Raw genomic sequence first — 57671 nt, forward strand, 5'->3', positions numbered from 1 at the left:
AGGTCGACTTGGTGATCAGCGACCTGCGCATGGACGAAATGGATGGTCTGGCGCTGTTCGGCGAAGTGCAGAAACGTCATGCGGGCTTGCCGGTGATCATTCTCACCGCGCACGGTTCGATCCCGGAAGCGGTATCCGCCACGCAACAAGGCGTCTTCAGCTTTCTGACCAAACCGGTCGATCGTGACGCTTTGTATAAAGCAATAGATGAAGCGCTGGCCCAGCGCGCACCGATCAGCGATGACGGCTGGCGCGAAGCGATTGTGACACGCAATCCGCAGATGCTGCGGTTGCTGGAGCAGTCGCACATGGTGGCGCAATCTGACGTCAGCGTATTAATCAATGGTCAAAGCGGCACCGGTAAAGAAGTGCTGGCGCAGGCGATTCACGCCGCCAGCCCGCGCGCCACCAAGCCGTTCATCGCCATCAACTGTGGTGCGCTGCCGGAACAACTTTTAGAGTCCGAACTGTTTGGCCACGCTAAAGGGGCCTTCACTGGCGCGGTCAGCGCACGTGAAGGTCTGTTCCAGGCGGCGGAAGGCGGCACGCTGTTTCTTGATGAGATTGGCGACATGCCTCAGGCGCTGCAGGTGAAACTGCTGCGTGTGCTGCAGGAGCGCAAAGTGCGGCCGTTAGGCAGCAACCGCGATCTGGATATCAACGTGCGGATTATTTCCGCGACGCACCGCGATTTGCCCAAAGCGATGGAGAAGAAGAGTTTCCGCGAAGATCTCTACTATCGTCTTAACGTGGTGAATCTGAAAATTCCCGCGCTGCACGAGCGCGCTGAAGATATCCCGCTGCTGGCGAATCATCTGCTGCGCCAATCCGCCGATCGCCATAAACCTTTCGTGCGTAGCTTTTCGGTGGATGCGATGAAGCGGCTGGTCAGCGCCGCCTGGCCGGGCAATGTGCGCCAGCTGGTCAACGTGATTGAACAGTGTGTCGCGTTGAGTACCGCGCCGGTCATCGGTGATGCCCTGGTTGAACAGGCGCTGGCGGGGGAAAATACCGCGCTGCCGACTTTCGTCGAAGCACGTAATCAGTTTGAGCTGAACTATCTGCGCAAACTGCTGCAGATGACCAAAGGAAATGTCACTAACGCTGCGCGTCTGGCTGGACGTAACCGCACTGAATTCTATAAGCTGCTGTCGCGCCATGAATTGGACGCCAGCGAATTTAAAGAGTAGCTTGCTGCGGCAGCGTCAGGAACAATTATACTAACGGTATCCGTCCATCATGGAGGGAGTAAAAAAGGATCTGTCATGAAAAAGATCGATGCAATTATCAAACCATTCAAACTCGATGATGTACGTGAAGCCTTAGCGGAAGTGGGCATCACCGGGATGACCGTCAGTGAAGTGAAAGGCTTTGGTCGTCAGAAAGGTCACACTGAGCTGTATCGCGGCGCTGAGTACATGGTCGATTTTCTGCCAAAAGTGAAAATCGAAATGGTGGTAGGTGACGATATCGTCGATACCTGCGTAGAAACCATTATGAAAACCGCGCAGACCGGCAAAATCGGCGACGGCAAAATCTTCGTCTTTGACGTGGCGCGCGTAGTGCGTATCCGTACCGGTGAAGAGGACGAAGAGGCGATTTAAGCCCCTTCGCGCATTGCCTGTAAAAGCCTGCCTTGCGCAGGCTTTTTTGTTTTACAGCACCTTGTGCGGGCCAAATACTTCGTAGTGGATGCGATCGGCATTGATGCCGGCATCGACCAGTTGACGTGCGACAAACTGCATAAACGGCAGCGGACCACAGATCCAGAACTGACGATCGGCCTGGTTCAGCGCGGAGGATACGCTCGCCAAATCCATCAAGCCCTGCGCGTCGTAACGCCCGGCATCGGCACTTTCTGGTTGCCGATACCAAACGTGGCTGGTGAAGTTTGGCAGGCGTGCGCCAAGGGATTTCACCTCTTCAGCAAACGCATGCTGCGAACCGGCTTCCGCGGCGTGCAGCCAGTTAACCGCCGCCGCATGTTGCTGCTGCGCCAGAGTAGCCAGCATCGCCAGCATTGGGGTTTGGCCGACGCCAGCAGAGATCAGCGTAATCGGCGTAGCGGCTTCAGCCTGCAGGATGAAATCACCGGCTGGTGCCGCGCATTGCACGATATCGCCCACCTGCGCACGATCATGCAGCCAGCCCGACACGCTGCCCAGCGCTTCGCGTTTAACCGCGATGCGATAAAATTGCCCATTTGGCTGGTGCGTCAGCGAATACTGGCGATGCTGAATATTTTCACAGCCTGCCGGTTGTAGGCTGATGGCCAGATACTGCCCTGGCAGAAAGGTTGCCACCGGCTTACCGTCGTTTGGCACTAGTTCAAAACTCTTGATCACCGAACTCTCCTGATTGATAGCGCGAATACGAAAATCACGCGCACCGCGCCAGCCGCCGGTTTTCTCTTCGGAGGCCGAATAGATGGCTTCTTCACGCTGGATAAACACATCGGCCAGCACGCCGTACGCTTTGCCCCATGCGGTCAGCACTTCTTCACCCGGATGCAGCAGCTCATCAATCGTCGCCAGCAGGTTTTCACCCACAATCGCATACTGCTCGGGCTGAATGTTCAGGCTGGCATGCTTCTGCGCGATTTTCTCCACCGCCGGCAACAGCACGGCCAAATTTTCCAGGTTGCTGCCGTAAGCCACAATGGCGTTGAACAACGCTTCCCGCTGATTGCCGCTGCGCTGATTGTTCATGTTGAACACGTTTTTCAGTTCAGGATGTTGCGTCAGTAAACGTTGGTAGAAATGGCCGGTCAGCTGCGGTCCAACCTGGGCAATGGCGGGCAAGGTCGATTTGATGGTAGCGATGGTTTGCGCGTCGAGCATGGTGAAATCCTCAGAGTGAATTTAAACATGTATTTAAAATGCATCTTATGAGTAATCGAAGCGCCTGTAAATCCCTCGTTGTGATTAAGGATTAAGCAAGAAAGGTGCGGGCTGGCGCGCAAAGCTGAAATTCTTTCGCCATGAAAGTGAGCAAATTTCGTGATTTTCTGGCTTGCAAAAAAGCGTAAAAAACCCGTTCCAGCGCCATGCCAATCGTTTGCGCAAAAAGAGGGGATTGACGCTACCGTCACCTGTCAAAACCGTTTACACTGTTTGCCTTCGCCCCCTAGCCGGGGCCTAAACTGCCGTTAAAAAGTTAGCTGAGTCAGGAGAGTCCGGATGTTAAAGCGTGATATGAACATTGCCGATTATGATGCCGCGTTGTGGCAGGCTATGGAGCAAGAGAAAGTGCGTCAGGAAGAGCACATTGAACTGATTGCTTCTGAAAACTACACCAGCCCACGCGTAATGCAGGCCCAAGGTTCACAGCTCACCAACAAATATGCCGAAGGCTATCCGGGCAAACGCTATTACGGCGGATGTGAATACGTCGATATCGTTGAGCAACTGGCGATCGATCGCGCTAAAGAGCTGTTCGGCGCAGATTTCGCTAACGTACAGCCGCACTCCGGTTCTCAGGCCAACTTCGCGGTTTACACCGCGCTGCTGCAGCCGGGCGACACCATTCTGGGTATGAACCTGGCGCACGGTGGTCACCTGACGCACGGTTCCCCGGTAAACCTGTCGGGTAAGCTGTACAACGTTATCCCTTACGGCATCGATGAAACCGGCAAAATCAATTACGAAGAGCTGGCTGAGCTGGCACAAACCCACAAGCCAAAAATGATCGTCGGCGGCTTCTCTGCTTACTCTGGCGTGTGCGACTGGGCCAAAATGCGTGAAATCGCAGACAGCGTTGGCGCCTACCTGTTCGTCGATATGGCACACGTTGCGGGCCTGATCGCCGCAGACGTCTATCCGAACCCAGTTCCTCATGCCCACATCGTGACTTCAACCACCCATAAAACCCTGGCGGGTCCGCGCGGCGGCCTGATCCTGGCGAAAAACGGTGACGAAGAGCTGTATAAAAAACTGAACTCCGCGGTGTTCCCGGGTGGTCAGGGCGGTCCTCTGATGCACGTGATCGCCGGTAAAGCGGTGGCGTTCAAAGAAGCGATGGAGCCAGAGTTCAAGACTTATCAGCAGCAGGTGGCTAAGAACGCGAAAGCGATGGTGGAAGTTCTGCTGGAGCGCGGTTACAACATCGTTTCCGGTGGTACACACAACCACTTGTTCCTGATCGATCTGGTCAGCAAAAACCTGACCGGTAAAGAAGCTGATGCCGCTCTGGGCCGCGCCAACATTACCGTGAACAAAAACAGCGTACCTAACGATCCGAAGAGCCCGTTCGTGACCTCTGGCGTGCGTATCGGTACCCCAGCGGTGACGCGTCGTGGCTTCAAAGAAGCTGACGTTCGCGAGCTGGCTGGCTGGATCGCTGACGTGCTGGACAACATCAACGACGAAGCGACCATCGAACGTACCAAACAGAAAGTGCTGGAAATCTGCAGCCGTCTGCCGGTGTACGCGTAAGCTTTACGCTTCTCGATGCAGTGCAAAAAAGGATGGTGCAAGCCATCCTTTTTTATTGCCGTCGCAGCAGTGCTCTGACAAAGTAGCGCCCACTCGTGCTGCTCAGCAGCATTTTTGCTGGAGGGAATATGGCAATCGGCTCCGCCAAATGGCTCGGTTTGGGCTACTTCACTTACTTCTTCTGTTACGGCATTTACCTTCCTTTCTGGAGCGTGTGGCTCAAAGGCACCGGACTCGATGCAGAAAAAATCGGTCTGCTGCTGGGGTGCGGCATGGTGGCGCGCTTTGCCGGCAGTTTGCTGATTGCCTCGCAGGTAAAAAATCCCTCACAGCTGGTCACTGCGCTGCGCTTGCTGGCGCTGATGACGTGCCTGTTCGCTATCGGTTATTGGCTGGGACAACAGTGGATGTGGCTGCTGTTCGTGATGATCGGCTTCAACCTGTTTTTCTCACCGCTGGTGCCGCTGAGTGATGCGCTGGCCGCCACCTGGACGCAGCAAATCGGTCTGACATATGGCCCGGTTCGTTTGTGGGGCTCGCTGGCGTTTGTCATCAGCTCTGCCTTAACCGGCATGCTTGTCACGGCGTTCTCATCGCAGGCGATTCTGGTGCTGCTGTCACTGGGCGCGATCGGCATGTTAGGTGGGATGATGTTAACGCCAGCGACGAAGCCGCAGGGCAGTGAACGTCAGACGTCAACCGATGGTGGCTGGCAGGCATGGCGTGATTTGCTGCGCGAAAATGCGGTGTGGCGTTTCATGTTATGCGTGACATTGTTGCAGGGCGCGCATGCGGCTTACTACAGCTTCAGCGCGATCTGGTGGCAGGAGAGCGGTTATTCCGCGTCGATTATTGGCTACTTGTGGTCGCTGGGCGTGGTGGCTGAAATCATCATTTTTGCTCTCAGCAGCCGACTGTTCCGCCGCTGGAGTGCGCGCGATCTGCTGCTGTTATCAGGCGTGTGCGCCATTATCCGCTGGACAATGCAGGGATCCAGCACCGCGTTGCCGTTGCTGATCGTGGCGCAAATTCTGCACTGCGGCAGCTTTACCGTCTGCCATTTAGCTGCGATGCGGTTTATTGCCGCGCGCAAAGGCGCGGAAGTGATTCGTCTGCAATCGCTCTATTCGGCGCTGGCCATGGGCGGCGGTATTGCGGTGATGACTATGATTTGCGGCGTGTTATTTACGCATCTGCAAGGACATCTGTTCTGGGTGATGGCGTTAGTGGCGCTGCCGGCGCTGTTCCTGCGTCCGCGCGCCGCTTAACTCTCCAGCAACTGGAGAATACGCTGCTGCTGATGACGACTCAGCGGCAGCTCCGCCTGGATTAGCGGCGGTGAAAACAGCGGCAATGAAATGGCATACGGCGTGATCACCAGCGCGATATCGCGCGGCGCGCCTTCACGCTGAAAATGCACGACGTCCTGATAGCTGATGTTGATCGGTAGCAGCGTCATTTCCCGCAGCTGCTGCTCCAGCAACTGCTCCAGCGCCGCATCCGCGCCCGTCAGCAATAGCACCTGCTTTTCCTGCAATGCACTCTCCTGCATCAGCCAGGCACCAAATAACACCGCCACCAGACTTATCTCTTCAGCACTAAAGCGCGTGGCAAAGTTACGGCTGAAATGCTCAAGTGCGCGTTCCGTGGTACGCAGCAGACGCGGGTAGAGTCGTGCGACATCCAGCGCCACGCTGTTATCGATGCCGATGGCAAAATGGCTGCGATCCAGCGCCTGCGCCAGATGCGTAAAGAGTTGCTGAGTGAGTTCGGCGCGATTTCTGAAGGTGGTTTGTGCCAACTGCTCAAAGCGCGCAATCAGCGCTTCCACGGACTGCATCAGTTTTACCGCCTGCGGATGCTCCAGCTGCGTAGCGGTTGGCGCGTGAATCAGGCTAAATAGCAGCGTCCAGAAGTCGGTCTCGCTTACATCCGGCGCTAAGTGGCAGCGCTTCTGCCAGTGATGGATGACGTCGTCGGCGGCAGCTCGTTCGACTTTTTCCGCCAGCCACGCGCGCTGTCCGTCATTGAACAAGGCGTTTTGGCGCTGGCACAGCGCATACTTCATGAATATTTGCAGAAACAGGCGGTCGCGCGGGCTGAAGTCGCGCGCCAGACGCAGGCTGCAGTGCTGAATCAGCGCCTGCAGGTTGGTTTCATCCCACAGCGCTTTCTCGATTTTCAGGACTTTCAGGCGCTGACGCAGCACCGGGGCAAAATGCTCGCAGACAAAATCCTGCGACAAACGCAGCGCGCGTCGCAGCCAATGGATCAGGCACAGCCGCCTGTCCAGTTCCGTCCCGTGAATGCGGAAGCTGCCATCGACCATCTGGTGTAGCTCCAGTTGATGGTAACGCTGTATCTCCTCTCCCACATCCGCGATATCCTGTCGGGCGACAACAGGCGCCACGCCATTTAACTGGCAGAGCTTTTCAAGCGTCAACGCGGGAGCGGGCAGAAATAGCAGCAGTAACAGATGACAACGACGCTGGGAACGGCTGAAGAGTGGTGCAGAGGAGGATGCAGAACTCATCAATGGTTTATCCGCAGGTCACTTTTGAGCTAAGAATAGCTAACTCCACGCGGTAACCTTGCACTTTGTCGTGACTTTTGTTCAGAGCTTTAGGGCGGGTCACAATTTTTCTGGGCCACTCTACACTTCACTTTAAAATTGTTACTTTATAACACATGAAAATTGCACTCATTACGTTTACGCTGTTGTTCAGCACCGCAGCCTGGTCACATCCGCATAGCTTTATTGACATGAAAACCGAGTTCATCAGTGACAACCAACATCTTAGCGGCATGAAAATGGTGTGGACCATGGATGAGATAACCTCCGCCGATCTGTTGTACGACGCAGGTAAAGCCAAGCCCGGTGATGTGGTGTGGAAAAAGCTGGCGGCGCAGGTGATGGCAAATGTGCTCGGTCAGCACTATTTCACCGAAGTGTGGCAGGACAAAAATCGGGTTAAGTTTCTCAATCTGCCGAAAGAGTACAACTTATCTCGCAACGGCAACAAAGCGGTGCTGGAGTTTATCGTGCCGTTTGGCGAGCCGCAGTTATTGAGCGCGAAGCAGTATCGCATTCAGACTTTTGATCCCAGCTACTTTGTTGATATGTATTACGATAATCCACAGGCATTAATCATGGACGACACCGTTAAATCGCATTGCCAGATCGATCTGCATACGCCGAAACCGGATGACTCGCTGAAGCAATATGCGCTGTCGCTGGATAAAGCCGATGCGCCGCCAGAGGATATGGATCTTGGCCAGCAATTCGCCCAAACGGTGACACTGACATGTCACTGATTTCGCTTCCCTCCCGTTCACGTCGTTTATGGCCGCTGTGGCTGATGGCGGCGTTATTGCTGCTGGCGGGCGTGCTGCTGTGGCAGCACTGGTCGCAGATTTTGCTGCAAAGCGTGCTGTGGCAAAAAATCCTCAATCGCGAAATGACGCAGCTTTTGCAGCAGGTGGCTGAACAACCGCAGCAGGCGGGCGTGACGCTGATGCTGTTCAGCCTCGCTTACGGCGTGCTGCATGCGCTGGGGCCGGGACACGGCAAAGTGGTGATCACTACCTTTCTTGCCACCCATCCGGCAAAGTTGAAAACCAGCATGAAGCTAACGTTGCTGGCTGCTTTGCTGCAGGGCGGCGTGGCGATTGGTTTGGTGACGCTAATGCTGGTGGTGCTGCAAACCTCGTCGCGCCAGATGCATCTCGGCAGTTACTGGCTGGAGAAGGGCAGTTATCTGTTAGTCGTCGCGCTGGGTATTTGGGTCGGTTGGCGTGCATTGCGATCGCTGCGTCAGCAATGGCGTCCTCAGCCAAAGTTGCAGATCCACGCTATTCGCCCAGCGCATCAGCACGATGAACACTGCGGCTGCGGACATGCGCATCTGCCCAGCGCTGCGCAGATGGATCTGGCAGTTAGCGCTAAAACGCAGGCGCTGGTGGTGTTTTCCATGGGGCTGCGGCCCTGTTCCGGCGCCATCATGATGCTGCTGTTTGCCAAAGTGATTGGTGTGTATGCGTGGGGCGTCGCCTCTGCCGTGGCGATGGCGTTGGGCACTGTTGTGACGGTTTCGGCGCTCGGCTTGTTAGTGCAGCGCTCCCGTCTGCTGGCTCAGCGCTTAGGGCAGGCCGGCGGTACTCATCCTGCGACCAGGCTGCTGGTGCCGCTGCTCGCCATGTTAGGTAGCGTGCTGTTAATCGTTGCGGGCGTTGCATTATGGCAAAGTGCCTCGCCGGGCATCGGCGGTGGAATTCGTCCTTTCTGACATTAAGGATATTTGGGTAGTGTAAATATTCCACTGTTGCAAGTATTCTCCCCCTCAACAGTTAATTAAATATCTCCGCTTAGCGCGCTGGTGAAAATAGATTTCTCTGTCTAAGCTCAATTACACCAGTCAATATCCTGGTGGATTAGCAATTATAAAATTTCAGCGAAATATTCTGCGAGGAGAAAACGATGCCTGAAACTCGGATTAATAATGGCAGCGTAGATACGGTGCACGACGTGCATGGCGGCCTACCATTAAAACGTATTTCATGGAGCGCAGTATTTGCCGGCGTTATCGCTGCGCTAATCATTCATATTTTATTGGGGATATTGGGTACAGCGATTGGTGCAACAACCATCGATCCACAACAGGAACAAAATCCGCTGCAGCATCTGGGAACCGGCGCGTTAATCTGGACCGGCGTGAGTATGCTGATTGCCATGGGCGTAGGTAGCTACGTTGCGGGGCGTCTGGCGCAGCGCGAAGGGGCGATGCATGGTTTGTTGATGTTTGGTGTTAGCACCATTTTGACATTATGGCTCGCGATTACCCTGGCGACTGGCGTTATTGGCGGTGCGTTTAATATTTTAGGCGCCGGCGTAAATGCTGTTGGTAATGGAATTTCCGCAGCGGCGCCATCACTGACCAATATGGCAAAAGAGAAGCTGCAGGAAAGTAATATCAATTTAGATGATTTAAAAAACGAATTACAAACTACGCTGCGTCAAACCGGCAAGACAGAATTACAACCTGAGAATCTGCAAAAGGATGTAAATAACGAAGCCAATAACGCGCAAAATCAAGCAGAGCAAACGGCACAAAATCCACAGAATGCTGATAATGATCTGGCTAATTGGTTGAAAGGCGTTATGAATCGTCACTCAGATACATTGCAAGCTGCCGATCGTGATGCGCTGAAAAATATTATCAAAGCGCGCACCGGTAAAAGCGATCAAGAGGTTGAGCAGATTGTAACTCAAACCGAGGAGAGCTATAAAAAAGCCGTGCAACAGTATCAGGAGTTGAAACAGCAGGCGGAGCAAAAAGCCCGTGAAGTGGCTGAGCAAGCGGCGGCCGCAACGGCGAAAGCGAGCTGGTTCACCTTCTTTATGCTGGTGATTGAAGCAGTACTGGCAGCATTGCTGGGGCGCGTGGGTCGCAGGACGCAACCGCGTCAGGTATTAAGCCACGAACGTCGGTAACAAAAAAAAAGGCGGCTGATTCAGCCGCCTTCTCGCATTTAGCGCTTCAGCGCTTCACTCAACTCTTCACGCATCGATGCCAGCATTGCTTTCACTACGCGTGGGTTACCCGCAACGATGTTACCTGACATCACGTAACCGTGGTTGCCGGTAAAGTCAGTCACCAGGCCGCCCGCTTCACGCACCAGCAGCTCGCCCGCCGCAAAATCCCACGGCTTCAGGCCAATCTCAAAGAAACCATCAACGCGACCTGCAGCGGTGTAAGCCAGATCCAGCGCCGCCGAACCGGTGCGACGGAAATCAGCGCACTGGGTGAACAGTTTGCCAACGATGTTGATGTAAGGCGTTGCGTGCTGCTTCAACTTGAACGGGAAGCCGGTCGCCAGGATGGTGCCATCCAGATCGCGCGCCGTGCTGCCGCGCAGGCGATAGCCATTCAGCTGTGCGCCCTGGCCGCGTACGGCGGTGAAGAGTTCGTTGCGCATTGGATCGTAAACCACAGCCACTTCGGTGCGGCCTTTGATGCGCACAGCGATAGAAACGGAGAAGTGTGGTAAACGTTTGATGAAGTTGGTGGTGCCATCCAGCGGATCGATTACCCATTGAATGTCTTGATCTTCGCCCGCCAGCTCACCGCTTTCTTCGGTGATGATGGTGTGTTTCGGGTACGATTTACGAATTACTTCGATAATCAGACGTTCTGCGTCACGGTCAACATTGGTAACGAAGTCGTTGCTGCCTTTCTGGCTGGCTTCGACAGCGTCCGGGGTTTCATAATTCTTGGCAATTAAATTTCCGGCCTTGCGCGCGGCGCGCACGGCTATGTTGAGCATCGGATGCATCGGTATCTCTCGCTGGATGTTAAAGAACGGGGAAAACGGCGCGGAGTATATCAGCGTGTTCAGCAAATGTCCTCTTTTTATGTTAGGATGCGCGCCATCATTTCCCTGACCGCCTCTAATTATGCTGCAGAATATCCGAATCGTACTGGTAGAAACGTCGCACACCGGCAACATGGGCTCCGTCGCACGCGCGATGAAAACTATGGGCTTAACCAACCTTTATCTGGTCAATCCGCTGGTAAAACCAGATTCACAGGCCATTTCCCTCGCCGCCGGTGCCAGCGATGTCATTGGTAATGCGCGCATTGTCGATACCATGGATGAAGCCATTGCCGGTTGTAGTTTGGTGGTTGGCACCAGCGCACGTTCACGTTCACTGCCGTGGCCCATGTTGGATTCACGCGAGTGCGGCATTAAAAGCGTGGAAGAGGGGCAGCAGGCGCCGGTGGCGTTGGTGTTTGGCCGCGAGCGCGTGGGCCTGACTAACGAAGAGTTGCAGAAATGCCACTATCACGTCGCGATTCAGGCGAACCCGGAATACAGCTCACTGAATCTGGCGATGGCGGTGCAGATTATCGCTTACGAAGTGCGCATGGCCTGGCTGGACGCGCAGGAAAAAGCCGCGCCGACGGAAGAGCCGGTCGAATCACCGTATCCGCTGGTTGACGATCTGGAGCGCTTCTATCAGCACATCGAACAGATGATGCTGAACAGCGGCTTTATCCGTGAAGGCACGCCAAGCCAGGTGATGAGCAAGCTGCGTCGTTTATATACACGTGCGCGCCCCGAACGCGACGAACTGAACATCCTGCGCGGCATGATGGCATCGTTCGAAAAGCGCAAAGGTAATGTGGATAATAGTTGAGTAAAACAGTTGGTTAAATAGTTGAGCAATTTACTTGGTTAAATAGTTGACCGTTTTACTCAGGAATGTCAGACTGGCGTCAATTCTTCAGATAACCCGCCGATAACCGGACGGACGCTTACGAGGTTGTATGCTATGAGACTGACATCCAAAGGACGTTATGCCGTAACCGCTATGCTGGACGTTGCACTGCACTCCAATGAGGGCCCGGTGCCGCTAGCTGACATTTCTGAGCGTCAGGGCATCTCATTGTCCTATCTGGAGCAGTTATTCTCACGTCTGCGTAAGCACGGCTTAGTGGCCAGCGTTCGTGGTCCAGGTGGCGGTTATCTGTTAGGCAAAGATTCAAGCGCGATTGCTGTGGGCGCGGTTATTACCGCCGTTGACGAATCTGTCGATGCCACTAAATGCCAGGGCAAAGAGGGCTGCCAGGGCGGCGAGCGTTGCCTGACCCACGTTTTGTGGCGTGATCTGAGTGAGCGCATCAGCGACTTCCTCAACAACATCACGTTGGCGGAACTGGTGAATAATCAGGAAATCCTCGAAGTGGCCGATCGTCAGAATACCGTCGACAATCGTCGTTTCCAGCAGCATCGTGTGCAAGAAACCATTAACGTTAATCTGCGCGCTTAATCAGTTCTCCTTCGGCCTTTCCTGTTCATACGGGCGAGGCCGAATGTGCTATAAAGACGTATGATTTTTTATACGGAGTTTTAGCGCAATGAAATTACCGATTTACCTGGATTACGCAGCCACTACGCCTGCGGATCCGCGTGTTGCCACCAAAATGATGCAGTTCCTCACAATGGATGGCACTTTCGGTAACCCCGCGTCCCGTTCCCACCGTTTTGGCTGGCAGGCTGAAGAAGCTGTTGATGTGGCTCGCAATCAAGTTGCTGAGCTGGTCAATGCCGATCCCCGTGAAATCGTTTTTACCTCCGGCGCGACCGAAGCGGACAACCTTGCGATCAAAGGTGCCGCGCAATTCCATCAGGCGCGCGGCAAACACATTATTACCAGCCAAACCGAACACAAAGCGGTGCTCGACAGTTGCCAGCAACTGGCGCACGAAGGCTTTGATGTCACCTTCTTACAGCCCGGCAGCGACGGTATCGTTACGCCGCAGATGCTCGAATCTGCACTGCGCGACGACACGGTGCTGGTGTCGCTGATGCACGTCAATAATGAAACCGGTGTGATTCAGGACATCGCCGTACTCGGCGCGCTGTGCCGTGCGCGTGACATCCTGTTTCACGTTGATGCCACGCAAAGCGTCGGCAAATTGCCGATTGACGTCACTGAACTGCCGGTGGATTTGATGTCGTTCTCAGCGCACAAGCTGTATGGACCGAAAGGCATCGGCGCGCTGTGGGTGCGTCGTAAACCGCGTCTGCAAATTGATGCACAGATGCACGGTGGCGGTCACGAGCGCGGCATGCGTTCGGGCACGTTGCCGGTGCATCAGATTGTCGGCATGGGCGAAGCCTACCGGATTGCGCGTGAAGAGATGAGCAGCGAAATGGCGCGTCTGGCCGAGCTGCGCCAGCGTCTGTGGCGCGGTATTAGTCAATTGGGTAACGTGAACCTCAACGGTTCGCTGGAGCAGGGCGCTCCGAACATCCTCAATATTAGTTTTGCCCACGTCGATGGCGAATCGCTGATTATGGCGCTGAAAGATTTGGCGCTGTCATCCGGTTCCGCCTGTACCTCGGCCAGTCTCGAACCTTCCTATGTGCTGCGCGCGATGGGCGTTGAGCAGGAGCTGGCACACAGCTCGCTGCGTTTTTCGCTCGGACGCTTCACCAGAGCAGAGGAAATTGAGTACGCTATCGAGCTGGTTAACAAAGCGGTAACACGCTTGCGGGCACTTTCGCCTGCGGCAAACGCCCGCTAATTCATGCACCCCTTGCGCCGGTTCTGGCGCAAGGTGACACCTAACGCAAACGGAGCCACGCGATGACAACACAACCGATGATAATTACGCTCAGCTCCCAGGCCGCCGATGCGCGCTGGGGTGACAAAGCGCTGCTGAGCAGCAACGAAAGTGGCATGACCGTACACCTGACTGGCGCAGACGCGCTGATGAGCATCCAGCGCGCGGGGCGCAAGCTGGACGGGCAGGGCATTCGTCATGTCTCGCTGCAGGGCGAAGGCTGGGATGTGGAAAAGTGCTGGGCGTTCTGGCAAGGCTACCGCAGCCCGAAAGGCAAACGTCAGGTCGAGTGGCCGGAATTCAATGAGGACGATCAGGCTGAATTTGCACGTCGTCTGAAGATTGTTGACTGGGTGCGCGACACCATCAACCTGCCGGCGGAAGATCTTAGCCCGGAACAGCTGGCGCACAACGCGGTTGATCTGATCAACGAAGTGGGCGGCAAAGCAGTCAGCTATCGCATCACCAAAGGTGACGATTTGCGTGTTCAGGGTTACGCCGGTATCCACACCGTGGGCCGCGGCTCCACGCGCGCACCGGTGTTGCTGGCGCTGGATTTCAATCCAACTGGCGATGAAGATGCGCCGGTTTACGCCTGTCTGGTCGGGAAAGGCATCACCTTTGATACCGGCGGTTACAGCTTGAAGCAGAGCGCTTTCATGGACTCAATGAAGTCTGATATGGGCGGCGCGGCAACGCTGACTGGCGCACTGGCGCTGGCGATTTCACGCGGTCTGAATAAGCGCGTGAAACTGTATCTATGCTGCGCAGACAACATGGTCAGCGGCAACGCCTTCCGTCTGGGCGACATCATTCGCTATCGCAACGGTAAAACCGTGGAAGTGATGAACACCGATGCGGAAGGTCGTCTGGTATTGGCCGATGGCCTGATCGATGCCAGCGAGCAAAATCCTGAACTGCTGATCGATGCGGCAACGCTGACCGGCGCGGCGAAAACCGCGCTGGGTAACGATTATCACGCGCTGTTTACCTTTGACGATGTGCTGGCGGAATCGCTGCTTGGCAGCGCAACCGGCGAAAACGAAGCTTTCTGGCGTCTGCCGCTGGCCGAGTTCCATCGCAGCCATCTGCCTTCAAACTTTGCCGATCTGAATAACATCGCCAGCCCGTCACATGCGGCAGGTGCCAGCAGTGCGGCGGCGTTCCTGTCGCATTTCGTCAGCAAATACCAGCAAGGCTGGCTGCACATTGACTGCTCCGCGACGTACCGCAAAAGCGCGGTGGATCAGTGGTCCGCAGGTGCGACCGGTTTGGGTGTACGCACTGTCGCCAATCTGTTACTGAAATAATCCTCATCACGGCAGGCGCAAGCTTGCCGTCTTTTTTGGAATACGATAAATGAGTAACCGTCTTGAAGAGGTGCTGAAGCTGGCGGCTACTGAGCCTGCGCACCGTCCGGAATTTTTCCAGCTGCTGCTGGAAGCCGATGTGTGGGTGCCAGGCGAAAGTCCCGCCGAACAGTTTGATGCGACTTCGCCGGTCGAATTACAGCATTGGGAAAAAGAGGGTGGCGGCAGCGTGATCCCGTTCTTCACCTCGGAAGAGGCGATGGGCGAGGCCATCAAAGATGAACAACCTTACCTGCGCATGCCGGTGCGCACGCTGTTTGAAATCACGCAAGGCGAAACGCTGTTCCTCAATCCGAAACTGCCTGCGGGTAAAGAGTTTTCGCCGGGTGAAATCGCCCATTTGATTGGCGAAGAGGGCAGTGCGCTGAGCCAGCAAACCGTGCTGGAAGGTGGTCATGCGTTGCTGTTGTCCGAAGTGGCCGAGCCGCCAGCGCAGATGATTGATTCGTTAACGCAACTGTTTGCCAAGTACAAACAGGTACGCCGTGCTTACATCGCCAGCATTCGTGAAAGCGCTAGCGAAGCACCGAACCTGCTGATTGGTATCGAAGCTGATAGCGATATCGATGAGATTATTCAGGCGGCGGGCGGTGTAGCGACGGATACGCTTGCGGATGATGCGCCCATTGATATCTGTGAAGTGGTTAATGAAGATCGCGGCGTGAGCCACTTCTTTACTGCCCACATCACGCCGTTCTATGAACGTCGCTGGGGCAGTTTCCTGCGCGATTTTAAGGGCAGTCAGCGGATTATATAATGCGTGGTCGCCATTGATGGCGACCTGCTATCACTTCTCGATCGGTAAATCGTCGCGGCTGCCCCATTCGCCCCACGAACCGTCGTACAGCGTCACATCCCGCACACCCAGCGAGGTGAGCGCCAGAATCACCACCACCGCCGTGACACCCGAACCGCAGCTGGCAATCACCGGCTGATCCAGTTTTACCCCCGCCTGAGCAAACAGATCGCGCAGTTCCGCTGCCGGTTTCAATTCACCATTTACCACTAAACTGTTCCACGGCACGTTCAGGCTGTTGGGAATATGCCCGCGCAGCAAGCCCGGACGCGGTTCATCCACTTCGGCGTTAAAACGGTTCGCCGCACGGGCATCGACAATCTGCGCACCGCCTTCGTGGCTGATCAGCAGCACATCGGTCAGACGTTTCACCTGTGCGCTATCATAAGTCGCTTCGAATTCACCCTCCGGCAAACTAACCGGTCCGGTGGCGACATCGAAACCGGCTGCCTTCCAGCCCTGTAATCCTCCGGCCAGAATCGACACGTTTTCGCAGCCAAAGGCGCGCAGCATCCACCACGCACGCGGAGCCGAAAACAGGTTGCCTTCGTCATACACCACCAGATGTTTGTCCTGGCTGACGCCCAATTCGCGCATTGCCACCGCAAAGGATTCGGCGCGGGGCATCATGTGTGGATAAGCACTGGTGTGATCGGACAAGGCTTCAATATCGAAGAACGGCGCATTCGGCAGATGACCAGCCAGATATTCAGCCTGCACATCACGTACGGCTTCCTGGCCAGGCGGTAACATGCGGGCATCAAGCACCTGCAATGTTTCCTCGGTGTAATGTTCTTTCAACCAATCAGCGGACACAAATATGGCTGTCATAGCAACCTCTTCTCAGCAAACGGGAAACGACCAGTCTCCGGGAATGTGAACGCTATCTCAAGGGTGTGATTGCTAAAGTTGGCGGGTTGATGTGAAATTGCGCGGAATGACGTTTTCTTAACTTCTGGGACTGGTGAGGGAATTACCATGGCAAAACGTTTTAACCGGCTGCTGCTCAGCGCGCTGATCGGTGCTGGATTACTGGGCGGCGGGACCTTGACGATACACGCGGAGGAAGCGGCAACCGCAACAGCAACGCAGAAATCGCTGTCGGTTATCGATCTCTCCGAGCTGCAACTCGACGGCGCCGCCGCGCTGGTGTTGACCTTCAACACGCCGCTTGAAGCGAAGCAGAATTTCGCTGCGCGCGTGCAGATTATCGATGAGAAAAGCGGCAAGGTTGATGGCGGCTGGGAGCTGGCGCCAAACGGTAAAGCGTTGCGTTTTCGTCATCCTGAACCGTCGCGCAAGTTGACGGTTAATGTCGATGCCGGTCTCAAAGCAGCCGATGGCAGCACCTTATCGAAATCTTTTAGCCAATCGCTCACCACGCGCGATATCCAGCCGATGGTGGGTTTTGCCAGTCGCGGATCGCTGCTGCCGCTGCGTCTGACGCAGGGATTGCCGGTGCTGGCGCTGAATGTGAATAACGTCGACGTCGATTTCTTCCGCGTGAAAAGTGCCTCGCTGGCCGATTTTCTGGCGCAGTGGAATTACGGCAACAATATGTCGTACTGGGAATCACGCGAGCTGCTGAAAAATGCCGATCTGGTTTACGGCGCCCGCTTCGATCTTAATCCGGCACGCAACACGCGCGAGAAAATGCAGCTGCCGCTGGGCGATGTCGATGCGCTGAAGCAGCCGGGCGTTTATCTGGCGGTGATGAAACAGGCCGGAACCTACAACTACACGCAACCGGCGACACTGTTTACGTTGAGCGACATCGGTTTGTCGCTGCACCAATTTCCCGAACAGCTGGAACTGTTTGCCCAAAGCCTGACCAATGGCGCGCCGTTGGATGACGTTAGCGTGCAGCTGCTGGATGAAAAAGGAAAACAACTCGCCAGTGGCACCAGTGACAGCAACGGTCATTTGCGCCTACCGGCAAATGCTAAAGGCAAGCTGCTGCTGGCGACACAAAAGGACCAAACCTCGCTGATCGATCTTAATCGTCCGGCGCTGGATCTGGCGGAGTTCCCGATTGATGGACCGCAAGGCTACGACAAACAGTTGTTCGTATTTGGTCCGCGCGATCTCTATCGTCCGGGTGAAACGGTGATCGTCAACGCGCTGCTGCGTGATGCAGATGGCAAACCGTTGCCGCCGCAGCCGGTGAAAGCCGACGTGGTGCAGCCGAATGGCGAAGTGTCGCAGACCTTTGTCTGGCAGCCGGAGAACGGCGTCTATCAACATCGCTTCGCGATACCGGCTGCGGCGATGACCGGTGATTGGACGCTGCGCATCAACAGTGGCGACAACCAGCCGCGCAGCTGGCCGTTCCACGTCGAAGACTTCCTGCCGGAGCGCATGGCGCTGGATTTGACCAACAGCGCGCAGCCGTTGGCGCCGGATGAGGACGTCACCTTTGTTGTTGAAGGCCGCTATCTGTACGGCGCGCCGGCTGCGGGTAACGAGCTGCAAGGGCAGCTGTTCCTGCGTCCCGCGCGTGAAGCGGTGGCCGCGCTGCCTGGCTATCAATTTGGTGACATCACTGAAGAGCTGAAACGTTCGCTCGATGATGTGGATGAGAAGCTGGATGAGAGCGGCAAGCTGCAGCTTAACGTTGAGAGCAGCTGGAAAGAGATCCATTCACCGCTCAATCTGATTCTGCAAGCCAGCCTGCTGGAAGCCGGCGGCCGTCCGGTGACGCGCCGCGCGACTCAGGCGATTTGGCCGGCAGCGGCGCTGCCCGGCATCCGTCCGCTGTTTAACAGTGAATCGGTATATGACTATCGCAGCGATCGTTATCACGATGAGCCGACCGTGGCAGAAAACAGCCTCGCGGAATTCGACGTGGTCTACGCCAATCCGCAGGGCGAAAAACTGGCGGCGTCAGATCTTGATGTGCGCCTGATCCACGAACGCCGCGACTATTACTGGAGCTTCTCTGATAGCGAAGGCTGGCAATCGCGCTTCGATCAAAAGGATCTGCAGGAGGATCAGCAGCGCATCTCTATTGCGGCGGGCGGCAACCAAAAAGTGAGTTTCCCGGTGGAGTGGGGCACCTATCGCCTGGAAGTGCATGCCGGCGACAATATCATGAGCAGCGTACGCTTCCAGGCCGGATATGGGTGGCAGGACAACACCAACGGCACCGGCGCGCTGCGTCCGGATCAGGTCAAACTGAAAATTGATAAAACCGCCTATCAGGCGGGCGACACCGCGCATGTGCAGGTGGAATCGCCTGCTGCCGGCAAAGGCTATCTGATGGTGGAATCCAGCAGCGGCACGCTGTGGTGGCAACCGCTGGAGGTTCCGGCGGGCGGCGTAACCATTGATGTACCGATTAGCGACAGCTGGCAGCGACACGATCTCTATCTCAGCGCCATCGTGGTGCGCGACGGCGACAAGGCCAGCGGCGTCACGCCGAAGCGCGCGGTGGGGTTACTGCATCTGCCGATGGCGACCGAAGCGCGCCGCCTCAGCTTAGCGCTCGACGCGCCGGATAAGATCCGTCCTGAGCAGACGCTAAAAGTGCAGGTCAAAGCCAGCCGTGAAGGTGGCGCATTACCAAAACAGGTTCAGGTATTACTCTCGGCGGTGGACAGCGGCGTGCTTAACATCACTGACTACAAAACCCCGAATCCGTGGGAAGCGTTCTTTGGCCGCAAGCGTTATAACGCCGATCAATACGATGTGTTTGGTCAACTGATTGAAGGCGGTGGCAAACTGGCCGCGCTGCGCTTTGGTGGTGACGCCGACGATGCGGATACGCTGTCGCGCGGCGGCAAAAAACCGGTCACCGACGTGCAGATCGTGGCGCAGCAGTTGCAGCCCGTAACGCTGGATGCCAATGGCGAAGGTACGCTGGAACTGCCGATTCCGGCGTTTAATGGCGAATTGCGTTTGATGGCGCAGGTGTGGAGTGACGACAGCTTCGGGTCGGCCGATCGTAAGCTGGTGGTTGCCGCGCCATTGATCAGTGAACTGGCGACGCCGCGCTTCCTGGCCAGCGGCGATCAATCTACGCTTGCGCTGGATCTCACTAACCTCACCGATCAACCGCAAACGCTGAAAATCAACGTCAGCGCCAGCGGCCAGATCGCCCTGAACAGCAACATCCCTGCCAGCGTGCAGCTGGCGCAAGGCGCGCGCACCACCTTGCAAATTCCGGTCAGAGCGCTGGGCGGCTTCGGTGAAGGCGAGGTACAGGTCAGGGTTTCCGGCATGAGTTTACCGGGTGAAACGCTGGCAGCCAGCGAGCGTAAATGGAAAATTGGTGTGCGACCGGCGTATCCGGCACAAACGCTGAGTTTCGATAACGTGATGCAAACCGGCCAGAACTGGCAGGTGATGGCCAGCGCCTTCAATGGCTTGCAGCAGGATACCTTGAGCGGACAGCTGTCGCTCAGTAACCGTCCACCGCTGAATATCGCCAGCTATATCCGTTCGCTGTATGCCTATCCTTATGGTTGCCTTGAACAGACCGCCAGCGGTATTTGGCCGTCGGTGTTCACCAATCATGCGCAGCTGACGGCGATGGGCATCAAAACCAGTAACGATGAAGCGCGTCGCGCCTCAATTGATACCGGCATCGCGCGTCTTGCCGGCATGCAGCGCGGCAACGGCAGTTTTGGTTTGTGGAGCAAGGAGAGTCAGGAAGAGTTCTGGCTGACGGCTTACGTCACCGATTTCCTGCTGCGCGCCAGCGAAGCCGGGTACAGCGTGCCGGATGGCGTGATTACCCGTGCCGACGAACGTCTGCTGCGCTACCTGCAGGATCCCGCGCAGATCGAAACCAGCTGGAGCAGCGATGCCGATGGCTTGCGTTTCAGCGTGCAGGCTTATGCCGGATTGGTGCTGGCGCGTCAGCAGCAGGCGCCGCTCGGTGCGTTGCGTGCGCTGTATGAAAAGCGCGATCGGGCTAAATCGGGCTTGGCGATGGTGCAACTTGGCGTGGCGTTGAAGCTGATGGGCGATCAACAGCGCGCGCAACTGGCGCTGGCGCAGGGCATTGGCCTGGAACGTAAACCCAACAGCTGGCTCGGCGATTACGGCAGCCCGGTGCGCGATCGCGCGCTGATTCTGTCGCTGCTGACAGAAAACCAGCTGCTGCCGGAGATGCAAGGTCCGTTGTTGATCGAGCTGGCAAAAGCCGTGCACGGACAGCGCTGGTTCTCGACCCAGGAAAACAACGCGTTGTTCCTCGCCGCTCGCACCTTGCAGCAGCACAAAGGTGAAAGCTGGCAGGCGACCCTGCAGGGTAAAGCGGAACCGCTCAGCAGTGATCAGCCGCTCAATATTGGCATGACGGAAGATCAGCTGCGTCAGGGCGTGTCGGTGAAAAGCGACAACGCGTCGCCGCTTTACGGCACGCTAAATGTGGTGGGCTATCCGCGCACCGCACCGTCGCCGATGAGCAACGTGCTGCAGATCAGTCGTGAGTACTTCACGCTGGAGGGTAAACCGGCGGATCTCACCAACCTGAAAAGTGGCGAGCTGCTGGTGGTGCGGCTCAACGTCGCGGCCAGCGAGCGCGTCAGTGATGCGCTGGTGGTGGATCTGCTGCCTGCCGGGCTGGAGCTGGAAAACCAGAACCTGAGCGACAGCAGCGCCAGTTTAGGCGACAGTGCCGATGCGCTGAAAGAGAGCATGATGGATATGCAACAAGCCAACATCAAGCACATCGAATTCCGTGACGACCGCTTCGTCGCCGCGCTGGCGCTCGATGGCTACACGCCGGGCACGCTGCTGTATCTGGCGCGAGCGGTGACGCCGGGCAGCTATCGCCTGCCGCCGCCGCAGGTGGAATCGATGTATGTGCCGGAATGGCGCGCGATTGGCAGCACGCCGGAAAAACTCAATGTGCGTTAAGCATTGATGTCTGGAAGTAAGCGACTAAAGCGGTGGCGCTGGCTGCCGCTTTTTTTACTGCTGCTGCTGGCCGCGCTGTGGCTACTGGATCGCCTTACACCGCTACCGCTGCATGAGTTACAGCCGGCGCGCGTGGTGGTGGCCGAAGACGGTACGCCGCTGTGGCGCTTTGCTGACCCGCAAGGCATTTGGCGCTATCCGGTGACGCTGGAGGATGTCTCGCCTGCCTATATCGAGGCGCTGCTGACCTACGAAGATCGCTGGTTCTGGCATCATCCCGGCATCAATCCGATGGCGATTATGCGTGCAGTCGGGCAGAACGTGCTGCATCACGGCGTGGTCTCCGGCGGTAGCACGCTCACCATGCAGGTGGCGCGACTTATCGATCCGCAACCGCGCACTCTGCGCGGCAAAGTGGTGCAGGCGTGGCGCGCGCTGCAGCTTGAATATCATCTCTCAAAACGCGACATCCTCACGCTGTATCTCAATCGCGCCCCTTTTGGCGGCACGGTGGAGGGCGTTGGCGCGGCGAGCTGGATGTGGCTGGGGAAACCGCCTTCGCAACTTACCCAAGGTGAAGCGGCGCTGCTGGCGGTGTTGCCACAGGCACCAAGCCGCCTGCGTCCGGACCGCTGGCCTCAGCGCGCCGAAGCAGCACGCAATAAAGTGCTGGATCGCCTCGCGCAATATCACGTCTGGTCAGCGCAGGTTGTCGCCGAGATCAAACAAGAAGCGGTGTGGCTGCCGCCGCGCCAAATGCCGCAACGTGCGCCGCTGCTGGCCCGACGCCTATTGTCGCTGTCACCCGATACCAAAATCACCTCAACCATTGATGTGTCGCTGCAGCGCGAACTGGAGAATCTGGCGACGTCGCTGAAAAACAACTTACCGCCGCGCACCTCGCTGGCGCTGCTGGTGGTGGATCACCAAAACATGAAAGTGCGCGGCTATGTCGGATCGGTGGATTTCAATGACGACAGCCGTTTTGGTCATGTCGATATGATCTCGAGCGTGCGATCGCCAGGATCGGTGCTGAAGCCTTTTGTCTATGGCATGGCGCTGGATGATGGGCTGATTCATGGCGAATCACTGCTGCAGGATGTGCCGCGCCGCTTCGGTGACTATCGTCCCGGCAACTTTGACTCGGGCTTTCACGGGCCGGTGAGCGCCAGCGCTGCGCTGGAGCGATCGCTCAATCTCCCGGCGGTGCAGTTACTGGATGCGCTGGGGCCAAAAAGTGTCGCTGCGCGCTTGCGTAACGTGGGATTAAATCTGCGCTTTCCCGCTGGCGCAGAGCCCAATCTGTCGCTGGTGCTGGGCGGCACCGGCGCACGCATGGATGAGATTGTGGCGGCCTACAGCGCCTTTGCCCGTCACGGCAATGCGACGCAGTTGCGCTGGCTGACGACACAGCCGCTGCAGGAAAGGCCGCTGTTGTCGCCGGGCGCGGCATGGATTGTGCGGCGCATTCTGGCTGGCGCGGCGCAACCTCCGGCCAGCGGCGCGGTGGCGGAGATTGCGCCTTTGGCTTGGAAAACCGGTACCAGTTACGGCTACCGTGATGCATGGACGATTGGCATCACGCCGCGCTATCTGATTGGCGTGTGGGTTGGGCGGCCGGATGCCACGCCGGTCGCCGGGCAATTTGGTTTTGCCTCGGCGGTGCCGGTGATGAATCAGGTCAATAATGTGCTGGCGGGACATATGCCGGTGAGCGGTGCGCCGCGCGATCCGCGTCCGCTTGCGGTCAGCGCCATGAGCATTTGCTGGCCTGGCGGTCAGCCATTGCCTCCCGGCGACGAAAACTGTCGCCAGCGTCGTCAGAGTTGGGTGTTGAATCAAACTGTGCCACCGACGCTGCTGGCGCCGGGGCAGGAAGGCATCAATGGCTTGCGTCAGCGCTACTGGCAGAACAGCCGGGGATGGCGTGTGGCGGCAGATTGCCCGGATGCACAAAGTCGGGAGCGCCTGATGTGGCCGCTGCCGCTTGAACCCTGGCTGCCGGTTGCTGAACGCCGTGCGCAGCGCTTGCCGCCGATCGATCCCGCTTGTCCGCCGCGCAATCAGGGCAATGCGCCGCCGATGGTGATTACTGGTGTGATCAACGGCCAGCGCGTACAGCCGCTGCCGGGTAAAGTGGTGCTGGTGATGCCGGTTGCGGTGCAGGGCGGGCAAGGTGAGCAGCGCTGGTGGTTCTTAAACGGACAGCCGCTGGAGCGGGACGCGAATGATAAGAGTGCGGCGCTGGTGCTGGATGAGCCGGGCAGTTATCAATTGGTGGTGATGGATGAAGCGGGGCAACTCTCATCGGTGGCCTTTACGCGCGGTTAAGTGCATGGATATGGCATACTTTTTGCCTGCGCGCCCCGACAAAAATCAATTATTTTCAATAATTCCGCCAATCGCTAATAGGCAACGCGCTGCGATATCCCTATAATCGGCGCGTTTTCTTACCGGGAGGAGCTCCCGGATTCTTCAGGATGCTAACTAGAGGTCAACATGGCAATCGAACGTACTTTCTCAATCGTGAAACCAAACGCCGTCGCTAAGAACGTGATTGGTGCAATTTATAACCGTTTTGAAAGCGCGGGCTTCAAAATCGTTGGCGCAAAAATGCTGCACCTGACCAAAGAGCAGGCTGAAGGCTTCTACGCTGAGCACAAAGGCCGTCCATTCTTTGATGGTCTGGTTGAATTCATGACTTCTGGTCCGGTTGTGGTTTCTGTACTGGAAGGCGAAAACGCCGTTCAGCGTCACCGCGATCTGATGGGTGCAACTAACCCAGACAACGCGCTGGCAGGGACCCTGCGTGCGGATTACGCGGACAGCTTCACCGAGAACGCGACCCACGGTTCTGACTCTGCTGAATCTGCAGCACGCGAAATCGCGTACTTCTTCGCAGAAAACGAAGTCTGCCCACGCACTCGCTAAGTGCGTTGATGGCCTGAGCGGACACCCGTCTTTACAGCTGTTCAACCTCTGTGAAACGGTTCCCCTGGCATCATGCAGCAGATGTAGTACAATTATGCGCCCTTGTTGAGCCAGCCTCAGCGAGGGCGCTGTTTTTTTCCTACTATTAACCAGAGCCGTAACGTGTAACAACGAGGCCAGAGAACATTATGTCCGAACAGATTGTGACGCCGTCGTCCGCTTCCCCCGTGGTTGTTTCCCCAAAAAACGAAAAAATTAACCTGCTGGATCTTAATCGTCAGCAGATGCGCGAATTCTTTCTTGAGATGGGCGAAAAGCCGTTCCGTGCCGATCAGGTCATGAAGTGGATGTACCACTACTGCTGCGATGATTTCGAGCAGATGACCGACATCAACAAAGTGCTGCGCGGTAAGCTGATGCAGCGCGCTGAAATCCGTGCGCCGGAAGTAGCGGAAGAGATGCGTTCCACCGATGGCACCATTAAATGGGCGATTCGCGTGGGCGACCAGCTGGTTGAAACCGTCTACATCCCGGAAGCGGATCGCGCAACCCTGTGCGTTTCTTCACAGGTAGGCTGTGCGCTGGAGTGCAAATTCTGTTCGACGGCGCAGCAGGGCTTTAACCGCAACCTGCGCGTATCAGAAATTATCGGCCAGGTATGGCGCGCCGCGAAAATCATCGGTGCCGCGAAAATTACCGGTCAGCGCCCGATCACCAACGTGGTGATGATGGGCATGGGCGAGCCGCTGCTGAATCTGAACAACGTGGTGCCGGCGATGGATATCATGCTGGACGACTTCGGTTTCGGCCTGTCAAAACGTCGCGTTACGCTGTCAACCTCTGGCGTGGTGCCGGCGCTGGATAAGCTTGGCGACATGATCGACGTAGCGCTGGCGATTTCACTGCACGCGCCAAACGATGCGATTCGTGATGAGATCGTGCCGATCAACAAAAAGTACAACATCGAGACTTTCCTTGCGGCGGTCAAACGCTACATCGGCAAGTCCAACGCCAATCAGGGCCGTGTGACCATTGAGTATGTGATGTTGGATCACGTCAATGACAGCACCGACAACGCGCATGAACTGGCGGCACTGCTGAAAGAGACGCCGTGCAAAATCAACCTGATTCCGTGGAACCCCTTCCCGGGCGCGCCGTATGGTCGTAGCTCCAATAGCCGTATTGACCGCTTCTCCAAAGTGCTGATGGATTACGGTTTCACCACCATCGTGCGTAAGACCCGTGGTGATGATATCGACGCCGCTTGTGGTCAGCTGGCGGGCGATGTGATTGACCGTACCAAGCGTACGCTGCGTAAGAAAATGGCGGGCGAAGCCATCTCTGTGAAGGCGCTCTGAAAGCCAGCGCCTGCTGATATTCAGCGGGCGTAACTCATGTCAGTCTCTCCGCATATTTTTCATGGAGAGACTGACATGCGTAAAGGATTATCCGCCGCGATTCTGGCTGGCTTTGTTGTAACCGGTTGTGTCAATCACCCTGCAAAGCAGAGTGCAGCGGATATCCGTCTGCAGCTCGGATTGCATTATCTGGCGGTGAAGGATTATGCCGCTGCACAGCGCAATTTATTGCGTGCTCAGCAGGCAGCGCCGAAAGATTATCGCGTGCCGTTGGCCCTGGCCCGTGTGGCGCAGGCGCAGCAGAACAGCGCACAAACCCGCTGGCACTATCAGCGGGCGCAGCAGTTAGCGCCGCTGAATGGTTATGTGGCTAACAATTACGGTGCGTTTCTCTGCGGTTTAAGGCAGTATGACGAAGCGCATCAACAGTTTAAGCTGGCAATTGAGGCGCAGGAAATCGATGCTCGTCAGGATGCATTCCTGTTTTCGGGCTATTGTTACCTGCAGGCTGATGAGAGTGCCGCAGCGCGCGAGCAGTTAGGTTACGCGCTGGATGCCGCACCGGAGCAGGGCAGTCAACTGCTGAGGGAAGTGGAAAGGCGGCTTGAACAGCAGGAACAGCAGTCGGTTCCGCTGCTTTTAGAAGTGTACCACCAGCGTTTGCCCGCAACGGCAGAGAGCCTGTGGTTACAGATACGTTTCGCCGCGCAACAGGGAAACGCTGCTGACGTTACACGTTATGGCGACCGGTTGGCGCGAAGTTTTCCACAATCGATACAGTACCAGCGTTATTTAGCTAATGAATACTGAAGCCACTCAAGAGAATTCTGCAGTACATTCCACAGGTGAACGCCTGCGTCTGGCCCGTGAGCAGATGGGGCTGACCCAGCAAAACGTCGCTGAACGCCTGTGCCTGAAACTTACTACCGTGCGTGATATTGAAGAGGATAAGTCACCTGCTGATTTGGCTTCGACATTCCTGCGCGGTTACATTCGCTCCTATGCCCGTCTGGTGCATGTGCCGGAAGATGACCTGCTGCCGATGATGGCAAAACAGGCTCCGGTGCGCGCTGCCAGGATCGAGCCGATGCAGAGCTTCTCATTGGGTAAGCGTCGTAAAAAGCGCGATGGCTGGCTGATGATCTTCACCTGGTTGGTGGTTTTCGTCGTAGTCGGTTTGACCGGTGCGTGGTGGTGGCAGAACCATAAAGCGTCACAGGCTGATTTGGTGTCGATGGCCGATCAAAACGGCAGCGGCGACAATAGCCAGTCCATTCCATTGGGCGACAACAGCACCGACAGCAATACCGATGCGGACACTAACGCTGCCGGTACGCCAGTCGATAACGGTGCTGGCGCAGCGGCCACGCCTGAAAGCAACGCCGGCGCACCTGCGTCGAGCATGAGCAACAATGTGCAAACCACCGGCAGCGACAACGCCGTGGTTTCGCCAAGCCAGGCTCCGATTGATACAACGCCGCCAGCGGCGACCTCTCCGGCGCCAGCAAACAGTGTTCCTGCTGGTCAAATGCCTACCGCGAATGCGGCAGTCAGCCAACCGGCAGGCGATCCGAATGCCATCGTAATGAACTTCAAAGCCGACTGCTGGCTGGAAGTCAGCGATGCGACCGGCAAGAAGTTGTTCAGCGGTTTGCAACGTAGCGGCGGTAAGCTGAGTTTGTCCGGAACGGCTCCGTATCGTCTGAAAATTGGCGCACCGGGTGCGGTTGACGTGCAATATCAGAATCAGCCCGTTGATTTAAGTCGTTTTATCCGTAATAACCAGGTTGCCCGTCTGACGCTGGGTGCGCAATAACGCGCAGCGCGCTTTCCGGGTAATTGTGGAGAGAGAATATGCATAACGAAGCACCCATCATCCGTCGCAAATCAACACGGATTTACGTCGGCAAGGTGCCAGTTGGCGATGGTGCGCCCATCGCCGTTCAGTCAATGACCAACACCCGCACCACTGACGTGGACGCCACCGTTAACCAGATTCGCCAGCTTGAGCGCGTCGGGGTTGATATCGTGCGCGTCTCCGTTCCCACTATGGATGCGGCTGAAGCCTTCAAACTGATTAAGCAACAAGTCAACGTGCCGCTGGTCGCGGACATTCACTTTGACTATCGCATCGCACTGAAAGTCGCTGAATATGGCGTGGATTGTCTGCGTATCAATCCAGGCAACATCGGCAACAATGAGCGTATTCGCCAGGTGGTGGATTGTGCGCGTCATTACAACATTCCGATCCGTATCGGCGTTAATGCCGGTTCGCTGGAAAAAGATCTGCAGGAAAAATATGGCGAGCCAACGCCGCAGGCGCTGCTCGAATCCGCGATGCGCCATGTGGATCACCTCGATCGCCTCAACTTTGATCAGTTCAAAGTGAGCGTCAAAGCCTCTGACGTCTTCCTTGCCGTTGAATCCTATCGTTTGCTGGCGAAAGCCATCGATCAGCCGCTGCATCTCGGTATCACCGAAGCGGGCGGCGCGCGTGCGGGTTCCGTGAAATCGGCGATCGGTTTAGGTTTACTGCTGGCCGAAGGCATCGGCGATACGCTGCGTATTTCGCTGGCGGCCGATCCGGTTGAAGAAGTGAAAGTCGGCTACGATATCCTCAAATCTCTGCGCATCCGCTCCCGCGGCATCAACTTTATTGCCTGCCCGACCTGTTCGCGTCAGGAGTTTGATGTCATCGGTACGGTCAATGCGCTGGAAGAGCGGCTGGAAGACATCATCACACCGATGGATATTTCCATTATCGGTTGCGTGGTGAACGGTCCGGGTGAAGCGACAGTTTCTACCCTCGGCGTGACCGGCGGAGCCAAGAAAAGCGGCTTCTACGAAGATGGTGTGCGCCAGCGCGATCGTCTCGATAACAACGACATGATCGACCAGCTGGAAGCGCGTATTCGCGCTAAAGCCAGCATGCTGGATGAAAGCCGCCGTATCAACGTGCAGCAGCTGGAAAAATAATCGTGGCGCGCGCCAGTCGCGTGCCAGTTTGTGATTGAACCTGTGCGGTTTCATCCTCATAAGGTATGATGCCGCTCAGGTTTTTTTGTCTTAAGAGATTCTAACGTGGCGAAGAATATTCAAGCGATTCGCGGGATGAACGATTATCTGCCGGCGGATACCGCGATTTGGCAGCGTATTGAAGGCACCCTTAAGCAGGTGCTGGCCAGCTATGGTTACAGTGAAATCCGTCTGCCAATCGTTGAGCAAACCCCGTTGTTCAGCCGCGCGATCGGTGAAGTCACCGACGTGGTTGAGAAAGAGATGTACACCTTTGAAGACCGCAACGGCGAAAGCCTGACGCTGCGTCCGGAAGGCACTGCAGGTTGCGTGCGCGCCGGTATCGAGCACGGTCTGCTGTACAATCAGGAACAGCGTCTTTGGTACACCGGCCCGATGTTCCGCTACGAGCGCCCGCAGAAAGGTCGTTATCGCCAGTTCCACCAAATGGGTGTCGAAGTCTTCGGCCTGCAAGGCCCGGACGTAGATGCTGAGCTGATCATGATGACCGCGCGCTGGTGGAAAGCGTTAGGTATTGCCGAGCATGTTGAGCTGGAGCTGAACTCTATCGGTTCGCTGGACGCGCGTGCCAACTATCGCAGCGCGCTGGTGGCATTCCTTGAGCAACATCAGGACGTACTCGACGAAGATTGCAAACGCCGCATGTACACCAATCCACTGCGCGTGCTCGACAGCAAAAATCCTGACATCCAGAAACTGTTAAACGATGCGCCAACGCTAGGCGAATTCCTTGATGAGGAGTCACGCGAGCACTTCAGCGGCCTGTGCGCCTTGCTGGACGACGCGGGCATTAACTATCGCATTAACCAGCGCCTGGTGCGCGGCCTCGATTACTATAACCGTACCGTGTTTGAATGGGTGACCAGCAGCCTCGGTTCGCAGGGCACCGTGTGCGGCGGCGGACGTTACGATGGTTTAGTTGAACAGCTGGGTGGACGTGCCACGCCAGCGGTTGGTTTTGCCATGGGTATGGAGCGTCTGGTGTTGCTGGTGCAAGCAGTTAATCCAGAATTTGAACCGACGCGCATTGTTGATGTCTATGTTATCGCTTCGGGGCAGGGCGTTCAGTCCGCCGCGATGCAACTGGCGGAAAAACTGCGTGATGCTGATCCGGCACTGAAGATGATGACCAACTTTGGTGGCGGTAACTTCAAGAAGCAGTTTGCCCGTGCAGACAAGTGGGGCGCACGCATTGCGCTGGTGCTGGGCGAAGATGAAGTGAAAGCGGGCCAGGTTGTGGTGAAAGACCTGCGTACCGGCGATCAACAGACGCTGGCTCAGAGCGACGCCGCTGCGACGTTGCGCACGCTGCTGCAGTAAGCGCAGCACTGCAACAGCCATTTTAAAGAGAGGGATTGCGTGGAAGTTTACAGCAACGAAAACGAACAAGTTGACGCGCTGCGTCAGTTCTTTGCCAACAATGGCAAATTCCTGGCCGTTGGCGTAATCATCGGTATCGCTGCGCTGGGTGGCTGGCGTTTCTGGTCCAGTCATCAGGAAGGCACCGATAAAGCGGCATCAGCAGAATATCAACAACTGACCAGCGCGATGCAGGCGGACAAGCCTGATTCGCTGGAAGCGGTCGCCACTTTCGCCAGCGAAAACAACAACACCTATGGTGCGTTGGCTTCGTTGGATCTGGCTAAGCAGTATGTTGAAACCAATCAGCTCGATAAAGCTATCACTCTGTTACAGAGTGGGCTGAAAGATACCAAAGATGCCAACCTGCAGGCGGTGATTAACCTGCGTCTGGCTCGCATTCAGTTGCAGCAAAGTCAGGCCGATGCCGCACTTTCTACCCTTAACAATGTTAAAGGTGATGGCTGGACAGCCATTGTGGCGGACATTCGTGGCGAAGCACTGCTGAGCAAAGGCGATAAGCAGGGCGCGCGTGATGCCTGGAGCAAAGGTGCTGAATCGCAGGCCTCTCCTGCGCTGAAGCAAATGCTGCAGATGAAGATGAATAACTTAAGTTAAGCCAGTCAAGAGAGCGCACATGGAATTACGTAAATACCTGCTGCCAGGGCTGATTTCAGTCACTCTGCTCAGCGGTTGCTCGCTGTTCAGCGGCGAAGAAGATGTAGTGAAAATGGCCCCGCTGCCTAAAGTGGAAAACCAGTTTACGCCGCAGACCGCGTGGAGCACCTCGGTTGGCGACGGCGTTGGTGATTTCTATTCCAATCTGCATCCAGCCTGGCTGGACGGTACCGTGTATGCTGCGGATCGTTTTGGTGTGGTTAAAGCGCTTGATGCCAGCAATGGTAAAGAGAAATGGAAAGTCGATCTCTCTGAGAAAACCGGCTTCTTCTCGAAAAACATCTCGGCACTGCTCTCTGGCGGCGTCACCGCCAGCGGCGATCGCATCTACATCGGTAGCGAACGTGGTCAGGTATTTGCGTTGAATACCAGCGATGGTGGCATTGCCTGGCAGACCAAGGTCGCCGGTGAAGCGCTGTCGCGTCCGGTGGTGAGCGACGGTTTAGTGCTGGTTCACACCAGCAACGGTATGTTGCAAGGCCTTGATCAGAGCACTGGCGTGATCAAATGGACTGTTAACCTTGATATGCCTGCGCTGTCACTGCGCGGTGAGTCAGCCCCGACCGTGGCCTTTGGTGGCGCAATTGTGGGTGGCGATAATGGCCGCGTGAGCGCAGTCATCGTCAATCAAGGTCAGCTTATTTGGCAGCAGCGTATTTCGCAGCCAAGCGGCGCCACGGAAATCGATCGCCTGAGCGACGTCGATACTACGCCAGTCGTGGTAAACGGTGTGGTTTATGCGCTGGCGTATAACGGTAACCTCACCGCGCTGGAACTGCGTTCTGGTCAGGTGCTGTGGAAACGTGAGATTGGCGGCGTGAAAGACATGGTGGTGGATGCGGGTCGTATCTATCTGGTCGATCAGGATGACCGTGTGATTGCCCTGAATGCTGACGGTGGCGTAGCCATCTGGCGTCAAAGCGATCTGCTGCATCGTAATCTGACCTCGCCGGTGCTGTTCAACGGTTATCTGGTTGTCGGTGATAGCGAAGGTTATCTGCACTGGATTAACACCCTTGACGGCCGCTTCGTGGCGCAGCAGAAACTGGACAGCGATGGCTTCCAGACTGAACCGGTTGTTGCCGGTGACAAGCTGCTGATCCAGGCGAAAGGCGGAGAAGTTTACGCCATCACCCGTTAAGGATTTGGCTCTGCGGGAACGCGTTTCCCGCTCGCTTACACGGCTCCTGATTCGTCAGGGGCCGTTTCGTTTTTAGTCAGGCATGGTATTCTTTGCGCCTTCAGCCTGACGCCTGGCGTCAAATGTCGTTATAATCACGCCATTCGGGCGAATTATTTTAAAAACTGAGGCAAGTGTTATGGTACCTGTGGTCGCGCTGGTTGGGCGTCCCAATGTGGGAAAATCTACGCTATTTAACCGTTTAACACGCACACGTGATGCGCTGGTGGCGGATTTTCCTGGACTGACTCGCGATCGCAAATATGGTCGCGCCGAAGTGGAAGGGCGCGAATTCATTGTTATTGATACCGGCGGTATTGATGGCACCGAAGAGGGCGTAGAAAACCGCATGGCGGAGCAGTCGCTGCTGGCGATTGAAGAAGCCGATGTGGTGCTGTTTATGGTGGATGCGCGCGCGGGCGTGATGCCGGCGGATCAGCAAATCGCTAATCATCTGCGTGCCCGTGAAAAAGCCACCTTTGTTGTCGCCAACAAAACTGACGGTATTGACCCGGAAGCGGCGGTGCTCGATTTTTATGCGCTGGGCTTAGGCGAGATTCACGCCATTGCAGCTTCGCATGGCCGCGGCGTTAACAGCCTGTTGGAAACCGCACTGTTGCCGTGGATGGAAGAAATCGTTCCAGAAGTCGAGCTCACTGAAGAAGAAGAGAACGCTGCTTATTGGGCCGATTTAGAAGAAGAGAGTGAGAAGGCGCTGGAGGAAGAGGAAGAAGAAGATTTCGACCCAACCACACTGCCAATCAAACTCGCTATCGTTGGCCGCCCGAACGTGGGTAAGTCAACGCTAACTAACCGCATTCTTGGCGAAGACCGTGTCGTGGTCTTCGACATGCCGGGCACCACGCGCGACAGCATCTATATTCCGATGGAACGTGACGGACGTGAGTATGTCCTGATTGATACCGCTGGCGTACGTAAGCGCGGTAAAATCACCGAAACCGTCGAAAAATTCTCAGTTATCAAAACGTTGCAAGCGATCGAAGATGCTAACGTGGTAATGCTGGTGATTGATGCCCGTGCCGGAATCTCCGATCAGGATCTCTCGCTGCTCGGCTTTATCCTGAACAGTGGGCGCTCACTGGTGATCGTGGTCAACAAGTGGGATGGCATGACGCAGGAAGCCAGAGATGAAGTCAAAGAGATGTTGGACTTCCGCCTGGGCTTTATCGATTTTGCGCGCATCCACTTTATTTCCGCCCTGCACGGCAGCGGCGTCGGCAACCTGTTCGAATCGGTGACCGAAGCGTACGACTGCTCTACCAAACGTGTGGGCACCGCAATGCTGACGCGCATCATGACCATGGCCGCCGACGATCACCAACCGCCGTTGGTGCGGGGTCGCCGCGTGAAGCTGAAGTATGCGCACGCCGGTGGTTATAACCCGCCAATCGTGGTGATTCACGGCAACCAGGTGAAAGATCTGGCTGATTCCTATAAGCGTTACCTGATGAACTACTTCCGTCGTTCACTCAACGTTATGGGTACGCCGATTCGCATTCAGTTCAAAGAAGGCGATAACCCGTACGCGGGCAAACGCAACCTGTTGACGCCAACGCAGCAGCGTAAACGTCAGCGTCTGATGTCGCATCTGAAGAAGAACAAGCGTTAAGATGAGAAGGGCCCAGCAGGGCCCTTTTTTTTCACCTGTAACTTTTAGTGGCGCCATTTATGGCGGCCGCCATCCAAAGCGCAGAGGATAATGGATGAACTTTTCCTGCCCAACCTGTCAGCAACCACTCACTCTCAGTGAAACCGGTTTTGACTGCCCCAATTGTGAACGTCATTTCGATCGTATCGCCTTATGCCCGGATTGCCATCAGCCGTTACAAGTGCTGAAAGCCTGTGGCGCTGTCGACTACTTTTGTCAGCACGGCGACGGTCTCATCTCGAAAAAGCGCGTCGAATTTACGCCTGACTTTATCGCAGATTAAAAACTCCGGATTCCAAGCCTAAAGTTATTAACCAGTTACGCCTGGATTTGTAGCAAAAATGCTATTAACCAGTGACTGCCGCGTTATGGATATTCACTTTTTATTGTACCAGGTGGTACAATCCTGCCGCCTTGTCGCGAGAATCACTCTCACCTACGTTGTGTCCTCGCTCACAAGCGCCGAATCACGGGCATTGCACCCGTATCAATAGATATAAAATAAAGCGTAACGGAATAGTTCCTGTCTCCCGCTGCGGCTGGGGCCTTGTCATCGGCTGCCACAGATTTATCGGCGCCAGCGCTTTATTTTTTCAGGAGAGTTTTTGTTATGGCAGAAAATTCCGCTCGTCCCGGCAAAGGGTTGAGCATCTGGTCCGTACTGTTTGGCCTGGTCTTGCTGGCAATCGGCTTGTTCTTCGCAATCGGCGGCGGCAAGCTGGTCGCGCTGGGCGGCAGCTGGTACTTCCTCATCGCCGGTATCGTTATGTTGCTGTCGGCCATTCAGTTCTTCCGTCGCAAATCATCCGCCGTCACCCTGTTTATTCTGGTGTTTGCTGGCACGCTGATTTGGTCACTGTTTGATGCAGGCCTGCATTTCTGGCCGCTGGTCTCGCGCTTGATGGTGCCGGCCGGCTTGATGCTGTTTGCATTCCTCACCTGGCCAGCCCTGCGTAAAAGCGAAGGCAAAAGCTCCCTGGCGAAAATCTCTTATGTGCTGTCTGCGGTGATCGTGGTGGGCATGGTGGCGACTTTCGTGCAGATGTTCCAGCCGCATCCTACCGTGGCATTTGACGGTAAACAGCTGCCGCTGATTCCGGTCGATAAATCAAAACCTCAGCAAGACTGGAGCAGCTACGGCCGTACGCCGGGTGGCGACCGCTTCGCTGCCATCGATCAGATTACCCGCGACAACGTGAAAGACCTGCAGGTTGCCTGGACTTTCCACACTGGCGATACGCCAATCAGCCCAACCGGTAACGGTGCGGAAGATCAGCAAACCCCGCTGCAGGTGGGCAACACGCTGTTCCTGTGCACCCCGCATAACAATGTGATTGCGGTTGCCGCAGACAGCGGTAAGGAAATCTGGAAACGCGAAATCAACGCGCAGGCAGAAGTGTGGAACCGCTGCCGTGGCTTAGCCTATTTCGATGCGACTAAACCCCTGCAGCAGCCAACCGAGCCGGGTTCAACGCCGGTTACTGCCGCTGTGCTGCCTGCTGGCGACACCTGTCAGCGTCGTATTCTGATGAACACCATTGATGCGCGTCTGATTGCTATCAACGCCGACAACGGTGAGCTGTGCGACACCTTCGGTACGCACGGTGTGGTTGACCTGAAAACCGGTCTGGGCAGTGCGCCAGATCCGCAATATCAGTTGACGTCACCGCCAGCGATGGCCGGTACCACTGTTGTTGTGGGTGGTCGTGTCGCCGATAACGTACAGACCGACATGCCTGGCGGCGTGCTGCGTGGTTTTGACGTCATCACCGGTCAGATGCGTTGGGCGTTTGACCCAGGCAACGACGACCCCAATGCGGTGCTGATGCCGGGTAAAAATTACACCCGCAGTACGCCAAACTCGTGGGCGCCAATGTCTTACGATCCGGCAATGAACACCGTGTTCCTGCCGATGGGTAGCTCGTCAGTGGATCTGTGGGGTGCGAACCGTACCAAACTGGATCACACTTACGGCGCATCAATCCTGGCGTTGGATGCCACCACCGGTAAGCAGAAGTGGGTTTATCAGACCGTGCATAACGATCTGTGGGACTTCGACCTGCCAATGCAGCCGAGCCTGGTCGACTTCCCGATGAAGGATGGCACCAACAAGCCAGCCGTCGTTATCGGCGCGAAAACCGGCATGATCTGGGTGCTGGACCGCCTGACTGGCAAGCCTTTGACCAAAGTTGAAGAGCTGCCGATGCCGCAGGGTCACATCCCGAACGAGCAGTACACCAAAACTCAGCCGCACTCTGTGGAAATGCCAAATATCGGCAACCAGAAAATGACGGAATCGGATATGTGGGGGGCAACACCGTTTGATCAGCTGGCGTGCCGTATTGCCTTTAAAGGCATGCGTTACGATGGTCTGTTCACCGTGCCGGATACCGATAAATCCCTCAGCTTCCCAGGTTCATTGGGCGGAATGAACTGGGGCGGTATCTCGTTTGACCCGAACAACCAGTACATGTTCGTTAACGACATGCGTCTGGGCCTGTGGGTACAGATGATTCCACAAGACACCAGCAAAACGGCGGCCAGCAACGGCGGTGAAGCCATCAACACCGGTATGGGTGCGGTTCCGCTGAAAGGCACACCGTACGCGGTGAACAAAAACCGTTTCATGTCGCCGCTGGGCATTCCGTGCCAGGCTCCGCCGTTCGGTACGCTGTCAGCGATTGACATGAAAACCCGTCAGATCGTGTGGCAGGTGCCAGTGGGTACGGTAGAAGATACCGGTCCGTTTGGTATCAAAATGCGCGCGAAAATGCCAATTGGTATGCCGACCTTAGGCGGCACGCTGGCAACGCAGGGTGGCCTGGTGTTCATCGCGGGTACGCAGGATTACTATCTGCGCGCTTTCGATAGCTCAACCGGTAAAGAAGTGTGGAAAGCACGTCTGCCAGTCGGCAGCCAGGGCGGTCCAATCAGCTACGTTTCGCCGAAAACCGGCAAACAGTACATCCTGATCTCCGCAGGCGGTGCACGTCAGTCGCCAGACCGTGGTGATTACGTGATTGCTTACGCGCTGCCAGACAGCAAGTAAGTTAAAAAAGGAGAAAGGCCGACATCATGATGTCGGCCTTTTTTTTATCACCCTCCGTGGCACATCTCTTCCTTTAAGGCACCTTAATTACTGCTGCTTAGAAGGGCGACGGCTTTTTTGACCTCCTTTTCTTCCAGCTTCCCTGGCTCTTTCAGGATCGTTTCTGAAATTACCCCCACTGACTTTGCCGCCAGCGCTACCGGCTTCCCTGGCGCGCTCCGGGTCCTCTGCAAAGTTCCCGGCACCACCTCGTTGCTTTTTTTGTGTCATAGCAGAGACCTCATCTAAGGGTGTTTTCTTCGACGTGGACTAGCTAGCCACATAATGAGTATAGTCAATCAGTTACGCTCTGCCTTGAGAGATCTCCGATAACCTATTCACCGTCTCGCCACAGCGATTGCAGCTCGGGGGGCGCCAGTTGTTCGGGAATTAAAATCACGAAACTTCCCGCTTCGCGATGGGTAGCATAGGTGATTTGAATGCGGTAGTAGCGCTGATCGCCACGACCGACATTTGCCGCCTGATCTTCCGTTTCCCCCAAGGGCATTGCCTGTTCCAGCACCTCGCAGACGCGCTGCTTTTGCGGTTCCGGCAGTTCCGCCAGCGTAAAGCGCCGCTCTCCGCGCAGTTTAGGGATAAAAGCGATTCCGCCTTCCCGCGCCAGTTCGATGATTGCGTCATCGGTCAGTTGGATGTCCATGTTACGCCTACCTGCTGCCAGGCGGATTGGATCTTTTCCGCCACTGAGCTGTTGAATCGTTGATTGGCGTGCTGCACGGTAAAGCGCGCAAAGGTGCTGAAATCGGCATCCTGCGGCAGCGTTTTGTCGCACAGCGTGTCGTACCACGCTTGACCGGCCTGTTCCCACGCAAAGCCGCCCAGCGCTTTAGCGGCGAGGTAAAAGGCGCGATTGGGAATGCCGGAATTGAGGTGCACGCCGCCGTTGTCGTCACGCGTTTCGATGTAGTGCGCCATATCGGCCGGTTGCGGATCTTTACCCAGCACCGGATCATCGTAAGCCGTTCCCGGTGACGACATCGAGCGCAATCCGCGCCCGTTGATGCCCTGCGCCAGTAAACCTTCGCCGATAATCCAGTCGGCCTGATCGGCGCTCTGCTTGAGGTGAAATTGCTTCACCAGCGAACCAAACACGTCAGACATCGATTCATTCAGCGCGCCTGCCTGCTGGAAATAGATCAATCCCGCTTCGGTTTCTGTCACGCCGTGCGTCAGCTCGTGCGCCACCACATCCAGCGCGATAGTGAAGCGATTGAAAATCTCGCCGTCACCGTCACCAAACACCATCTGCTGCCCGTTCCAGAAGGCGTTCTGATACTCCTTGCCGTAATGCACGGTGCCATCGAGCTTGAGGCCTTTATTGTCCAGCGAGTTGCGTTGGTAGATTTGCCAGAAGAAATCGTAGGTAATGCCGAGATAGCTCCAGGCTTCTTCGGCTGCAACATCACCATTTCCCGGCTGGCCTTCTTCGCGCACCAACGTGCCGGGCAGATTTTGCGCCCCTTTGGCGTCATAGATAGCACGCAGCACCGTGCCTGGCTGAGTGGTGGCGGTGCTTGCTGGTTTAGCGTTATGTTCGCCCATCAGGTGCTGGACGTGGGTGAGGGTGCGGCGCGCGTAGTCTTGCTGCGCGCCGGAGCAGTTATCAATGATATTGCGCAGAATGTAGGGAGGAATAACGCTGTAAGACATAAAAAAACTCCTGGCCATTGAGGTACATGCCAGAAGTATAGTTTTCCCGCTATGAACGCGCTTTGCGGCTCCGGGATTTCTGCGGTTCGAGTGCGGTAACCTGGCTTTCCACCCAACCATCGTCCAGCCGGGTGCGCAGCAAGTCGCCTTTGCTCAGCTGTTGAGTTTTCTTCACCACCTGACCTTGGGTGTCGGTGGTTACGCTGAAGCCACGCGCCAGCGTTGCCAGCGGGCTCACGCCTTCCAGCTGTGCCGCCAGCGTGCCAAAGCGCTGACGATTGTGATTGAGCTGCTTCTCCATGCCCTGCTGTAAGCGATAGTGCCATTGCTGGAGCTGCTGCTGAGCGCGCAGAATACGTCCCTGCGGCTGCTGGGCGTTAAGGCGTTGCAGCAGGCGATCCTGCTGACGATTGGCCACACGCATGCGCTGGTCCATCGCTTCACCGAGACGGCGCTGCAGCTGGAAGAGCGCGGTTTGCTGGCGTGCCAGACGCAGCTGTGGATGCTGCTGCTGCAAGCGGTGCTGAATGCGCGTGAAGCGACGCTGCTGCTGAGCCAGATAGAAATCCATCGCCATCTCCATGCGCTGCTGCTGCGACTGCAAACGGCGCAACAGTTCAAGCTGATTACGGCTCACCAATTCTGCCGCAGCAGACGGCGTTGGCGCACGTAAATCCGCTACAAAGTCAGCAATGGTGACATCGGTTTCATGCCCAACGGCGCTGACAATCGGCAGGCGGCTGGCAAAAATCGCCCGCGCCACACGCTCGTCATTGAAGCTCCACAAATCTTCCAGCGAACCGCCGCCACGACCGACAATCAGCACGTCACACTCATCGCGCTGGTTAGCCAGCTCAATGGCACGCACAATGCCAGCCGGCGCATCCACGCCTTGCACCGCGGTGGGATAGATAATCACCGGCAGTGAAGGATCGCGTCGATGCAGCACGCGCAGCACGTCGTGCAGCGCCGCGCCGGTGGCGGAGGTAATCACGCCCACCTGACGCGCCGGATCCGGCAGCGGCTGTTTGAACTGTTGATCGAATAAGCCTTCCGCGGCTAAACGCGCTTTCAGCTGCTCGAATTGCTGCTGCAGCAAGCCTTCACCGGCCGGATGCATGCTTTCGATAATCAGCTGATAATCGCCGCGCGGCTCATACAGCGTGATGCTGGCGCGCACTAACACCTGCTGGCCATGTTGAGGACGGAAGGTGACGCGACGGTTGCTGTTGCGGAACATCGCGCAGCGCACTTGTGCGCCATCATCCTTCAACGTGAAGTACCAATGACCGGAAGAGGGCTGAGTGAAATTTGAAATTTCAGCGCTGAGCCACACCAGGCCCATCTCATTTTCCAGCAGTTGGCGCACCGTGGTGTTCAGGCGGCTGACGGTAAAAATATTGGCGGTTGGCGGTAGCGACATGTGATGTAGATCAAATTTTAAATCAGAGGGTTAATCAACTGATACTACATTGCTTGCCCCGAGGATCAAGACATTTTCTGAAAAAACACTGGAGGCAATCGGTTTCGGCCTGTATAATGCCGCGGCAATATTTTATCTGTTTTAATCGCCCCCAGGTGGAGATATTGCAATGTTAAGAATCGCTAAAGAAGCCCTCACATTTGACGACGTTCTGCTCGTTCCCGCTCACTCCACTGTCTTACCGAACACCGCTGATCTCAGCACTCAACTGACGAAAAACATCCGTCTGAACATCCCCATGCTCTCCGCTGCAATGGACACCGTGACCGAAGCCGGTCTGGCAATTGCGCTGGCGCAGGAAGGTGGTTTGGGCTTTATTCACAAAAACATGTCAATTGAGCGCCAGGCGGATGAAGTTCGTAAGGTGAAAAAACACGAAAGCGGCGTCGTTACCGATCCACAAACCGTGCTGCCAACCACCGCGCTGGCGGCGGTGAAAGAGCTGACCGAACGTAACGGCTTCGCCGGCTACCCGGTCGTGAACACCGACAACGAGCTGGTGGGCATCATCACGGGCCGTGACGTGCGTTTTGTTACCGACCTGACCTTACCAGTTTCCGCGGTGATGACCCCGAAAGAGCGCCTGGTAACGGTGAAAGAGGGTGAAGCACGCGAAGTTGTGCTGCACAAAATGCATGAAAAACGTGTTGAGAAAGCGCTGGTTGTTGATGACAGCTTCCACCTGCTGGGCATGATCACCGTTAAAGACTTCCAAAAAGCCGAACGTAAACCTAACGCGTGTAAAGATGCGGAAGGCCGTCTGCGCGTAGGCGCTGCGGTTGGTGCCGGTGCGGGCAATGAAGAGCGCGTTGATGCGCTGGTTGCTGCCGGTGTTGACGTGCTGCTGATTGACTCATCACACGGTCACTCTGAAGGCGTGCTGCAGCGTATTCGTGAAACCCGTGCAAAATACCCGAACCTGGAAATCATCGGCGGCAACGTTGCCACCGGCGCAGGCGCATTGGCGCTGGCGCAGGCCGGCGTGAGCGCGGTGAAAGTGGGGATCGGTCCTGGCTCAATCTGTACCACGCGTATCGTCACTGGTGTTGGCGTGCCACAGATCACCGCGGTTTCTGATGCGGTTGCCGCGCTGGAAGGCACCGGCATTCCGGTTATCGCTGATGGCGGCATCCGCTTCTCTGGCGACATCGCTAAAGCGATTGCAGCAGGCGCAGCGGCCGTCATGGTCGGTTCTATGCTGGCTGGTACCGAAGAGTCTCCGGGCGAAATCGAGCTGTATCAGGGCCGTTCGTTTAAGTCTTATCGCGGTATGGGTTCACTGGGCGCGATGTCTAAAGGCTCTTCAGATCGTTACTTCCAGAGCGATAACGCCGCTGACAAACTGGTACCGGAAGGTATCGAAGGCCGCGTGGCCTATAAAGGCCGCCTGAAAGAGATCGTGCACCAGCAGATGGGCGGCTTACGCTCTTGCATGGGCCTGACGGGTTGCCAGACCATTGACGATCTGCGCACCAAAGCGGAGTTCGTGCGTATTAGCGGCGCGGGCATCAATGAAAGCCACGTGCATGACGTGACCATCACCAAAGAGTCACCAAACTACCGCATGGGTTCATAATCCCGTAAAATTTAGCGCCCGGCACCCGCCGGGCGCTTTTATTATTAAGTCCATCCCAATGGAAACGCCTCAATGACGACTGAAAATATTCATAAACATCGCATTTTGATCCTCGATTTTGGTTCTCAGTATACGCAGCTGGTTGCGCGCCGCGTGCGCGAGCTGGGTGTCTACTGCGAACTCTGGGCGTGGGATGTCACCGAAGAGCAAATTCGCCAGTTTAACCCGAACGGCATCATTCTCTCTGGCGGTCCGGAGAGCACCACCGAGCTGAACAGCCCGCGTGCGCCGGAATACGTGTTTAACGCGGGTGTGCCAGTGTTGGGCGTCTGCTACGGCATGCAGACCATGGCGATGCAGTTGGGCGGCAAGGTTGAAGGCTCTAACGAGCGCGAATTTGGTTATGCGCAGGTTGAAGTGCTGACTCAGAGCGCGCTGGTGCGTGACATCGAAGATGCGATTAGCGCAGCAGGTAAACCGCTGCTGGACGTTTGGATGAGCCACGGCGACAAAGTCACCGCCATCCCAGCCGGTTTCGAAACCGTTGCCAGCACCGAAACCTGTCCGTTTGCCATCATGGCTAACGAAGAGAAGAAATTCTACGGCGTGCAGTTCCACCCGGAAGTGACGCACACGCGTCAGGGCCTGCGTATGCTTGAGCGTTTCATTCGTGACATCTGCGGCTGTGAAGCGCTGTGGACGCCAGCCAAAATCATCGAAGATGCGGTTGAGCGTATTCGTCAGCAGGTTGGCGATGACAAAGTGATTCTCGGTCTGTCTGGCGGCGTGGACTCTTCTGTGACCGCGATGCTGCTGCATCGCGCCATCGGCGAGCGTCTGACCTGCGTGTTCGTGGATAACGGCCTGCTGCGTCTGAATGAAGCTGAGCAGGTGCTGGAAATGTTCGGTGACCACTTCGGTCTGAACATCGTGCACGTTGCGGCAGAAGCGCGCTTCCTTGATGCGCTGGCGGGCGAGAACGATCCCGAAGCCAAACGTAAAATCATCGGCCGCGTATTCGTAGAGGTGTTTGACGAGCAGGCGCTGCGTCTGGAAGACGTGAAGTGGCTGGCACAAGGCACCATCTATCCTGACGTGATCGAATCGGCGGCTTCTGCCACCGGTAAAGCGCACGTGATCAAATCGCACCACAACGTGGGCGGTTTGCCGAAAGAGATGAAGATGGGCCTGGTTGAGCCGCTGAAAGAGCTGTTCAAAGACGAAGTGCGTAAAATCGGTCTGGAACTCGGCCTGCCGTACGACATGCTGTATCGTCATCCGTTCCCAGGTCCAGGTTTGGGCGTGCGCGTGCTGGGCGAAGTGAAGAAAGAGTACTGCGACCTGCTGCGCCGTGCAGACGCTATCTTCATCGAAGAGCTGCATAAAGCTGACTTGTACAACAAAGTCAGCCAGGCGTTCACCGTGTTCCTGCCAGTACGTTCTGTTGGCGTGATGGGCGATGGTCGTAAATATGATTGGGTTGTTTCACTGCGTGCGGTGGAAACCATCGACTTCATGACAGCGCACTGGGCGCACCTGCCGTACGATTTCCTCGGCCGCGTCTCTAACCGCATCATCAACGAAGTTAACGGCATTTCCCGCGTGGTTTATGATATTTCAGGTAAACCACCTGCGACGATTGAGTGGGAATAAATCCTGCTTTGATTACTGCGTAAAAACGAAGCCCGCTTAATTGCGGGCTTTTTTTTCAAACCTTCTGATGGCAAATCATGCGGCTAAATGTATCGCATAGTTCGTGAATACAAACGCCCCCGTTTCGATGCAAGATAGCGAGTAATTTTTACTCATCAGGATGCCGTCGATGTTGCCTTTCAAAGCCGTACTGATCTCTTTTCTTTGCATCATCTTGCTTTCATTAGGCGCGAGCTTGGCGCAGGCAACGCGAAGCGGTGAGCTCACCTCTGAACGCGGTGGCTGGGCATCCGCAAGGCGCGATTCGGCCGGTATCGCACCGGATCCGCAGCGTTATGCGGCAGAAGCTATCGTGCAGGTTTATGCTGCGCCGACTTATGGCTGGAAGGGCGCGGTGGCGGTGCATCCGTGGATTATCTTCAAGCGCGCCGGTGAAACCCGCTATAACCGTTACGAAGTGATTAGCTGGGGCAGCGGCGATAAAGTGCGTCGTAACAGCAATCTTCCCGATGGTTATTGGTACGGTGCGAAGCCGCGTCTGCTGGTTGACCATCGCGGCAGTAGCGCAGAAGCGATGATTCCGCAGATCGAAGCGGCCATTAAATCCTATCCCTGGCCGACCACGTATCACGCCTGGCCGGGACCCAACAGCAATACTTTTATGGCGCATATCGGCCGCGAGGTTCCGGCATTGAAGCTCGACCTGCCGGCTAACGCGCTCGGCAAAGATTATCGCTCGCTGCTTAATCCGGTAGGTTTACCGCCGTCAGGTCGCGGCGTGCAGCTTTCCCTGCTGGGCGTGTTGGGTGTGACGGTTGGCGCGGAAGAGGGGCTGGAAGTGAACTTGCTGGGATTAAACATGGGGCTGGATTTCACACCATTTAGGCTGCGTCTGCCGTTTATCGGCGGCATCGGTCAGAATAATGTGCAGCGAGACAATCCCTAAAAATGGCCCCGATTTGGGGCCATTTTTTTAACAGACGCCGAAATCGCCGTCTTCGTGATACAGATTCACGCTATCGGCTCTGACTTCAATTTCACGCTTGATGTGATCGTCAACGCGAGCGCACCACAGCATATCGCCTTCCACGCGCAGCACCTGCATCTTTGGGCCACCGGTCTTAGACTGCACAAAATCATCCACGTTAAACATGCTTCTTCTCCGTCAGGTCAGTGATAACAACAGAGTCTATATGCACTTCAGGCGCTGTGCGCTTGATTTTGTGCGCTGTCTTCCAGCACAAAACTGAATCAAAGCGCGTTGAGACCGTTCTGGTTATTTTCTGCAGCATTCGCCGCTGAAATAGTACCGAAACACTTCGAGGTTGTCAGTTGACAACTTATTGCGGTGAGCATAAGGTAGCCAGCGATGTCAGAGAGGAAGCGGCATCCGCATAAAGCGGTCGAAGGAGCTTTGCGATATGCAGAAGCGAGAGGTTGGAAGATTCCAGTTGGCGGTCACCATGCGTGAGGCAAGATGTAATGCCCAGATAATTCGACAGAGTGTCGATGTGGGGATTACTGCATTACCTGCATCTGGAGTACGCCAAAAAATCCTGAAACCCATGCCAAACTGTTACGGCGCGTGGTGGACAACTGCAGTGAAAACCCTCAGCGGGTTAAGTGACGAGGAGTGAAACATGGAATTTGAGTTTACGCTGCGTTTTCAGCTCAATGATGAGAGCGACATCGATGAAGTGATCGAACGGCTCGGTTCGCAAGGCTGCACTGATGCGTTAATTGGCGCGGGTGTGGCGGGAAAATTAAGCATGACGTTCTGCCGCGAAGCCAGCACTGCACAGGACGCGGTGCGCAGCGCGTTGGAGGATGTTTTTCAGGCATTGCCAGATGCGGAACTGATTGAAGCCGCGCCAGATTTAGTCGGGCTGACGGATATCGCAGAGTTAATTGGTGTTTCGCGGCAGAACATGCGCAAGCTGATGCTCAGCCATAGCCCGCAGTTTCCGCGTCCGATTCATGATGGAAAAACAGCCATATGGCATTTAATCGATGTGCTGGAGTGGTTAAATCAGCGTGGTTCAACGCGGGTCAATCCAGCACTGAGTGAACTGGCGCGCGCAACGTTGCAACTCAATTTACAGCAGATGCTGCAACGTTACGCACACTGTTTAAAGCCTTAATGATGCAGCAAAAATATCGTCGCCAGACCAAGGAAGATAAAGAATCCGCCGGTATCGGTGATCGCGGTGATCAGCACGCTAGAGCCAACGGCGGGATCGCGTTTCATTTTGGTCATGATTAACGGAATCAGCACGCCCATCAGCGCGGCCAGCAGCAGGTTCAGCACCATCGCCAGCATCATCACGCCGCCGAGTTGCAGGTTGTCATACATCAGCCAGGTGACGCCGCCCATAATGCCGCCCCAGAAAAGGCCGTTAATCAATGCCACGCCGAGTTCACGCATGATCAGGAACGAGAAGTTACCCGGTTCAACCTGATGCAGCGCCAGCGCACGCACAATCATGGTAATGGTTTGATTGCCGGTGTTGCCGCCGATGCCGGCGACGATTGGCATCAGCGCCGCCAGCGCAACCAGCTGCGATATGGTGGCTTCAAACAGGCCAATCACGCGCGAAGCGACAAATGCGGTACACAGGTTAACCGCCAGCCAGGCCCAGCGTTTGCCCACCGCTTTGCGCACCGGCGCAAACACGTCTTCGCCCTGGCTGATACCCCCCATTTTACGGATGTTGCTTTCGTTCTCTTCGTTCACCAAATCGACCACGTCTTCAATGGTGATACGGCCAATCAGTTTGCCTTGAGCATCGGTGACCGCAGCGGAGATCAGGTTATAACGTTCAAAAGCGCTGGCGGCGTCTTCCGCTTTATCGTTGAGCTGAAACGTGGTGGGATGCGAATTCATCACTTCTGCGACCAGCATCTTCGGTTTGTTGAGCAGAATATCAGTAAGCGTTAACTCACCTACCAGTTGATTTTGTTCGTCGGTGATAAAGATCTTATCGGTGCCGTCAGGCATTTTTTTGCCTTTACGCAGATAGCGCTGCACCGTGGCTAAGGTCACGTCAGAGCGCACCGTCAGGATATTGAAATCCATGATCTGCCCGACGCGATCGCGATCCAGCTCGATCACGCTCATCAGTCGCGCGCGCAGGCTAGGTTCAAGGGTGGTGAGCAGACGTCCGGTTAAATCGCGCGGCAGGTAGCGCGCCAGATATACCTGATCGTCGATATCCAGCGGCTCGATGGCGTGCAGAATATCGCGATCAGACATTTCTTCCGTCAGGCTGGCCCAAACGGTTTCTGAAGCCTCAACCAGAACGTGACCGCGCTGTGCCGTCGGCACTAAACGCCACAGCGCCTGACGCTCTTCTTCCGGCAAGGCTTCGAGGATGTCGGCTAAATCCGCGGCGTGCAATTGCTGCAGCTCAAGCTCTAATTCATGACGCCAGTCGGTGATATCACGCAGTTCGGCGGCATTCAGATCGACGGATTTATCCAGCAGAACATCAACCAGATCGTGCTCGTTGAGCAGCAGGTTGAGAATGTGATGACGGGTTTCAGCTAATTTTTGTGAATGCGAAGCAGACATAACGCGTTCCTTGTGTCTGTAAAGTCAGCTCACAGTGTAGCGCGTTGCGGGTAACAGGACGTAAAAAGCAGCATTGTCTCAAAGGACAATGTTTAGCAGCGACAGCCGACCCGCAAATTATTTAGCGCGAATCACTGGTGCTCAGCGTGACCGGTTCAGGGATGGCTTTCTTTTGCTGATGATGCTCGATGGCACCGGGAATGATGAAAAGCAGGCGGCCAAACAAAATTAAGAAGCTGACCAGTAAAACAATGCGGGTCATGGTGCCAGTTTTGGGACGTCTTCGTGCAGAGATAGCGCTGTTCACGCGGGGTGGTTCCTGTAATTGCCCGACGGGGCGGAGGCAATATTTAGTCACACTTAGATCGCTAAAGCAATCGCTGTGTGAAAAATGAGCGAAAAAGGTTCAGCGCACTGATCGACATCAGACAATCTAACGGCCGCACAAAGCGGCCGTTAATTCAGTAACTGGCTTTCTGCGCCAGCAGCGTGGCGAAACGGGTTTTAATGCGGTTACCGTTTTCATCACGACGATGCAGTTCACCGACCTCTTCGTTGTACTTCACAATATGCCAGTTGCGGTAATAGTGGCTGAGTTCACCGGATTTAAACGCAAACGGGAAGTTTTGCGTATTGGGATAATCATCGGTATCCATCGCCGCCACAATCAGGTTGTAGCCATATTTACGCGTGCTGGCCTGCATATCGGCAATCAGCTGCGGAATGGTTGCCGGCTGCAGGAACATCATCACCACGGTCGACAGCACAAACTGATAACTGCCGTTGAAGCGCACGCTATTGAGATCGCACAGCTCTGTGTGAATGTTCTGTAGATTCTCTTCCGCAATGATGCTGTTCAGGCGCTCCAGACTGGCGGGATTGCTGTCCCAGGCCGTCACGTCAAAGCCATGCTGATTGAGAAACAGACTATTGCGGCCCTGGCCGCAGCCCAAATCCAGTGCTTTCCCTACTTCAAGATGAGGCAGGGCCGCCAGCACTTCAGAATGGGTCGGCGTGAGACCGTATTTTTCAGCGTAATAGTTATCGGGGCGTGTAGTCATAACCAGATTGCGGGCCAGCTGCCCGCATTACTCCTCTTCTTCCAGCATCAGTTTCCAGCCGGTGACATCATTCCAGTAAGCTTGCTCGCGTTCCAGATCCAGCTGCACCAGCGTATTCTGGCTCAGGAAGCCGGCAGGGAAGGTCAGCGTCCAGTGGCCGTCGTCGGTGCTGAGCTTGAGCGAATCCGGTTTGGTGGTCGCCTGGCGCTGATTATTCAGCAGCGTGCCAAGACGCAGCAGGAATACCATCGGCAGAAACTGTTTCTTTTTAAACAAGGTGAAACGCGGCATCTCATCCTGCTTCACCGCTTTGCGGTGATAACGTACCAGCGTGGCCAACAGCATCTGTTGATCCTGATTAAAGCCCGGCATGTTGGAGTTCTGCAGGATGTAAGCCGAATGGCGCTGCATGCCGCTGTGATTGATGGTTAATCCCACTTCATGCAGCAGCGCGGCCCATTTCAGCAGCGCCGACAGTTGCGGATTAGCTTGCTTGGGATTCTGCTCCTGCCACTGCAAATAGAGCTTCTCGGTGGTTTCCAGCACACGGCGCGCCTGATCGCTATCAATCGCGTAGTGATTTGCCAGACTTTGCGCGGTGCGGCTGCGAATGTCCTGATGACGGAAACGGCCTTCCATCTCATACAGCACGCCTTCACGCAGTGCGCCGTCAGAGAGACGCAGCTCGCGAATCGCTAACGCATCAAACACGCCACACAAAATTGCTAAGCCCGGTACAAATACCGCCTTACGCTCTTCCGACAAGCCCGGCAGGCTCAGCGCATTAAACGACTTATGCTTCAGCACTTCGCTGGTCAGCAATTCCAGCGTTTCTGGCGTAATCAGCTTCTCTTTTTCGCCCATCGCTAGCAGCACTTCGCAGGCCGCTTTAATGGAGCCCGACGCGCCTAGCGCATATTGCCAGCCGTGCAAACGATATTGCCACGCCATGGTTTCCAGCTTTTGCGCAGCGGAGAGGCGCGCGCGGCGGAAGTTTTCTGGCGTAATTTCGCCTTTGGGGAAGAAGAGATTGGCGAAGCTGACGCAGCCCATGCGGCGGCTCTCTACCAGCTGCGGCTCAAAGTCTTCCCCAATCACCAGTTCGGTGGAGCCGCCGCCGATATCGATCACCAGCTTGCGGCCTTTTTCCGGCTGCGTGTGCTCCACGCCCATAAAAATCAGACGCGCTTCTTCGTTGCCGGAGATCACTTCGATCGGATAGGGAATCACCTCGGCCGCGCGCTGCAGAAACTCCTCCGCATTGCTGGCGATACGCAGCGTGTGCGTGCCGACGATCGTCACGTTGGCGGAACTGAAGCCCTGCAAACGTTCGGCGAACAACGCCAGACAGCTCAGCCCGCGCTCGATCGCTTCTTCGCTCAGGCGATTATGCGCATCCAGTCCATCGGCGAGATGCACGCGCTGTTTCAGGCGTCCCAGCACTTGCAAAGCGCCATCCACCACGCGGGCAATGACCATATGGAAGCTGTTCGAGCCGAGGTCGATTGCCGCGAATTCCTGAGGTTTCGGCGTACTTTTATGTGAGATTGGCATAGGCGTTATTCGGGTTGTTCCAGTTTCTTGATGTAGTCATAAATGGCCAGTTGCGAACGCACCTTTTTACGGTTGCCGCGCGGCACATAACGATTACTCAGCTCTTTATCGACGATGCGGGCTTTCACCGTATCACTAAACAGAATGGCGATGATGTCCAATATGCGCTGCTTCACGCGGGGATCAAGAATCGCCACGGCAACTTCAATGCGGTGATCAATGTTACGCGTCATCCAGTCCGCGGAAGAGAGGAACACCTTTTTCTCACCGCCGTTCTCAAAAATATAGACGCGGTCGTGCTCGAGATAGCGGTCAACGATGCTGGTAATGCGAATATTTTCACTGATGCCCGGTAAATCGGGGATCAGCGAACACATGCCGCGCACCAGCAGATTCACTTTCACGCCTGCCGACGAAGCAGCGTAAAGTCGATCAACTAAACCATTATCCACCAGGTTGTTGATCTTCAAAGTAATGCCAGCAGGATTGCCTTGCTGCGCGTTGGCGATCTCGGCATCAATGAACTTATACAGCACGTCGCGCGAGTTCTGCGGTGACACCAGCAAATGCTCGAAAGTGACCGGACGATACGGATTCTCAATGAAGTTGAACACGCGACGCACTTCATTGGTGATGCGCGCATCGGCGGTCAGCAATGAATAGTCAGTATAAATGCGCGCGGTTTTTTCGTTGAAGTTCCCGGTACCGATATGCGCATAACGCACCACTTCTTCGCCTTCACGGCGCGAAATCAGGAACAGCTTGGCGTGAATTTTCAGACCCGGCGCGGAGAAGATCACATGCACGCCCGCTTCGGTCAGGCGTTTCGCCCAGCGGATGTTGGCCTCTTCATCGAAGCGCGCCTGCAGTTCCACCACCACCGTGACTTTCTTACCGTTATAGGCGGCGTGAATCATCGCATCCATGATGCGCGAGTTTTTCGCTACGCGGTAAATATTGATCTTAATCGCCAGCACGTTCGGGTCGAACGAGGCCTGACGCAGCAGCTCCAGCACATGCTCAAAGGTGTGATACGGATAGTAGAGCAGCACATCACGATTGCGGATGGCGTCGAAGCCGTTGCGGAAGCCGTCAAAGCCGATGTGGCGAATTTGCGGCAGCGGACGGTTCTCCAGATTGCTTTTACCAACGTTCGGGAAGCCGATGAAATCTTTGAAGTTATGGTAGCGGCCGCCGGGCACTATCGAATCGTAGTTCGAAATCGACAGCTTATGGCGCAGCATTTCCACCATCGCATCCGGCATATCGCGCTGATAAACAAAACGGACCGGCTCGGCATTGAGACGCTGCTTCAGGCTCGACGACATCAGCTCCAGCAGGCTCGATTCCATCTCTGTAACCAGATCGTATTCGGCGTCGCGCGTCATCTTCATCGAATAGGCGTTCAGCGTATCGTAATCGAAGAAGCCTTTGAAAATTTCATCGAGGCAATAGCGCAGGATGTTATCCAGCAGAATCATTGGCTTGCGCCGACGTGGCGACTCAGCCGGCAAGTTTATAAAGCGCGGCACTTTATCAGACGGGATCTCCAGCAGCGCATAACGAATATCGTCGCCGCGAATGATCTCCACCGCCAGATAGGTGTAATCGTCTTTCAGGAATTCGATCAGATCGGTGTCATGGTTAATCAGAATCGGCGTGACGTGCTGGCGTAATTGATGTTTGAAGTAGTAGCGCAGCCACTCTTGCTGATTCGGTGACAGTTGACGTTCGTTAATCAGGAAGATCTGATTACGCGCCATTTCCAGCAGCAGATCGTTGTAGAGCGCATCAAACTCCTGATCCGATTTCTGCACCCGCAGCTGAATTTTCTTTAACAGATGCCGCAAAGAGGTCGGTTTGCCTTGCTCTTCGCTGATCAGAATTCGCCGCTTGAGATCGGCAAAGCGCACTTTATAGAACTCTTCGAGGTTATTGGAGTAAATCCCGAGGAAGCGCATGCGTTCAATCAGCGGATTACTTTTATCCGAGGCTTCCTGTAACACACGTTCATTGAAGCTTAACCAGCTTAATTCTTTTTCTATATACAGCTTATCCTGACCCATTCTGACTCCGAGATGCTGATGCTGGACGGAATGTCCGGCGGAAAAGACGCAAAAATGCGTTACCGCTCAGTGTCCGTCACCATTATGGCGAGAGTATGGCAGGCTTGTCCAACGTCAAAGGTTGTCTTATCAATCAGCTACGGGCAACATAGCGACTTGTTTCCACCGGTAACCTGGCCTGCATGAGCATAAATCGTATTCCCGTCCACTTTAGCGACCGTCGTCGACGCGCCACTGATAATTTAGTGCGCCGCGTCGTCACAGCTTGCGGCGTGGGAATTTTGCTGCTGATGTTACTGCTGTTCTTCTGGTTGATCTGGGTGGTGTTGCCGCTGTTTAGCGCGCCGGGAATGCATGCCACCACCAATATTCAGCTGTGGGACAAAACCCCAATGCTGGCGATGGGCAGCGACGGCAATTTAGGCTGGCGCATCAGCCGCAACGAAGCGCGCTTTATTCCGCTTGATGGTCAACCTGCCGCACCCGCACTGGCGCTGAATGGCAAACCCGATGCGGCGATCGCAAGCTTTGATAACCGCAGCGTGCTGCTCAATATGCAGGGCGAACTGCTGTTAATGCAACCGGTTATCCGCAACGGCAGCGGCGAATGGGGCTTCCCGCTCGGCGATCGTCCGCTGCGCTTACCGCAAGGCCCGGTCAGTAACATGGCGCTGACCGCTCTCAACGACCATCAATGGTTGATCGCGGCGCAAACCGCAGCCGGCATCAGCCTGCTGACGCTGGAAAATCAGCAAAAGGTGAATCAGATCCTGTTGCCGCAGCAGCAGGCCGATCATCTGCTGCTGTCACCGGATGGCTCTTTGCTCTACGCCAGCAGCGGGCGCTTACTGCGCGTGTGGCAAATCACATCTGATGGCGCACAGTTACGTGAAACGCAAACCCTCAATCTACCGCCGCAAAGCCTGCATATGCTGGCCGGTGGACGCACCTTGCTGATTCAGGATGCGCAAGGCGTACAGCAATGGTTCGCTATCGCCAGTGATCATGGGCCGCGCTTACAACAGATTCACACCTTCAACGGTAGCCAGCAGGTGCGCGGCATTACGCCGGAGCCGCAGCGCCGCGTGTTTGCCACTTACGATGCGCAGGGCAAGGTTCAGCTGTTCGCCAGCAAGCAGCAGGGCGCGATTTTAACGCGTCAGCTGGCACCGGGCATTCAGGCACTGGCCTTCGCGCCGCACGGTGATGCCTTGATCATTGAACGCGCCGGGGAGTGGCAACAGTTTGCGCTAGATAACCCGTGGCCGGACTTCACCTGGCGCAATCTGTGGCAAAAAATCTGGTACGAAAACTATCCGCAGGCCGATTGGGTATGGCAATCCACCGCGGCGGGTGACAGCTATCAAGCCAAGTTCAGCCTGATGCCGCTGGTACTGGGCACGCTGAAAGCCGCCAGTCTGGCGCTGCTGTTTGCCACGCCGCTGGCGCTGGCCGCCGCGATGTATACCGCCTGGTTTATGTCGCCGGGTTTACGTCGCTGGGTGAAACCGGCGATCGAAATGATGGGCGCACTGCCCAGCGTGGTAATTGGTTTAATCGCTGGCGTGTGGCTGGCGCCGCACATCAGCACCGCGCTGGTTGGCGTGCTGCTGCTGCCGCCGGTGTTGGCCGTGACCTTATTATTGTGCGGCGTGCTGAGTCCGCGTTTGCCGGCCAGCTGGCGACGTCCCGGTTTTGAAGTGATTCTGCTGCTGCCGCTACTGTTAGTGGTGACCTTGCTGACGCTGTGGCTGCCAACGCTGTTCTGGCCGGAGATTGGCGAGCGTTTAACCCATTACGAACAGCGCAACTTATTAGTTGCTGCACTGGCGATGGGTTTTGCATTGGTGCCGCTGATTTTCACCTTATCGGAAGATGCGCTGTTCAGCGTGCCGGGCGCGCTGGGGCAGGGCTCGCTGGCGCTGGGCGCCACGCCGTGGCAAACCCTGACGCGTGTGGTGCTGCCGGGTGCCTCGGCGGGCATCTTCGCCGCCTTGATGATTGGCTTTGGCCGCGCCGTCGGCGAGACGATGATTGTGCTGATGGCCACCGGCAACACGCCGGTTAGCGAAGGCGGCTTATTTGCTGGCCTGCGTGCACTCTCCGCCAACATTGCCATTGAGATGCCCGAAGCCGCAGCGGGCAGCGCGCATTATCGCATTCTGTTCCTCAGTGCGTTGTTGCTGTTGATCTTCACCTTGGTGATCAACACCATCGCCGAGTTGATTCGTCAGCGCTTGCGCCAACGCTATAGCCAGCATGAGGGCCACGGATGACGGCGATGAAACAAAACGATCGCTGGCGCTGGCTCACCGCCGGCGCCGTCGCGGTTTGCCTGCTGGCGTTTACCTTGCTGATTGGTTTGCTCGGCTGGCAGGGCGTGCGTGCCTTCTGGCCGCAGCCGGTCGATCAATATCAGTTCCAGCCGCCGCAAGGCAGCCCGGTGATGGTGCTGGGTGAAACCTTGCAAAAGCAGCAGCAGGGCGAACAGTGGCGCTATGTGGTGAAAACCGGCAACCGTGACTTTGCCGCGCCGGATTTCCGCGTGCTCTACAGTCAGGGCGAGGCGAAAACCCGTCGTCCTGCTGATGTGTTGGTGCTGCAGCGCCGCAACGGCGGTAACGCCTATGGCTGGCTGGTGGAGCTGCGCCAGGATAACGAAGTCATGACCGCTCAAAGCCGCGATGCCTTGCTGCATCAGCGTTTGCAGCAGGTACATGAGCAGTTGCGCCAGGCGAGTAAAATCCGCCGCATTGAGATGGCGCGCCTTAATGCACAGCTGGAAAGCCTGCAGCAGCAGGCCGATGAGCAGCAGCGTAACGGCCGCTTCAGCCTGGAAGTGCAGTCTGAGTTTGATGCCAATCGCACGGCGTTACAGCGCCGCTTTAACGCGCTGGCGCAGCAGTTAACTCATCTGCAGCACGAAAGTCAGCGCGATAAGCTGGTGCTGCGCGATGTGAACGGCGTGGATCACACCATCCCATTGGCGCAGGTGGTGGATGCGTGGTATCCGAATGCCATGACCTTAACCAACAAAACGCTGCACTTCTTCGGTCAGATTTGGCAATTCGTCAGCGATTCACCGACTTCCGGTGGCGGCGAGAGCGGGGCGTTTCCGGCGATTTTTGGCACCGTGCTGATGGTGCTGTTGATGTCGATCATCGTCATGCCGCTCGGCGTCATCGCGGCGGTATGGCTACACGAATACGCCGGACGCAATGCGTTGACGCGGCTGGTGCGCATCGCGGTGGTGAATCTTGCGGGCGTGCCGTCAATTGTCTACGGCGTGTTTGGCCTCGGTTTCTTTGTCTGGCTGATTGGCGGCACCCTCGACCAGCTGTTTTTCTCCAGCGCCTTACCCAATCCGACTTTTGGTACGCCGGGCTTGCTGTGGGCCGCGCTGACGCTGGCGCTGCTGACGCTGCCGGTGGTGATCGTTGCCACCGAAGAGGGATTGTCGCGCATTCCGGATAATCTGCGTCAGGGATCGCTGGCGCTGGGCGCAACGCAGGCGGAAACGCTGTGGCGCGTGGTGCTGCCGCTGGCGGTACCGGCCATGCTCACCGGCTTGATTCTGGCGGTGGCGCGTGCGGCCGGAGAAACCGCGCCGCTGATGCTGGTGGGCGTGGTGAAGATGGTGCCGGAGCTGCCGGTTGATGCGGTGTTCCCTTATCTGCACCTCGATCGCAAATTCATGCACCTCGGTTTTCAGATCTACGATTTGGCGTTCCAGAGCCCTAACATCGATGCTGATCGACCGCTGGTTTACGCCACCGCTTTGCTGCTGGTGGTGATCATCCTGTCGCTCAATCTGCTGGCGATGGCGTTGCGCCATCGGCTGCGTGAGCGTTACCGGATTATGACGCACTAAAAAGGTTTCTGATGACGCCCGATTACGACATTGCCCTTAGCGTTAATCAGCTGTCGCTGTGGTATGGCGAACGCCAGGCGCTGAATAACATTGATCTGCAGATTCCGAAGAACCGTATCACGGCGTTGATTGGTCCTTCCGGCTGTGGCAAATCGACGCTGCTGCGCTGTTTCAATCGCATGAATGATGTGATCGATCGCTGTCGCATTGAAGGTGAGATTCTGCTCGGTGATTACGCGGTGATGCAGGCGAATCAGGATCTTCCCGCGCTGCGTCGCCGCATTGGCATGGTGTTCCAGCGGCCGAATCCGTTTCCTAAATCGATCTATGAAAACGTGGTTTACGGCCTGCGCTTGCAGGGCGTGCGCGATCGTCGCGTGCTGAATGAAGCCTGTGAGCGTGCGCTGCGCGCGGCGGCGTTGTGGGGCGAAGTGAAAGATCAGCTGGGGCAGAACGCGTTAACGCTCTCTAACGGCCAGCAGCAGCGTTTGGTGATTGCGCGCGCCATTGCCATCGAGCCGGAAGTGTTACTGCTGGATGAGCCCACTTCGGCACTTGATCCGATCTCAACGCTGGTGATCGAGGAGTTGATGACCACGCTGAAGCAGCATTTCACGCTGGTGCTGGTGACGCACAATATGCAGCAGGCGGCACGCGTGTCGGATTACACCGCGTTTATGCACAACGGTCAGTTGGTAGAGTTTGACGAAACCGACAGAATCTTCACCTCACCGAAAGCGCGGCGCACCGAAGATTATATTACGGGAAGATTTGGTTAAAAAAGTCTGCGATTTGTAGCGGCGCAATTTATTGCGCAATGCCCGGATGGGCACGATGTTGCCATCGAAATGCGCGATAAATCGCGCCGCTTCGGAATATGCATAACATTCAATCGTGAGCATAGCCTTGCGTCGGTAATAACTGACCATCCAGCCATGCTTTACCTTCACGCATCTGCAAACGCCCATCAACAAACCAGCTGATCACCAGCGGATAGATCGCGTGTTCCTGATGCTGCACGCGCGCGCTGATCTCGTCTTCGCTGTCGCCAGCAAACACCGGCACGCGCGCTTGCAAAATAATGGGTCCGCCATCCAGTTCGTCAGTGACAAAATGCACTGAGGTGCCATGCTCCTCGTCGCCGTTTTCCAGCGCCTGACGATGTGTGTGTAAGCCCGGATATTTCGGCAACAGCGACGGATGAATATTCACCAGACGATCGTGATAGTGCGCGACAAAAGCGCTGCTGAGGATGCGCATATAACCGGCCAGCACCACCAGATCTGGCGCGTAAGCATCAATCTCCTGCATCAGCTGGCGATCAAAGGCTTCGCGGTCGGCAAAATCACTGGCGGCTAACGCATGTGACGGGACATTGGCTTCCCGCGCGCGCGTTAAACCAAACGCGCTGGCTTTATTACTGAAAACGGCAGCGACGCTGCCGTTTATACGCCCGCTTGCGCAGGCGTCGAGGATGGACTGAAGATTGCTTCCGTTGCCGGAGATCAGTACAACCAGTTTTTTCATGGATTGATAACCACACGCTCTTCGGAATCAGACGCTTTAATCACACCGATTTTCCACGCTTTTTCGCCCGCGTCGGTCATCAGCTGTACCGCTTTATCGGCTTCTGCCGGGCTCAGCGCAATCACCATGCCCACGCCGCAGTTAAAGGTGCGGTACATTTCGTGACGGCTAACGTTGCCTGCCTGCTGCAACCAGCTGAACACTGACGGCCACTGCCAGCTGCTCTCTTCCAGCACCGCCTGGGTGTTATCTGGCAACACGCGCGGGATGTTTTCCCAGAAGCCGCCGCCGGTCAGATGCGAAATCGCATGCACATCAACCTGTTCGATCAGGCTAAGGATGTTTTTCACATAGATGCGGGTTGGCGCCAGCAGGTGATCGGCCAGTGATTTGCCATCCAGCTGTTTGGTGGCCGGATCGGTCTGGCTGACTTCAAGAATCTTGCGCACCAGTGAATAACCGTTCGAGTGTGGGCCGCTGGAACCCAGCGCGATCAGCACGTCGCCGTCCTGCACTTTCGAACCGTCAATGATCTCTGATTTTTCCACCACGCCAACGCAGAAACCCGCCACGTCGTAATCTTCGCCGTGGTACATGCCTGGCATTTCAGCGGTTTCACCGCCGACCAGCGCACAACCCGACTGCAAGCAACCTTCGGCGATGCCGGTGATCACCGATGACGCGGTATCCACATCCAGCTTGCCGGTCGCGTAATAATCGAGGAAGAACAGCGGCTCAGCACCC

Annotated in this window: 48 protein-coding genes (2 of these 48 cut by a window edge); 32 read left to right on the top strand and 16 right to left on the bottom strand. The window is 56.0% G+C overall.

Annotated elements, in window-relative coordinates:
* Positions 1 to 1190: the 3' portion of a two-component system response regulator GlrR gene (gene glrR / locus ACFQW4_RS11875; RefSeq protein WP_101763469.1), read on the top strand. It extends 142 nt beyond the left edge of the window; the window shows 1190 of its 1332 coding nt (coding positions 143-1332); its start codon lies off the left edge, out of view; the stop codon is at positions 1188 to 1190.
* Positions 1191 to 1265: 75 nt separating this feature from the next.
* A complete protein-coding gene (gene glnB / locus ACFQW4_RS11880) occupies positions 1266 to 1604 on the top strand; it encodes a nitrogen regulatory protein P-II (protein WP_007886217.1) in 339 nt (112 codons plus the stop codon).
* A gap of 51 nt (positions 1605 to 1655) precedes the next feature.
* On the opposite strand, the gene hmpA is transcribed toward glnB, so the two are convergent.
* Positions 1656 to 2840, bottom strand: a complete 1185-nt coding sequence (gene hmpA / locus ACFQW4_RS11885) for an NO-inducible flavohemoprotein (RefSeq protein ID WP_222184432.1) — start codon at positions 2838 to 2840, stop codon at positions 1656 to 1658.
* A gap of 339 nt (positions 2841 to 3179) precedes the next feature.
* On the opposite strand from hmpA, the gene glyA reads away from it, so the two are divergent.
* Entirely contained in the window at positions 3180 to 4433 is a 1254-nt protein-coding gene (gene glyA, locus ACFQW4_RS11890; RefSeq protein ID WP_101763471.1) for a serine hydroxymethyltransferase, read from the top strand.
* A 128-nt stretch (positions 4434 to 4561) separates the two neighbouring features.
* The gene (locus tag ACFQW4_RS11895; RefSeq protein ID WP_377725515.1) at positions 4562 to 5701 is read left to right on the top strand and encodes a 3-phenylpropionate MFS transporter; all 1140 of its coding nucleotides are present in this window, start codon (positions 4562 to 4564) and stop codon (positions 5699 to 5701) included.
* On the opposite strand, the gene csiE is transcribed toward ACFQW4_RS11895, so the two are convergent.
* Positions 5698 to 6966 (bottom strand): stationary phase inducible protein CsiE, encoded by a 1269-nt coding sequence (csiE, locus tag ACFQW4_RS11900; protein WP_377725516.1) that lies wholly within the window; start codon positions 6964 to 6966, stop codon positions 5698 to 5700. The genes ACFQW4_RS11895 and csiE overlap by 4 nt on opposite strands.
* Positions 6967 to 7121: 155 nt before the next feature.
* On the opposite strand from csiE, the gene ACFQW4_RS11905 reads away from it, so the two are divergent.
* The 3 genes from ACFQW4_RS11905 (at position 7122) to ACFQW4_RS11915 (ending at position 9924) form a co-directional block, all read left to right on the top strand.
* Positions 7122 to 7748 carry a DUF1007 family protein gene (locus ACFQW4_RS11905; protein WP_377725518.1) on the top strand — a complete coding sequence of 209 codons (627 nt, stop codon included), beginning with the start codon at positions 7122 to 7124 and terminating at the stop codon, positions 7746 to 7748.
* Positions 7739 to 8719, top strand: coding sequence for a nickel/cobalt transporter (locus ACFQW4_RS11910; RefSeq protein ID WP_377725520.1), 981 nt, complete (start codon positions 7739 to 7741; stop codon positions 8717 to 8719). Before ACFQW4_RS11905 ends, ACFQW4_RS11910 begins: the two co-directional genes overlap by 10 nt.
* Before the next feature lie 191 nt (positions 8720 to 8910).
* Positions 8911 to 9924: a hypothetical protein gene (locus ACFQW4_RS11915; RefSeq protein WP_101763476.1), complete on the top strand. Its 1014-nt coding sequence runs from the start codon at positions 8911 to 8913 to the stop codon at positions 9922 to 9924.
* Between the two features lie 38 nt (positions 9925 to 9962).
* Here ACFQW4_RS11915 and suhB read toward each other — a convergent pair whose 3' ends face one another.
* Positions 9963 to 10766 carry an inositol-1-monophosphatase gene (suhB, locus tag ACFQW4_RS11920; protein WP_008108283.1) on the bottom strand — a complete coding sequence of 268 codons (804 nt, stop codon included), beginning with the start codon at positions 10764 to 10766 and terminating at the stop codon, positions 9963 to 9965.
* A gap of 121 nt (positions 10767 to 10887) precedes the next feature.
* Here suhB and trmJ point away from each other — a divergent pair, with 121 nt between their 5' ends.
* The 5 genes from trmJ to sseB all read left to right on the top strand — a co-directional run bounded on the left by trmJ (position 10888) and on the right by sseB (position 15691).
* On the top strand, positions 10888 to 11631 hold the full coding sequence (gene trmJ, locus ACFQW4_RS11925) for a tRNA (cytosine(32)/uridine(32)-2'-O)-methyltransferase TrmJ (RefSeq protein WP_110868266.1): 744 nt from the start codon (positions 10888 to 10890) through the stop codon (positions 11629 to 11631).
* Between the two features lie 135 nt (positions 11632 to 11766).
* A complete protein-coding gene (gene iscR / locus ACFQW4_RS11930; RefSeq protein WP_008108287.1) occupies positions 11767 to 12264 on the top strand; it encodes a Fe-S cluster assembly transcriptional regulator IscR in 498 nt (165 codons plus the stop codon).
* Between the two features lie 88 nt (positions 12265 to 12352).
* Complete coding sequence (locus tag ACFQW4_RS11935; protein WP_377725523.1) at positions 12353 to 13525, top strand: IscS subfamily cysteine desulfurase; 1173 nt, start codon at positions 12353 to 12355, stop codon at positions 13523 to 13525.
* Positions 13526 to 13587: 62 nt separating this feature from the next.
* Positions 13588 to 14874: an aminopeptidase PepB gene (gene pepB / locus ACFQW4_RS11940; protein WP_101763480.1), complete on the top strand. Its 1287-nt coding sequence runs from the start codon at positions 13588 to 13590 to the stop codon at positions 14872 to 14874.
* A gap of 49 nt (positions 14875 to 14923) precedes the next feature.
* A complete protein-coding gene (sseB, locus tag ACFQW4_RS11945; RefSeq protein ID WP_101763481.1) occupies positions 14924 to 15691 on the top strand; it encodes an enhanced serine sensitivity protein SseB in 768 nt (255 codons plus the stop codon).
* Positions 15692 to 15721: 30 nt separating this feature from the next.
* Here the strand turns inward: sseB and sseA are convergent, their stop codons facing one another.
* On the bottom strand, positions 15722 to 16561 hold the full coding sequence (gene sseA / locus ACFQW4_RS11950) for a 3-mercaptopyruvate sulfurtransferase (RefSeq protein ID WP_222233806.1): 840 nt from the start codon (positions 16559 to 16561) through the stop codon (positions 15722 to 15724).
* Positions 16562 to 16708: 147 nt separating this feature from the next.
* Here sseA and ACFQW4_RS11955 point away from each other — a divergent pair, with 147 nt between their 5' ends.
* The 13 genes from ACFQW4_RS11955 (at position 16709) to ACFQW4_RS12015 (ending at position 36855) form a co-directional block, all read left to right on the top strand.
* Positions 16709 to 21595, top strand: coding sequence for an alpha-2-macroglobulin (locus ACFQW4_RS11955; protein ID WP_377725526.1), 4887 nt, complete (start codon positions 16709 to 16711; stop codon positions 21593 to 21595).
* A 6-nt stretch (positions 21596 to 21601) separates the two neighbouring features.
* Entirely contained in the window at positions 21602 to 23926 is a 2325-nt protein-coding gene (gene pbpC, locus ACFQW4_RS11960; protein ID WP_377725528.1) for a peptidoglycan glycosyltransferase PbpC, read from the top strand.
* A gap of 168 nt (positions 23927 to 24094) precedes the next feature.
* Positions 24095 to 24526, top strand: coding sequence for a nucleoside-diphosphate kinase (ndk, locus tag ACFQW4_RS11965; protein WP_007884899.1), 432 nt, complete (start codon positions 24095 to 24097; stop codon positions 24524 to 24526).
* A gap of 188 nt (positions 24527 to 24714) precedes the next feature.
* Positions 24715 to 25884 carry a bifunctional tRNA (adenosine(37)-C2)-methyltransferase TrmG/ribosomal RNA large subunit methyltransferase RlmN gene (locus ACFQW4_RS11970; RefSeq protein ID WP_007884898.1) on the top strand — a complete coding sequence of 390 codons (1170 nt, stop codon included), beginning with the start codon at positions 24715 to 24717 and terminating at the stop codon, positions 25882 to 25884.
* A 75-nt stretch (positions 25885 to 25959) separates the two neighbouring features.
* Positions 25960 to 26694: a type IV pilus biogenesis/stability protein PilW gene (gene pilW / locus ACFQW4_RS11975; RefSeq protein WP_101763485.1), complete on the top strand. Its 735-nt coding sequence runs from the start codon at positions 25960 to 25962 to the stop codon at positions 26692 to 26694.
* Positions 26684 to 27700 carry a cytoskeleton protein RodZ gene (gene rodZ / locus ACFQW4_RS11980; protein ID WP_377725531.1) on the top strand — a complete coding sequence of 339 codons (1017 nt, stop codon included), beginning with the start codon at positions 26684 to 26686 and terminating at the stop codon, positions 27698 to 27700. Before pilW ends, rodZ begins: the two co-directional genes overlap by 11 nt.
* Before the next feature lie 38 nt (positions 27701 to 27738).
* A complete protein-coding gene (gene ispG, locus ACFQW4_RS11985; RefSeq protein WP_101763487.1) occupies positions 27739 to 28860 on the top strand; it encodes a flavodoxin-dependent (E)-4-hydroxy-3-methylbut-2-enyl-diphosphate synthase in 1122 nt (373 codons plus the stop codon).
* 105 nt (positions 28861 to 28965) lie between these two features.
* On the top strand, positions 28966 to 30240 hold the full coding sequence (gene hisS, locus ACFQW4_RS11990) for a histidine--tRNA ligase (RefSeq protein WP_354468006.1): 1275 nt from the start codon (positions 28966 to 28968) through the stop codon (positions 30238 to 30240).
* A gap of 39 nt (positions 30241 to 30279) precedes the next feature.
* On the top strand, positions 30280 to 30897 hold the full coding sequence (locus ACFQW4_RS11995; RefSeq protein ID WP_101763489.1) for a YfgM family protein: 618 nt from the start codon (positions 30280 to 30282) through the stop codon (positions 30895 to 30897).
* A gap of 19 nt (positions 30898 to 30916) precedes the next feature.
* Positions 30917 to 32098, top strand: a complete 1182-nt coding sequence (gene bamB / locus ACFQW4_RS12000; protein ID WP_110866466.1) for an outer membrane protein assembly factor BamB — start codon at positions 30917 to 30919, stop codon at positions 32096 to 32098.
* Positions 32099 to 32276: 178 nt separating this feature from the next.
* Positions 32277 to 33767, top strand: coding sequence for a ribosome biogenesis GTPase Der (gene der, locus ACFQW4_RS12005; RefSeq protein ID WP_101763491.1), 1491 nt, complete (start codon positions 32277 to 32279; stop codon positions 33765 to 33767).
* 94 nt (positions 33768 to 33861) lie between these two features.
* A complete protein-coding gene (locus ACFQW4_RS12010) occupies positions 33862 to 34089 on the top strand; it encodes a zinc ribbon domain-containing protein (protein WP_210081469.1) in 228 nt (75 codons plus the stop codon).
* Positions 34090 to 34416: 327 nt separating this feature from the next.
* Positions 34417 to 36855, top strand: coding sequence for a glucose/quinate/shikimate family membrane-bound PQQ-dependent dehydrogenase (locus ACFQW4_RS12015; protein ID WP_336768670.1), 2439 nt, complete (start codon positions 34417 to 34419; stop codon positions 36853 to 36855).
* Between the two features lie 87 nt (positions 36856 to 36942).
* On the opposite strand, the gene ACFQW4_RS12020 is transcribed toward ACFQW4_RS12015, so the two are convergent.
* From ACFQW4_RS12020 to xseA, 4 genes are all read right to left on the bottom strand, one after another.
* Positions 36943 to 37125, bottom strand: coding sequence for a general stress protein (locus ACFQW4_RS12020; RefSeq protein WP_045814915.1), 183 nt, complete (start codon positions 37123 to 37125; stop codon positions 36943 to 36945).
* A 103-nt stretch (positions 37126 to 37228) separates the two neighbouring features.
* Positions 37229 to 37555 (bottom strand): protealysin inhibitor emfourin, encoded by a 327-nt coding sequence (locus ACFQW4_RS12025; protein ID WP_101763494.1) that lies wholly within the window; start codon positions 37553 to 37555, stop codon positions 37229 to 37231.
* Positions 37540 to 38565: a M4 family metallopeptidase gene (locus ACFQW4_RS12030; protein WP_377725537.1), complete on the bottom strand. Its 1026-nt coding sequence runs from the start codon at positions 38563 to 38565 to the stop codon at positions 37540 to 37542. Before ACFQW4_RS12030 ends, ACFQW4_RS12025 begins: the two co-directional genes overlap by 16 nt.
* 49 nt (positions 38566 to 38614) lie before the next feature.
* The gene (gene xseA / locus ACFQW4_RS12035) at positions 38615 to 39988 is read right to left on the bottom strand and encodes an exodeoxyribonuclease VII large subunit (protein ID WP_110866471.1); all 1374 of its coding nucleotides are present in this window, start codon (positions 39986 to 39988) and stop codon (positions 38615 to 38617) included.
* A 169-nt stretch (positions 39989 to 40157) separates the two neighbouring features.
* Between xseA and guaB the strand changes: the two genes are divergently transcribed.
* The 3 genes from guaB (at position 40158) to ACFQW4_RS12050 (ending at position 44223) form a co-directional block, all read left to right on the top strand.
* Positions 40158 to 41624 (top strand): IMP dehydrogenase, encoded by a 1467-nt coding sequence (gene guaB / locus ACFQW4_RS12040; RefSeq protein ID WP_101763497.1) that lies wholly within the window; start codon positions 40158 to 40160, stop codon positions 41622 to 41624.
* A 72-nt stretch (positions 41625 to 41696) separates the two neighbouring features.
* Positions 41697 to 43277 (top strand): glutamine-hydrolyzing GMP synthase, encoded by a 1581-nt coding sequence (guaA, locus tag ACFQW4_RS12045; protein ID WP_101763498.1) that lies wholly within the window; start codon positions 41697 to 41699, stop codon positions 43275 to 43277.
* 169 nt (positions 43278 to 43446) lie between these two features.
* Positions 43447 to 44223: a DUF3750 domain-containing protein gene (locus tag ACFQW4_RS12050; RefSeq protein ID WP_008108318.1), complete on the top strand. Its 777-nt coding sequence runs from the start codon at positions 43447 to 43449 to the stop codon at positions 44221 to 44223.
* 27 nt (positions 44224 to 44250) lie between these two features.
* On the opposite strand, the gene ACFQW4_RS12055 is transcribed toward ACFQW4_RS12050, so the two are convergent.
* Positions 44251 to 44430, bottom strand: coding sequence for a DUF2158 domain-containing protein (locus ACFQW4_RS12055; protein ID WP_101763499.1), 180 nt, complete (start codon positions 44428 to 44430; stop codon positions 44251 to 44253).
* A gap of 487 nt (positions 44431 to 44917) precedes the next feature.
* Here ACFQW4_RS12055 and ACFQW4_RS12060 point away from each other — a divergent pair, with 487 nt between their 5' ends.
* Positions 44918 to 45418 carry an AlpA family transcriptional regulator gene (locus tag ACFQW4_RS12060; protein ID WP_192233019.1) on the top strand — a complete coding sequence of 167 codons (501 nt, stop codon included), beginning with the start codon at positions 44918 to 44920 and terminating at the stop codon, positions 45416 to 45418.
* Here the strand turns inward: ACFQW4_RS12060 and mgtE are convergent.
* The 5 genes from mgtE to ppk1 form a co-directional block, all read right to left on the bottom strand.
* Positions 45415 to 46848 carry a magnesium transporter gene (gene mgtE, locus ACFQW4_RS12065; protein ID WP_110866477.1) on the bottom strand — a complete coding sequence of 478 codons (1434 nt, stop codon included), beginning with the start codon at positions 46846 to 46848 and terminating at the stop codon, positions 45415 to 45417. The two genes, ACFQW4_RS12060 and mgtE, sit on opposite strands and share 4 nt — an antisense overlap.
* A gap of 121 nt (positions 46849 to 46969) precedes the next feature.
* Positions 46970 to 47155, bottom strand: coding sequence for a YfgG family protein (locus ACFQW4_RS12070; protein WP_110866478.1), 186 nt, complete (start codon positions 47153 to 47155; stop codon positions 46970 to 46972).
* Between the two features lie 154 nt (positions 47156 to 47309).
* A complete protein-coding gene (tehB, locus tag ACFQW4_RS12075) occupies positions 47310 to 47915 on the bottom strand; it encodes a tellurite resistance methyltransferase TehB (protein ID WP_137386274.1) in 606 nt (201 codons plus the stop codon).
* A gap of 21 nt (positions 47916 to 47936) precedes the next feature.
* The gene (ppx, locus tag ACFQW4_RS12080; RefSeq protein ID WP_101763505.1) at positions 47937 to 49463 is read right to left on the bottom strand and encodes an exopolyphosphatase; all 1527 of its coding nucleotides are present in this window, start codon (positions 49461 to 49463) and stop codon (positions 47937 to 47939) included.
* A gap of 5 nt (positions 49464 to 49468) precedes the next feature.
* Positions 49469 to 51529, bottom strand: coding sequence for a polyphosphate kinase 1 (ppk1, locus tag ACFQW4_RS12085; RefSeq protein ID WP_101763506.1), 2061 nt, complete (start codon positions 51527 to 51529; stop codon positions 49469 to 49471).
* 182 nt (positions 51530 to 51711) lie between these two features.
* Here ppk1 and ACFQW4_RS12090 point away from each other — a divergent pair, with 182 nt between their 5' ends.
* The 3 genes from ACFQW4_RS12090 to pstB are packed head-to-tail and all read left to right on the top strand — an operon-like array spanning position 51712 to position 56179.
* Complete coding sequence (locus ACFQW4_RS12090) at positions 51712 to 53805, top strand: ABC transporter permease subunit (RefSeq protein ID WP_377725543.1); 2094 nt, start codon at positions 51712 to 51714, stop codon at positions 53803 to 53805.
* On the top strand, positions 53802 to 55400 hold the full coding sequence (gene pstA / locus ACFQW4_RS12095; RefSeq protein WP_377725545.1) for a phosphate ABC transporter permease PstA: 1599 nt from the start codon (positions 53802 to 53804) through the stop codon (positions 55398 to 55400). Before ACFQW4_RS12090 ends, pstA begins: the two co-directional genes overlap by 4 nt.
* An 11-nt stretch (positions 55401 to 55411) precedes the next feature.
* Positions 55412 to 56179, top strand: coding sequence for a phosphate ABC transporter ATP-binding protein PstB (gene pstB, locus ACFQW4_RS12100; protein ID WP_101763509.1), 768 nt, complete (start codon positions 55412 to 55414; stop codon positions 56177 to 56179).
* Positions 56180 to 56288: 109 nt separating this feature from the next.
* Here the strand turns inward: pstB and purN are convergent, their stop codons facing one another.
* Both purN and purM read right to left on the bottom strand, forming a co-directional pair.
* Entirely contained in the window at positions 56289 to 56927 is a 639-nt protein-coding gene (purN, locus tag ACFQW4_RS12105; RefSeq protein ID WP_110866482.1) for a phosphoribosylglycinamide formyltransferase, read from the bottom strand.
* Positions 56924 to 57671 carry the 3' portion of a phosphoribosylformylglycinamidine cyclo-ligase gene (gene purM / locus ACFQW4_RS12110; RefSeq protein WP_008108330.1) on the bottom strand. 293 nt of this gene lie beyond the right edge of the window, so the window shows 748 of its 1041 coding nt (coding positions 294-1041); the start codon falls outside the window, past its right edge — the gene reads right to left on this strand; it ends in the stop codon at positions 56924 to 56926. The genes purN and purM overlap by 4 nt, the downstream gene beginning before the upstream one ends.

This window comes from Pantoea sp. GCM10028869, from assembly GCF_042666835.1.
GTDB classification, from domain to species: Bacteria; Pseudomonadota; Gammaproteobacteria; order Enterobacterales; family Enterobacteriaceae; genus Pantoea; species Pantoea leporis.

Bases quoted from the DNA above. Each gene is read 5' to 3' on its own strand.
- glnB (WP_007886217.1), top strand. From the start codon at position 1,266: ATGAAAAAGATCGATGCAATTATCAAACCATTCAAACTCGATGATGTA.
- hmpA (WP_222184432.1), bottom strand. From the start codon at position 2,840: ATGCTCGACGCGCAAACCATCGCTACCATCAAATCGACCTTGCCCGCC.
- glyA (WP_101763471.1), top strand. From the start codon at position 3,180: ATGTTAAAGCGTGATATGAACATTGCCGATTATGATGCCGCGTTGTGG.
- ACFQW4_RS11895 (WP_377725515.1), top strand. From the start codon at position 4,562: ATGGCAATCGGCTCCGCCAAATGGCTCGGTTTGGGCTACTTCACTTAC.
- csiE (WP_377725516.1), bottom strand. From the start codon at position 6,966: ATGAGTTCTGCATCCTCCTCTGCACCACTCTTCAGCCGTTCCCAGCGT.
- ACFQW4_RS11905 (WP_377725518.1), top strand. From the start codon at position 7,122: ATGAAAATTGCACTCATTACGTTTACGCTGTTGTTCAGCACCGCAGCC.
- ACFQW4_RS11910 (WP_377725520.1), top strand. From the start codon at position 7,739: ATGTCACTGATTTCGCTTCCCTCCCGTTCACGTCGTTTATGGCCGCTG.
- ACFQW4_RS11915 (WP_101763476.1), top strand. From the start codon at position 8,911: ATGCCTGAAACTCGGATTAATAATGGCAGCGTAGATACGGTGCACGAC.
- suhB (WP_008108283.1), bottom strand. From the start codon at position 10,766: ATGCATCCGATGCTCAACATAGCCGTGCGCGCCGCGCGCAAGGCCGGA.
- trmJ (WP_110868266.1), top strand. From the start codon at position 10,888: ATGCTGCAGAATATCCGAATCGTACTGGTAGAAACGTCGCACACCGGC.
- iscR (WP_008108287.1), top strand. From the start codon at position 11,767: ATGAGACTGACATCCAAAGGACGTTATGCCGTAACCGCTATGCTGGAC.
- ACFQW4_RS11935 (WP_377725523.1), top strand. From the start codon at position 12,353: ATGAAATTACCGATTTACCTGGATTACGCAGCCACTACGCCTGCGGAT.
- pepB (WP_101763480.1), top strand. From the start codon at position 13,588: ATGACAACACAACCGATGATAATTACGCTCAGCTCCCAGGCCGCCGAT.
- sseB (WP_101763481.1), top strand. From the start codon at position 14,924: ATGAGTAACCGTCTTGAAGAGGTGCTGAAGCTGGCGGCTACTGAGCCT.
- sseA (WP_222233806.1), bottom strand. From the start codon at position 16,561: ATGACAGCCATATTTGTGTCCGCTGATTGGTTGAAAGAACATTACACC.
- ACFQW4_RS11955 (WP_377725526.1), top strand. From the start codon at position 16,709: ATGGCAAAACGTTTTAACCGGCTGCTGCTCAGCGCGCTGATCGGTGCT.
- pbpC (WP_377725528.1), top strand. From the start codon at position 21,602: ATGTCTGGAAGTAAGCGACTAAAGCGGTGGCGCTGGCTGCCGCTTTTT.
- ndk (WP_007884899.1), top strand. From the start codon at position 24,095: ATGGCAATCGAACGTACTTTCTCAATCGTGAAACCAAACGCCGTCGCT.
- ACFQW4_RS11970 (WP_007884898.1), top strand. From the start codon at position 24,715: ATGTCCGAACAGATTGTGACGCCGTCGTCCGCTTCCCCCGTGGTTGTT.
- pilW (WP_101763485.1), top strand. From the start codon at position 25,960: ATGCGTAAAGGATTATCCGCCGCGATTCTGGCTGGCTTTGTTGTAACC.
- rodZ (WP_377725531.1), top strand. From the start codon at position 26,684: ATGAATACTGAAGCCACTCAAGAGAATTCTGCAGTACATTCCACAGGT.
- ispG (WP_101763487.1), top strand. From the start codon at position 27,739: ATGCATAACGAAGCACCCATCATCCGTCGCAAATCAACACGGATTTAC.
- bamB (WP_110866466.1), top strand. From the start codon at position 30,917: ATGGAATTACGTAAATACCTGCTGCCAGGGCTGATTTCAGTCACTCTG.
- der (WP_101763491.1), top strand. From the start codon at position 32,277: ATGGTACCTGTGGTCGCGCTGGTTGGGCGTCCCAATGTGGGAAAATCT.
- ACFQW4_RS12010 (WP_210081469.1), top strand. From the start codon at position 33,862: ATGAACTTTTCCTGCCCAACCTGTCAGCAACCACTCACTCTCAGTGAA.
- ACFQW4_RS12015 (WP_336768670.1), top strand. From the start codon at position 34,417: ATGGCAGAAAATTCCGCTCGTCCCGGCAAAGGGTTGAGCATCTGGTCC.
- ACFQW4_RS12020 (WP_045814915.1), bottom strand. From the start codon at position 37,125: ATGACACAAAAAAAGCAACGAGGTGGTGCCGGGAACTTTGCAGAGGAC.
- ACFQW4_RS12025 (WP_101763494.1), bottom strand. From the start codon at position 37,555: ATGGACATCCAACTGACCGATGACGCAATCATCGAACTGGCGCGGGAA.
- ACFQW4_RS12030 (WP_377725537.1), bottom strand. From the start codon at position 38,565: ATGTCTTACAGCGTTATTCCTCCCTACATTCTGCGCAATATCATTGAT.
- xseA (WP_110866471.1), bottom strand. From the start codon at position 39,988: ATGTCGCTACCGCCAACCGCCAATATTTTTACCGTCAGCCGCCTGAAC.
- guaB (WP_101763497.1), top strand. From the start codon at position 40,158: ATGTTAAGAATCGCTAAAGAAGCCCTCACATTTGACGACGTTCTGCTC.
- guaA (WP_101763498.1), top strand. From the start codon at position 41,697: ATGACGACTGAAAATATTCATAAACATCGCATTTTGATCCTCGATTTT.
- ACFQW4_RS12050 (WP_008108318.1), top strand. From the start codon at position 43,447: ATGTTGCCTTTCAAAGCCGTACTGATCTCTTTTCTTTGCATCATCTTG.
- ACFQW4_RS12055 (WP_101763499.1), bottom strand. From the start codon at position 44,430: ATGTTTAACGTGGATGATTTTGTGCAGTCTAAGACCGGTGGCCCAAAG.
- ACFQW4_RS12060 (WP_192233019.1), top strand. From the start codon at position 44,918: ATGGAATTTGAGTTTACGCTGCGTTTTCAGCTCAATGATGAGAGCGAC.
- mgtE (WP_110866477.1), bottom strand. From the start codon at position 46,848: ATGTCTGCTTCGCATTCACAAAAATTAGCTGAAACCCGTCATCACATT.
- ppx (WP_101763505.1), bottom strand. From the start codon at position 49,463: ATGCCAATCTCACATAAAAGTACGCCGAAACCTCAGGAATTCGCGGCA.
- ppk1 (WP_101763506.1), bottom strand. From the start codon at position 51,529: ATGGGTCAGGATAAGCTGTATATAGAAAAAGAATTAAGCTGGTTAAGC.
- ACFQW4_RS12090 (WP_377725543.1), top strand. From the start codon at position 51,712: ATGAGCATAAATCGTATTCCCGTCCACTTTAGCGACCGTCGTCGACGC.
- pstA (WP_377725545.1), top strand. From the start codon at position 53,802: ATGACGGCGATGAAACAAAACGATCGCTGGCGCTGGCTCACCGCCGGC.
- pstB (WP_101763509.1), top strand. From the start codon at position 55,412: ATGACGCCCGATTACGACATTGCCCTTAGCGTTAATCAGCTGTCGCTG.
- purN (WP_110866482.1), bottom strand. From the start codon at position 56,927: ATGAAAAAACTGGTTGTACTGATCTCCGGCAACGGAAGCAATCTTCAG.